The organism is Geothermobacter hydrogeniphilus, from assembly GCF_002898515.1.
In the GTDB taxonomy this organism is placed as follows: domain Bacteria; phylum Desulfobacterota; class Desulfuromonadia; order Desulfuromonadales; family Geothermobacteraceae; genus Geothermobacter_A.
The window spans coordinates 1-50,078 of the sequence record NZ_PPFX01000030.1 but is presented as its reverse complement, the minus strand read 5'-3'; the positions used below and the strand labels follow the sequence as shown (position 1 = coordinate 50,078).

Annotated in this window: 35 protein-coding genes; 9 read left to right on the top strand and 26 right to left on the bottom strand. The window is 58.8% G+C overall.

Annotated features, from left to right (window positions below; translation table 11 throughout):
- Nucleotides 1-1,013: S1C family serine protease (locus C2E25_RS12470; RefSeq protein ID WP_146032967.1), on the top strand; the 1,013-nt coding region annotated here is incomplete at its 5' end.
- Nucleotides 1,014-1,046: 33 nt separating this feature from the next.
- Here C2E25_RS12470 and C2E25_RS12465 read toward each other — a convergent pair.
- Genes C2E25_RS12465 through C2E25_RS12440 form a run of 5 tightly spaced genes read right to left on the bottom strand, consistent with a single transcriptional unit; the run spans nt 1,047 to nt 15,456 of the window.
- Nucleotides 1,047-4,061 carry a response regulator gene (locus C2E25_RS12465; protein ID WP_103116060.1) on the bottom strand — a complete coding sequence of 1,005 codons (3,015 nt, stop codon included), beginning with the start codon at nt 4,059-4,061 and terminating at the stop codon, nt 1,047-1,049.
- On the bottom strand, nt 4,058-7,096 hold the full coding sequence (locus C2E25_RS12460; RefSeq protein WP_103116059.1) for a hypothetical protein: 3,039 nt from the start codon (nt 7,094-7,096) through the stop codon (nt 4,058-4,060). The genes C2E25_RS12465 and C2E25_RS12460 overlap by 4 nt, the downstream gene beginning before the upstream one ends.
- Nucleotides 7,093-9,531 carry a response regulator gene (locus C2E25_RS12455; protein WP_158247254.1) on the bottom strand — a complete coding sequence of 813 codons (2,439 nt, stop codon included), beginning with the start codon at nt 9,529-9,531 and terminating at the stop codon, nt 7,093-7,095. The genes C2E25_RS12460 and C2E25_RS12455 overlap by 4 nt, the downstream gene beginning before the upstream one ends.
- A gap of 50 nt (nt 9,532-9,581) precedes the next feature.
- Nucleotides 9,582-12,107 carry a TonB-dependent receptor plug domain-containing protein gene (locus C2E25_RS12450; protein WP_158247253.1) on the bottom strand — a complete coding sequence of 842 codons (2,526 nt, stop codon included), beginning with the start codon at nt 12,105-12,107 and terminating at the stop codon, nt 9,582-9,584.
- A gap of 40 nt (nt 12,108-12,147) precedes the next feature.
- The gene (locus C2E25_RS12440) at nt 12,148-15,456 is read right to left on the bottom strand and encodes a hypothetical protein (protein WP_146032965.1); all 3,309 of its coding nucleotides are present in this window, start codon (nt 15,454-15,456) and stop codon (nt 12,148-12,150) included.
- Between the two features lie 278 nt (nt 15,457-15,734).
- On the opposite strand from C2E25_RS12440, the gene C2E25_RS12435 reads away from it, so the two are divergent.
- Nucleotides 15,735-16,565 carry an energy transducer TonB gene (locus C2E25_RS12435; RefSeq protein WP_158247252.1) on the top strand — a complete coding sequence of 277 codons (831 nt, stop codon included), beginning with the start codon at nt 15,735-15,737 and terminating at the stop codon, nt 16,563-16,565.
- 299 nt (nt 16,566-16,864) lie between these two features.
- Here the strand turns inward: C2E25_RS12435 and C2E25_RS12430 are convergent, their stop codons facing one another.
- The 8 genes from C2E25_RS12430 to C2E25_RS12395 all read right to left on the bottom strand — a co-directional run bounded on the left by C2E25_RS12430 (nt 16,865) and on the right by C2E25_RS12395 (nt 25,336).
- Nucleotides 16,865-17,302: a hypothetical protein gene (locus tag C2E25_RS12430; protein WP_103116053.1), complete on the bottom strand. Its 438-nt coding sequence runs from the start codon at nt 17,300-17,302 to the stop codon at nt 16,865-16,867.
- 29 nt (nt 17,303-17,331) lie between these two features.
- The gene (locus C2E25_RS12425) at nt 17,332-17,913 is read right to left on the bottom strand and encodes an XTP/dITP diphosphatase (RefSeq protein WP_103116052.1); all 582 of its coding nucleotides are present in this window, start codon (nt 17,911-17,913) and stop codon (nt 17,332-17,334) included.
- The gene (gene rph / locus C2E25_RS12420) at nt 17,907-18,644 is read right to left on the bottom strand and encodes a ribonuclease PH (RefSeq protein ID WP_332882180.1); all 738 of its coding nucleotides are present in this window, start codon (nt 18,642-18,644) and stop codon (nt 17,907-17,909) included. The genes C2E25_RS12425 and rph overlap by 7 nt, the downstream gene beginning before the upstream one ends.
- Nucleotides 18,641-19,726 (bottom strand): N-acetylmuramoyl-L-alanine amidase, encoded by a 1,086-nt coding sequence (locus C2E25_RS12415; protein ID WP_103116051.1) that lies wholly within the window; start codon nt 19,724-19,726, stop codon nt 18,641-18,643. The genes rph and C2E25_RS12415 overlap by 4 nt, the downstream gene beginning before the upstream one ends.
- Before the next feature lie 111 nt (nt 19,727-19,837).
- Complete coding sequence (locus tag C2E25_RS12410) at nt 19,838-20,884, bottom strand: DHH family phosphoesterase (protein WP_233189422.1); 1,047 nt, start codon at nt 20,882-20,884, stop codon at nt 19,838-19,840.
- A 35-nt stretch (nt 20,885-20,919) separates the two neighbouring features.
- The gene (locus C2E25_RS12405) at nt 20,920-21,408 is read right to left on the bottom strand and encodes a TIGR00725 family protein (RefSeq protein WP_103116050.1); all 489 of its coding nucleotides are present in this window, start codon (nt 21,406-21,408) and stop codon (nt 20,920-20,922) included.
- Nucleotides 21,405-24,092 carry a heavy metal translocating P-type ATPase gene (locus C2E25_RS12400; RefSeq protein ID WP_199177428.1) on the bottom strand — a complete coding sequence of 896 codons (2,688 nt, stop codon included), beginning with the start codon at nt 24,090-24,092 and terminating at the stop codon, nt 21,405-21,407. The genes C2E25_RS12405 and C2E25_RS12400 overlap by 4 nt, the downstream gene beginning before the upstream one ends.
- Entirely contained in the window at nt 24,089-25,336 is a 1,248-nt protein-coding gene (locus C2E25_RS12395; protein ID WP_103116049.1) for a tetratricopeptide repeat protein, read from the bottom strand. The genes C2E25_RS12400 and C2E25_RS12395 overlap by 4 nt, the downstream gene beginning before the upstream one ends.
- 281 nt (nt 25,337-25,617) lie before the next feature.
- Here C2E25_RS12395 and C2E25_RS12390 point away from each other — a divergent pair, with 281 nt between their 5' ends.
- Nucleotides 25,618-26,592, top strand: coding sequence for a pentapeptide repeat-containing protein (locus tag C2E25_RS12390; RefSeq protein WP_158247251.1), 975 nt, complete (start codon nt 25,618-25,620; stop codon nt 26,590-26,592).
- A gap of 4 nt (nt 26,593-26,596) precedes the next feature.
- Nucleotides 26,597-27,442, top strand: coding sequence for an HDOD domain-containing protein (locus C2E25_RS12385; RefSeq protein ID WP_103116047.1), 846 nt, complete (start codon nt 26,597-26,599; stop codon nt 27,440-27,442).
- 24 nt (nt 27,443-27,466) lie between these two features.
- On the opposite strand, the gene C2E25_RS12380 is transcribed toward C2E25_RS12385, so the two are convergent.
- Both C2E25_RS12380 and C2E25_RS12375 read right to left on the bottom strand, forming a co-directional pair.
- Nucleotides 27,467-27,685: a tautomerase family protein gene (locus tag C2E25_RS12380; RefSeq protein WP_103116046.1), complete on the bottom strand. Its 219-nt coding sequence runs from the start codon at nt 27,683-27,685 to the stop codon at nt 27,467-27,469.
- A gap of 24 nt (nt 27,686-27,709) precedes the next feature.
- The gene (locus C2E25_RS12375; protein WP_103116045.1) at nt 27,710-29,110 is read right to left on the bottom strand and encodes a PLP-dependent transferase; all 1,401 of its coding nucleotides are present in this window, start codon (nt 29,108-29,110) and stop codon (nt 27,710-27,712) included.
- A 137-nt stretch (nt 29,111-29,247) separates the two neighbouring features.
- Between C2E25_RS12375 and C2E25_RS12370 the strand changes: the two genes are divergently transcribed.
- The gene (locus C2E25_RS12370) at nt 29,248-29,436 is read left to right on the top strand and encodes a hypothetical protein (RefSeq protein ID WP_085008985.1); all 189 of its coding nucleotides are present in this window, start codon (nt 29,248-29,250) and stop codon (nt 29,434-29,436) included.
- 319 nt (nt 29,437-29,755) lie between these two features.
- Here C2E25_RS12370 and C2E25_RS12365 read toward each other — a convergent pair whose 3' ends face one another.
- Both C2E25_RS12365 and C2E25_RS12360 read right to left on the bottom strand, forming a co-directional pair.
- Entirely contained in the window at nt 29,756-30,244 is a 489-nt protein-coding gene (locus C2E25_RS12365; RefSeq protein WP_158247250.1) for a zinc ribbon-containing protein, read from the bottom strand.
- A 229-nt stretch (nt 30,245-30,473) separates the two neighbouring features.
- Nucleotides 30,474-31,286 (bottom strand): ZIP family metal transporter, encoded by an 813-nt coding sequence (locus C2E25_RS12360; RefSeq protein ID WP_103116043.1) that lies wholly within the window; start codon nt 31,284-31,286, stop codon nt 30,474-30,476.
- Between the two features lie 76 nt (nt 31,287-31,362).
- On the opposite strand from C2E25_RS12360, the gene C2E25_RS12355 reads away from it, so the two are divergent.
- Complete coding sequence (locus tag C2E25_RS12355; protein WP_103116042.1) at nt 31,363-32,091, top strand: UDP-2,3-diacylglucosamine diphosphatase; 729 nt, start codon at nt 31,363-31,365, stop codon at nt 32,089-32,091.
- Here C2E25_RS12355 and C2E25_RS12350 read toward each other — a convergent pair.
- The 4 genes from C2E25_RS12350 to pfkA all read right to left on the bottom strand — a co-directional run bounded on the left by C2E25_RS12350 (nt 32,061) and on the right by pfkA (nt 35,502).
- Entirely contained in the window at nt 32,061-33,401 is a 1,341-nt protein-coding gene (locus C2E25_RS12350) for a YhjD/YihY/BrkB family envelope integrity protein (RefSeq protein WP_103116041.1), read from the bottom strand. The two genes, C2E25_RS12355 and C2E25_RS12350, sit on opposite strands and share 31 nt — an antisense overlap.
- A 374-nt stretch (nt 33,402-33,775) precedes the next feature.
- A complete protein-coding gene (locus C2E25_RS12345; protein ID WP_158247249.1) occupies nt 33,776-34,222 on the bottom strand; it encodes a Crp/Fnr family transcriptional regulator in 447 nt (148 codons plus the stop codon).
- Nucleotides 34,222-34,404, bottom strand: a complete 183-nt coding sequence (locus C2E25_RS12340) for a hypothetical protein (RefSeq protein WP_103116039.1) — start codon at nt 34,402-34,404, stop codon at nt 34,222-34,224. Before C2E25_RS12340 ends, C2E25_RS12345 begins: the two co-directional genes overlap by 1 nt.
- 138 nt (nt 34,405-34,542) lie before the next feature.
- Nucleotides 34,543-35,502 (bottom strand): 6-phosphofructokinase, encoded by a 960-nt coding sequence (gene pfkA, locus C2E25_RS12335; RefSeq protein WP_103116038.1) that lies wholly within the window; start codon nt 35,500-35,502, stop codon nt 34,543-34,545.
- Between the two features lie 360 nt (nt 35,503-35,862).
- Between pfkA and lon the strand changes: the two genes are divergently transcribed.
- The 3 genes from lon to C2E25_RS12320 all read left to right on the top strand — a co-directional run bounded on the left by lon (nt 35,863) and on the right by C2E25_RS12320 (nt 41,208).
- Complete coding sequence (lon, locus tag C2E25_RS12330) at nt 35,863-38,232, top strand: endopeptidase La (RefSeq protein WP_103116037.1); 2,370 nt, start codon at nt 35,863-35,865, stop codon at nt 38,230-38,232.
- Nucleotides 38,233-38,305: 73 nt separating this feature from the next.
- A complete protein-coding gene (locus C2E25_RS12325; RefSeq protein ID WP_103116036.1) occupies nt 38,306-39,799 on the top strand; it encodes a M16 family metallopeptidase in 1,494 nt (497 codons plus the stop codon).
- On the top strand, nt 39,796-41,208 hold the full coding sequence (locus tag C2E25_RS12320) for a M16 family metallopeptidase (protein ID WP_103116035.1): 1,413 nt from the start codon (nt 39,796-39,798) through the stop codon (nt 41,206-41,208). Before C2E25_RS12325 ends, C2E25_RS12320 begins: the two co-directional genes overlap by 4 nt.
- A 4-nt stretch (nt 41,209-41,212) precedes the next feature.
- Here C2E25_RS12320 and C2E25_RS12315 read toward each other — a convergent pair whose 3' ends face one another.
- From C2E25_RS12315 to C2E25_RS12295, 5 genes are all read right to left on the bottom strand, one after another.
- Complete coding sequence (locus tag C2E25_RS12315; RefSeq protein ID WP_158247248.1) at nt 41,213-42,418, bottom strand: EAL and HDOD domain-containing protein; 1,206 nt, start codon at nt 42,416-42,418, stop codon at nt 41,213-41,215.
- Between the two features lie 106 nt (nt 42,419-42,524).
- Nucleotides 42,525-44,786: a carbamoyltransferase HypF gene (gene hypF, locus C2E25_RS12310; protein WP_103116033.1), complete on the bottom strand. Its 2,262-nt coding sequence runs from the start codon at nt 44,784-44,786 to the stop codon at nt 42,525-42,527.
- 50 nt (nt 44,787-44,836) lie between these two features.
- On the bottom strand, nt 44,837-46,225 hold the full coding sequence (locus C2E25_RS12305) for a sigma-54-dependent transcriptional regulator (RefSeq protein ID WP_103116062.1): 1,389 nt from the start codon (nt 46,223-46,225) through the stop codon (nt 44,837-44,839).
- 188 nt (nt 46,226-46,413) lie between these two features.
- Nucleotides 46,414-48,915, bottom strand: a complete 2,502-nt coding sequence (locus tag C2E25_RS12300) for an ATP-binding protein (protein WP_103116032.1) — start codon at nt 48,913-48,915, stop codon at nt 46,414-46,416.
- 111 nt (nt 48,916-49,026) lie between these two features.
- On the bottom strand, nt 49,027-49,995 hold the full coding sequence (locus C2E25_RS12295; protein ID WP_103116031.1) for a polyprenyl synthetase family protein: 969 nt from the start codon (nt 49,993-49,995) through the stop codon (nt 49,027-49,029).
- Nucleotides 49,996-50,078 lie beyond the last annotated feature (83 nt).

The window sequence follows — 50,078 nt, the reverse complement described above, 5'->3', positions numbered from 1 at the left end:
TATGCTGTTGCGCTACATATATTCAGAGAGTCGAATGTAGTTTTGCAAGAGGCTCCTATGAATCAAAAACTGAGGCCAATGTCACCGCCTTCTACTTCACTCCGGCGGGAAAACGGCTGCGCCTGGTTCAGGACCACTTCACCTCCGAAGGTCAGATGTCGGGTGATTTCTACGATGCCATGAACATGTCGCAGGAACTGGAGTGGATCACCGAGCTGACCCGGCGCGCCATCGATGATCTCAAGCGCCAGATTCTCGCCGAAGTCCCAACCGACCTGGTCTCCCGGTCATGGCGAAAAGCGGCTGACGACCTCAACCGGCCGCCGGCCGGCGAAACCGCCCGTCCCGGCCTGCCGCCCGTCCCCCGCCTGGCCCGGACCAGAATCAAGCTGCCGGAAACGGAGACCGGGCACAGACCCGGGTCCGCCGCCCCGCAGGCATTCCTCAACCTGCAGCAGATCCTGCGCAAGGTCAGTCCTTCGATTTTCAAGGTCATCACCGAACGCGGCACCGGCAGCGGTTTTGCCATCTCCAGCCGCGGTTTCGGCGTGACCAGCCTGCACGTGGTCGACAAGGCCGGCAAACTGCGCATCCGCTTCCACAGCGGCAAGGAGCAACCGGCCAGGGTTGTCGCGCGCCACCCGGATCTCGATCTGGCCATTCTCTCCTTCAGGGCTGAGTCCGCTCGCGCCATCCCGCTGGGCGATTCCCTGAAGAGCGTCCCCGGCGACAAGGTCATCGCCATCGGCTATCCGCTCGATGTCGGCCTGTCCATCACCCCGGCAACGATCGCTTCACTTAAAAAGTACCGCGGCCTGCCGCTGATCTACATCGATACCCTGGTGCCGCCGGGAAATTCGGGGGGACCACTGGTCAACAACCAGGGAAGAGTTATCGGCATCACCTTCCGCAAGCAGCAGCAGTCCGACAAGAAGGGGACAACTCTGGCTCTGCCGATCAACGAGGCACGTAAAAAATTCGAGCAGTTTCTTGAGTTCTCCGACCCGGGATAAGTCGTCAACGGCCCGTTGCGGGCCGTTGACGACTCAGGGCATGAGCGCGCTGACGGCCTCATCTATTTCACGACCCTCGTAGCCTTCTGCCCGCAGTGCCGCCACATAGTTTTCCAGGACCTGGTTGGCGGGAACCGTTTTCCCCTCACTGGTGTAGGTTTCATAAAGCTGGCGAACCAGGAGGTCATTGATCGGGTCGAACTGCAGGGCCTTGTGGCCGACCTGGGCCGCCTCGCTGAAAAGCTTCTGATCCAGCAGCAGGTCAATCCAGACCTGTGAACTTTCAAGAAAAAGAAGCAACAGGTCCTGTCGGTAATACTCACGATTTTCATCAAGCGGCAGGGCAAGATTCAACTCTCCCCGCCAGAGATGATGAGCGCGACGGAAAGCCTGGTCAGCCTGCCAGGTCTCCCGCCGCTTGGCATGGCGGATACCCTGCCGGACAAGAATTTCGAACTCGGCGGCATCAACCCAGCTGTGATCAAGGCACAACGTCCCCTTCTGCAGGTAGAAAAAATCTCTTGCTGTTCCCCCGTCGAGAATACCGTCGAAAGCCTTGCGAAGGCGTGACAGCAATGAATCAAACTTGGAACGAGCCTTGTCCGCTGAGCTGTCGGGCCAGAACTGGTGTTGAATATCCTCCTGCCGCAACTGCAGGTTGGGCGCCGTCAACAACATGCCGAGCAATTGCCGCAACGCCGAACTCAGTTCCTGCCGCAACTGCAGGGTACGACCGCCGACGGCAAGGGAAAATTCACCCAGCACCCGGAACCGCAGCAACGGCAGCTGTCGACCATCCCTGGTAAAACTGACATAGGTTCGACGCCGGGCCAGAGACAAGGGCATCTCACCACCGATTTCCAGTTCAATAGCCGCTTTCACCAGGCGGACCGCGACATCGGGATACCACCCATAAAGGTTGCTGTAGGACTGCTGTTCCATCATCTCGGCCCAGCGACTTAAATCTTCGACCGCTGCCGCCGCATCCTGTTGGTAATGGACCAGACCGCGGTAGGCGAGAGCCGAACAGAGCAGGAAACGGTCATCCAGTTCCCCGGCCAGAGCGACGGCACGGTCGAAATGCCCCAGGGCGAGAGAGGGGTCGTCCGTTTCAAGTCGCATCAGCCCCAGGCAAAGCTCGTTTCGAACCACAAAGAAAGGCCCCCCCAGCAACCGTCGGGATTCCTGAGCCAACCGTCCGTATTCAAGCCCCTGCTCCCTCCTGCCGAGCAAAACCGCCAGGCAGGAACGAAACTGCAGCAACTGGCTCTTCAGGTGAGGAGTCTGCCCACCCGGCAGGGAAAGGGCAACCCCCAGCAGTTCATCCGCCTGCTGGTAATGCCCGTGAGCCAGTTCGCTCTGAGCATCGAGGAGCATCAGTTGCGACTGAACCAGGCATTGTTCAAACACGCTCGGCGACGCCAACCGCCGGGCAAGATTTTTCTGCCGCCGGCTGCCGAGGACATCTCCCATGTTCTCCAGCAGCAGGGCGCGGAATTTGAGCAGGGCGAGTTGCGTCGAGGGATTGACCTCGCCGGAATTGTTCAGGTGCCTTGACGTCAGTTCAAACTCGCGGATGGTGGCGCGCCAATGGCCATGACAGAGTTGCTCAAATCCCCTTACCATGCGTATCAGCACCTGGTATTCAAGCCTGCTCTGCTGGACGGGATTCGAAACGGCAATCTCCAGGTAAAGGTCAGAGGCCTGGAAATCACTGTTGAAAAACAGGTGCCCAAACGCCAGATAGAGGCAGACCTGCAGCAGGAGATGATCCTCCGCTGCCGATTGCTGGGCTGAAAACAGGCTGTCGGCGAGAGCCAGAAATGACCTTCCGGCAATGAAATCACCATCGACGAGACAGCAGTAATGAACCATTTGCGCCGCGGTATAAAGCTGGCCGAGGTTGTCTTCACGCTGTCGAAAACTGTTCAGGGCGACTTCAAAATGAGGACGGGCCTGCAGTGGCTGGTGTTCCAGCAGTGCCAAGCCCAACAGACAACTCAGCCATGGGTAACGCCCGCCATCGAGGTTCTTGAGGACATCGATCTGCGGTATTAAACTGCAGACATCACCCCGTCCGTAAAGCATCGGACCGATCTGCGCCGTCACCCGCTCCGCGGCGTCTTTGTCACCGGCCAGCAGCAGGTAGTTGATACCTTCGGCAAAGGCTTCCTGGGAGAGGTGCCAATCAGCCGCGGTGAGATAGACCCGCTCTATTTCCGCCTGTTCGAGTTCCTGATACGCGCGAGATGAAAGGTAATCAAGAAAATGTTCATGAAATACGTACAGATCCTCCCCGCGCCGGCAGGTGACAAAAAAATTGTGCCGTACCAGGTATTCCAGGGCGGACCGGATATCCTCGATATCCGCCAGTTTTTCGGCCAGGCCCCCCGGAATCGCGTTGAGCAACCCGAGCTTGAGCAGAGAATGACGCAGGTTTTCAGGGAACCGTGCAAAGAGTTCACCGCGAAAACGGCTGAAATCCAGTTCGCCATCGTCCTGAAGCAGGGTGGCGAGCTGCTGCAGGATTTCTGACCCGGACCGGGCATCCACCGCCTCTCCGGCACTTATCAGACCGGTCACCCAGCGCAGGGCGGCGGTCTTCTGCACCACCTGTTTGCGTAATCCCCGATTGGCACTGCGCAATTCTCTTTCAAGGGACTTGATGCGCAGCAAAGCCCGAATCCGCGCCAGCAATTCAACATTGCGGATCGGCTGCGAAATAAAATCCTGGGCACCGGCCTCAAGTCCTTCCGCCCTCAACTCGGGGGTCGACTGATGCGCCGTGATCAACACCACCGAAACGTCATGGGTGCGATGATCACTTTTCAGCCGGCGGCAAACTTCGATTCCGTCCATCCCGGGCATCTGCATATCGATAAAGGCCCCGTCCGGTGGACTCTGAAAGGCCAATTCAAGAGCATCCAGGCCGTTTGAGGCAATCTGCAGACGACAGTCGGGCAAATTCTGCTGTATCAACTCCTGAAGCAGGGTCAGGTTGGTCGGATTGTCATCCACCAGCAGCAATTGATAATCTTGTTGATTCATGGCCTTTCCTCGCTGGTTCCCGCCCCTGAACGATGGGATGGCGACGGTCCGACATGAATCGCGCCGGGAATTTCCTGTTCACCGTTGGGACCTGAGACACGCAGGGTATAATAACCGTCGGCCGTAGGCCGAGGCAGCACCGCTTCAAGTCGTCCGGGCATGGCAAGACTGACGGAACCGGCTTCGACGACGTCCGGAAGCTGGAACAATTTGCTCCCGGCGGCCCGCAACCACAAAAAATCCGGCCCGACCAGAACCTGTTTGGCCATCCCCGGCACAACGATACGTCCGATCAGTCGCGGACGGGAAGGACGGGAGACGTCGATCGCCTGAACGCCTCCGGAAAGGTCGGCGATATAGACCCGCCCTCCCCTCAGGCTCAGGGACCGGGCACGGCCATAGGTCTGCAGATGTCCAACGGCTCGGATTGTACCATCCTTTCGCAGCGCGGCAACAACCAGTCCATTCTCCAGGTCGGCAATATAGACATAGCGGCCATCCGTTCTGACATCATAGAAATCACTCATATCTTTCAACGGCGCCGCCAATTGCAGGCGACGCACCAGTTTCGGTTCTCGCGGGCGGCTGATATTGACCACTGCAAGCCCCTCCCTGCCGGAAGCGACCAGCGCATAGGTGCCCTCGACAACCACATTGCGTGCCGTCCCGGCGAGCGATAATCGACCGACCATCAGCGGCAGGCGCGGATTGCTGAGATCAATCACCATCAGGCCGGCTCGACCGCAGGCGACATAGGCAAGATCCCCGCGGACCTTGATTCCTCCAGGCTTGGCCGGCAGGGGCAATGAGCCGAGAACTTTCATCGAGCCCGGGGTACTCAGATCAATCACCTGCAACCGGTCCACGGTCACCAGAATGGCCAGATTGCCGACCAGGTCGAATCCCAGACCGACATCCCCGAGCAGGACAGGTGCTCTTTCAGACCGGGCAAGCAAGTGCAGAGAAAGACAATATTTGTCATTAAAAACCAGGAGCGACTCGTTGTCGAGCAGCATATCCAATGCTCCCCGCGGGACCGGAAGAACCTGAACCTGTTCCGGTCGGGCCGGAACAGCCAGAGAAAAAAAACGGACTCCGGCGGAACCGTCCGCCACCAGCAGTGTTCCGCCGACAGCCCGCAAGGCTCCCGCCGAGTTGGTCAGGGGAATGTTCCGAATCAGTTCAACCCCCTTTCTGCCCCGTGAAGTCGGACGCAGAACACCAAGACCTGAGTTGCCGAGACGAACATAAAAATACCCGCCCCCGGCAGCTATGGCGGTGACACGCGGCAGGTCGAGGGTCCCGCCGAGCGGTATCAACCGGCCCCCGGGCCGAAGTCGAAACAAGGCCAGCTGCCCTGACCTGAGCAGAACAAGGACGCGGTCTTCACTCACCGCCAGCGCCACAACGCTCTGGTCCATTCGCTGTTGCTGCAGAGATCGCAGTCGGCCGTCAGGAGACATCTCGACGGTCCTGATCCCTGCTTCTCCCTCAGCGACCAGCAGGGTTCGTCCACTGAAGGCCATCCCGTGCGGACGACCCGTTGTCGATAAACCGCCTAGGGAACGCGGATGATCCGGGTCCACCAGGCTGAAGCAGAGAATACCGCCCAAATCATCGGCGACCAGCAGCATACCATCCCGGACGACGATCGCTCTGGGCAGTCCCGGCAAGGGCAGACGATCCCTGACTTCGAGTCGCGGGCCGACACGCGCTACAACAATCAGCTCGCCGGCGTTGCTGCCGAGAAAGAATCGTCCGGCCCCTCGACCAATACAGGCAATCGACCAGTTCTGATAAAGCTGGCCGTCCAGTATCGGTTCCCGACGGCCATCAAGCCGATAGGTCACCAGGCCATGGGGTTGTGTCGCCACCAGGAGACGATCTCCGGTCACTGTAAAAAACGCGGGGTTTCCCAACAAGGAAAAACCAGCAGCAACCGGGATCTTGTCAAAGTCCGGCACGGGAAGATACTTCAGACCGGTACGGGCATCTCCGATATACAGCGTCCCGGCGGCGGCAGCAACCGCGCGCACGCTTCCGGTGGTGGCGATAAAACCCTGCTGACCGGAACGGAGGGAGGAATCGGGACGCACCAGCATCACTCCATGATTGGTGCCGAGATAAACCGTATCATCTCCAACTTCAAGACTGATGAATCCGTCATGTTCCGTCGCGAACACCGCCTTGGGAGATTCGCCGCCACCCGCGGGAACGAAGTAAAGGTTGGTTCGGGTCATGGCCAGAGCCCCCCCCTTCCAGCCCCGAACCTGTCTGGTCTGACCCGGTATCGTGATGTGGTTGAACGAGCCGACATCTCCATTCTCTCTGACCGGAAAAATCAGCAGGCCGTAATGGCCATCAGCAACCAGCAGCCGGTCGCCACTGATCGCCAGGCCGACGACCCGATCGGGTGTCGACACTTTGCGCAGGATCTCCGGAGATTTCGGATCTGAGAAATCGACGATCAGAAAATCCCGTTCTCCGACCGCAATGTAGGCTTTATCCCGACGGCAGACCAGACCATGCACCGGCCCATCAAAAGCCAGGGTGCCGAGCAGGTGCGGTGAAGAAGGATCGCTTATGTTCACCAGCTGCAAACCACTCTCGACGCTGGTGATCAGCGCCAGCGAACCGACCACCGCCACTTTCCATTCGGTCCCCGGCAGCGGCAGACTGGCAAGAACCGACGGTGCGGACGGCTGAGAAATATCACAGATAATCAATCCGTCAGGAGAATCCGCCAGCAACAACAGATTGTCCTTTCGGGCCATCCCGTTGATCATTCCGGAAAAAGGGAGCTCCCCTCTCACCATGTGCCGGTTGCCGATGTCGGGCAACAGGCTGACGCGGGTCTGCCGATCGAACCCGCTCCCGGCCAAAGCAACCCTGATCCGGCCATCCGGGGCGTCCGCCACCGACACCAGGGCCTGCACCGAAAGGGGTGACTGCTCAGGAAGAGGTCTGGCGAACCAGAGGCCGGAGGACAACAGGAGGACGCAACCGGCCGCCAGCAGAACAACTCGCAGCTTCATCCCCCCTCCTCAACGGCTGATGTCTCATCCGCTTCGCCAAGCCAGCGCTGAAGAACCGACAACAGATCCTCGCGCCGGAAGGGCTTGCACAGATGGTCATCCATCCCCGCGGCATGACAGGCGGCAATATCTTCGGGAAAAGCGTTGGCGGTCAGGGCGATGATCGGGATGGAAAGACCTTTTTGCCGCAGCCGCCGCGTGGCTTCATAACCGTCGACAATCGGCATCTGGCAATCCATCAGCACCAGGTCGACCCGCTGTTCTGCCAGCAGTTCCATGGCTTCCTCGCCCTGGTGGGCAATCAGCAGCCGACCCTCTTCATCTGCAAGAATGCGTTGAACGAAATCACGGGTGGTCGGATTGTCCTCGACCAGCAGAACCTGCCATCCCGGCGGCAACTGCATTCGGGGAGGATCCGTGGAGAGTACCGTTTCCGGCGGCTGCGGCTGAATCTGCAACAACGCGTTCAGGGTCGTGACCAGCTGCGCCGACCGGATCGGTTTGTAGAGCCAGTGGATATTCGGGCCGCAACCATCATCTGCCAGCGACAGATCCCCCTGCTCGCACATCATCACCAGCCGGGTTTCCTGAAACCGCGCCTGGGAGGAAATCGCCTCAGCCAGGCGTTTACCTCCCAGCCCGGCCATGTCGGAATCGAGAAAAGCGGCGACAAACGGATTCGGATCAGCAGCTCCAGCCAGCATCGCCAGGGCCTGGCGTCCGTTGACCGCATGCTCGACCTCGAAACCGTAGGCGACCAGTTTGTCGGTCAGCATGCCGACAGCATGCTGATCGTCATCCACGATCAGCAGCCTACCACCACGCAGTTGTTCCGTGATCAAACTCTTTTTCACCGACTGCCGCGGTTGTCGCCGCAACGAAATTTCAAACCAGAAACGCGATCCGACCCCGGGAGTACTCTCAACCCCAACCTCACCGGCCATCAGACCGACCAGTTGCCGAACAATGGCCAGGCCGAGGCCGGTTCCGACAAACTTCCGGTTCATCGCTTCGCTGGCCTGGGCAAAACTGTCGAAAATCCTGCTCTGCAGCAGGGGATCGATCCCGATCCCGGTATCCTCAACCTCGAAACGCAGGCGCACGGAAGCAGGATCCTGGTCCAGAGACGTAACCCGGATACGCACGCCACCACGTTCGGTGAACTTGACTGCGTTCCCGACCAGGTTGAGCAGGATCTGCCGCAACCGACCGGCGTCACCACGGAGCAGAACCGGCAATTCGGGAGGGAGATCACAGCCGAGATGCAGGCCTTTTCGCGTTGCCGTTTCGCTGAACAGTTCAACAATTTCTTCCAGGCTCTCACCAAGGTCGAAATCTTCCTCCGTCAGAACCAGTTTACCGGCCTCGATCTTGGAAAGATCGAGCAGATCATTGAGGATTTCGAGCAAGACCTCTCCGGAGTTGAACACCGTCTGCGCCAACTGTTGCTGCTTTTCGTTGAGGCCGGTATTGAAGAGCAGTTCGGTCATCCCCAGCACGCCGATCATCGGAGTCCGTATTTCATGGCTCATATTGGCCAGAAAGCGGGACTTGGCCCGGTTCGCCGCCTCGGCACGGTCACGCGCCTCGGCCAGGTCGGCCACCGACCGCTGCAACCGGTCGTTGGTCTCGCTCAACTCCAGGGTACGCTGCCTGACCAGCTGTTCAAGGTTCTGGCGATACCCCTGCAACTGCCGATCACGTTCTTCCAGTTGTTCCAGCATGGTGTTGAAACGTCGAACCAGCATACCGATCTCATCCGGATGTCGCGGCCGGGCCCGCAACCGGAAGTCTCCCCGGTCGGCGACCCGCTCCATCACCTCCGAAAGATCGATCAGAGGCTCGGTCACCACCCGCTGCAGGCGCGATGCAAGCAAAACGGACAGCAGCCCCGACAGCAGCAGCAAGACCAGCAGGGCACTGCCGAACTGGGCCAGGCGGGTATTCAACTCTCCCAGGTCGAACTGGATATAGAGCTGTCCGAGCAGCTGCTGATCGAGAAAAATCGGCAGGAGATAGGCGAGATGTGAACTGCTGAAATGGTAACTGACCCGGGTTGCCCGAGGAGCCTGGTCAAGCAACTTGCAGGGGCTGTAGGACAGGGCTGTAACACGATCCTGAAAGGACCCGTGGGCATTGAGATAATAAGCGAACGGTTTTCCGGAACGAAAAACAAACGCGGCGCGGACATGAGGCTCGGAGGCGAGTGACGCCAGAACATCTTCCACCTGGGACTTCTGGTTCAACATCAGGCCCTGCCTGCTGTTGACAGCCAGCACCTGGGCCAGCGCGGCGGTTTTGTCAACCAGCGACTGACGAAAGGAAACAACCTCGACCGCCAGCAGAGCACCCGCGACCAGCAGCATCACCACGACACTGACCAGCACGATCACCAGAATCAGTTTCTGTCGTATGGATGCATTGTGGAAGTTCACGCGAGACATCCCCCATGGTCCGCAATCAGGCTGCTATTGGAACAACACTGCTAAAAACTCATCTCCATACCGGCCCAGAGTTGTCGTCCGAGCCGATAATCACCTGAATTGACTCCAGATTCAACCCTGCGGTTAAAAACATTGAGGACATCGAGATAAAGTCCGACCTCCGGAGTACCGAACACATCTCCTCGCCAGCTCAACTTCCAATCGACAAGCACCTCAGCCCCCCGCTTAACATCATCATAGACATATAACGTTTCATCAACGAATTCCCCCTTGACGGCATCAAAACGCTGCTTTGAACCGGGAACAACCCTTTCCTCCCAGGTATTTTCAAGACTGTGGTAGCTGCTCAGGAAACGGGCAAAATTTGTGAAACGAAAACCGTATGGAAAATCAGCCGTATAGAATAATTCAACTGTGTGAGGTCGATTAAAATCCGTTCGTGGCAATTCGCTACGATAAACAATCTCCCCTTTGTACCACACTCTTTCAGTCAAATCCTCTTCGTCCAGGAAAGCATTGTAGTTTTCATTACTGCTCGAGCTCTCCTGCCAGGTCCAGGTCAGGAGCAGATATTGTTTCTCCCAAGCCCGTTCCCAACTCGTTCGCACACTGTCGTGTTCACTACGGCCATTGTTGTTCATGGTGTAATAACGTAAACCGTCATCCTGAACCGGACCGTACTGTCGGGCAAATTCGTCCTTCCCGCGTCGTCTGACATACTTCAGGCTGAGACGCCCCCCAAACAGGCTCTGATCAACACCGAGAACCGCCTCGTCACTGTAGGGCGTATCTAGGCTGGAAAACCTGGCCACACTCTGTAACGTGGAGGGATACAGTTCCCATAGGCCAGGGTCAGTCGGGCTGACCGGCTCCCCCGGAGCCAGACTGCCGGCGCCAACGGCATTATTCCGCTTGGGTCGATACTGACTGATCACCGGCAGCTTGGCTTCGCGCAACTTGAATGCCAAAAAACTCCGCCCGTAGTAACGATTCAGACCACCGATCAGAACCGTTTTCCCGTTACCCAGAATATCCCACTCCACGGCCAACCGAGGGGCCGGATTCAGGTTTTCAAGATAGTTGTCGTACGAGAGACGAAGACCGGGACGCACACTGAGGTTTCCAAACGTCAGCCTGTCATCGACAAAAAAAGCTGCTTCCTGAATACTTTCATCCAGAGAACTGGCTCGGTAGACACTCCGTCTGGAGAAATATTGCTCTTCATCAATACATCCGATCAGATCGTCCGTACAGATCACATCGGAAGACTTGATCGCTTCATTGAACAGATAAGTGGTCCCGGGACGATCATAGGCACCGCGATGCCACTGATAATGAATTCCGCTGTTGATCTCCTGTCTGATGTCGCCAACTCCGTCCAGAGACAGAGTTGTTTCCGCGTCGATACCCAAACTGTCCTGAGTCTGGTCAATATCACCGAAGCCCCCTTCCCGGCTTGTGGATGAACCAATGATCGATCCCCATGGCTTGCTCGAACTGGTCAACCAATTACGGAAATACAGGGGAGCATCCCGCCTGCTTTCCCCCTGGCGCCCGAAAAACTTCAGGTGAAATTCACCCGTGTCCCAGAAGCGGTGATACCCCGCATCGATACGTGCCCCCCCACCGTCAATATTAAAAGCGCTGTTTTCTGTATCCCGAATGAAATAATCAGCCTGGTAGGGAGCATAGATCAGGGAAAGGTCTATATAATCATCTGCGCTGCGATCATAGACCATGCGGGCGAACAGATTGCTATTGCGTCGAGATTGAGTCTCTTCCCTCCCCAAGTGCAACAAAGGGATATCAGAGCGGATATGCTGAACATCAAGCAGAAACCCCAATTGGTCATTAACGGGAATATCCAGTCCAACGCCAACGTGGTCCTTTCGAAAATGTGGCTGCCGAGAAGCATCTCCGGATTTCTCAAAGTTGTAACGATCTTCATCCTGAATATGGAATTTGGTCCAGGTATCCTGCGTGTGACGCCAAGAAAGGCGGGCACGTGGTTCTCTCCCCGGATTGCGCAGGCGGGCGTCTACCACCCCACCGGTAAAGTCTCCGTAGCGAGCGGGAATGTTACTGTCATAAACATTCAATTCCTCTATCAGGCCGGTGTCGATAAAAAGTTGCTGAGGATGTCCGGGAACATCAGTGATCTCATTCGGGTTGCGGGCCATGGGGTCAATCAAGTTGTTATTATCGACTCCATCAATGGCGAAATAGTTCTGAAACACCTTGCCGCCTGAGATGGAGATGTCTGGAGGGGTGATCTCGCCACCGGTCTTGGAAGAGAGTGCCCCCTCACTGAACTGCACATCAGGCAGGATATCCAAGACTTCGTTAATTGAACCATTCCCCCTCGGCAGACGATCAATGATCCCCCTGGTCAAGGTCGATGATCCTTTGGCCTGAATATCAAGACTGTCAATGATCGTCACTGGTGGCAACACCACCGGCGTACTAGAAGGATCTTCAGCAAAGAGTTCCGGCGGTAAAAAAAAGCCGACACAGAGCAGGAGTGAAAAGCAATGATTGAGGAATTTTATATATTTCAAGGCAGGCAATCGGAATAAAAATTCCTCTCCCGGAATGAATCAGTTACGCTTATCGGGCGTTGTCAAAATACATTGGCCGGGCATCCTGGGCATCGGGAACACCGTCGCCGTCCATATCATCGTCCGTGATCAGACCGGAGTTCTGGATTTCCTCCGCAGTGGCCAGGGGATTAAAAAAGTCGGGCTGCCCGTCCCGGTCGATATCAACACCCGCAGTATCTATCTTGGGGAAATCATCCCTGGCCGCATAAACCTCGCCAATAGCCAACAGGGCTTTGTTCCGACTGACCCGGAAACCTTCCTGTTCAATCGCCCGAACGGCCTTCAGGGCTCCGGAGTAATCATCGATTTTCGCATAGCCGGCAACCCAATCGATCAAACGGTTGATATGCTCATTGTCAACCGTCACCCGATCCGCAACAAGCCGGGCCCGATCCAAGACGGCGACAGCTGCGCCCTGTTCACCAAGTGCACTGTAAAAACTTGCGGCATAAATCAAATGCTTCTCGATCGAAGCAAGTTCCTTGTCTGTCAGGTTCACATCCGTCAAAATCTGGTCGGCAAGAGTAACGTAGTCGGCAACGAATCCGGCAATGACTCCGGAATGGATCCGGAACAGAGCATCGATAAGCACTTTGTAGGAATCGAGGGACAAGCTGGCTGAGGCTCGGGACAGCAGATTTTCCGCCGCAGTGGCATCCCCCATACGCAGATAAACATCGGCCATTCGGACCAGAGACTGGTTGATCTGACCCGCATCCGTCATATTGGGAAGAACCTGAGCTTCCGCTTCTTCCAACAGCAACCTGGCCTCCTGATCCCGACCGATATCGACATAGAGATCGGCTATTTTGGCAAAGCCGAAATCGATTTTCGAACTACCCAAGTTGAACGGCTTGGCCTGATTGTCCTTGAGTTGCCTAACCAGATCAACCGCCTGGACCAAAACGTCTGCCGCGACCAGGTTGTATCCAGCATCAATCAGACTGAGGGCCATAAAGGGTACAGTACGACTCCTGACAAAATAAGTCAGAGCATCGATCTGAGCTTCCTTCTGGGTCGGATTGAACAGATCCGTCGGCACTTTGTAATACACCAGGTCGAGAGCGTTCATCTCGCTGTCGGGTGGCTCTACGGGGTGAGGAGACAACAAACCGCCCTGCTCTTCTTCGTGCAGGGCGATGAACGCCGCCAGAGATTTATAGCCCTTGGCCCTGCTGCTTGCCGACAGGCTGTCGAGCAGGCTGAACGCACCGCTGACATCACCGGCCTGGTACAGGGCCTGGGCCATTTCATCCATGTAAGCCTTGGTATAGCTTCCGGTCTTGTTCTTGAACGTACCATCCCCGCTCTGCAGCCCGTCATCGGTACGCAGCTCGGCTACCATCCCTGGGCCGTAGTAGAGGTCAAGAACCTCCTGCCCGACACCGATTGCCGCATACCTGCGAGCCGTTTCCACCAGATGAAACACCCGTGACTTATAACTGGCCGTCCCAGTTCTGGAAAAGTCAGCCGGGGTTTCCATGGCAATCTGCCGTAATCGATCGATAACCGACCGGGCCGATGCAAGGTCGCCCTGATCAATTGCCCGGTCAGCCAGCTTCATGCCAGCCGAAAAGACCTGTGCATAAGCATTGCGCGTCCCTATAGGCCGGGCAATCGACTGGTGCAGATAAGTCAACACCCTGTCGGCGGCCGAAAAATTACCGGCATTCAGATAACCTACCGCAAGCTCCCGGTAATTCTCGGCGTCGGAATCGGCAAAGAAGACCGTCCCCTTTGCGTTCAGTACGACGTAAAAATAGTTTTCCGCTCTGTCCAGGGCTTCCAGGGCATCGGCAAACAAGCCCCAATCGCTTGCAACATTGGCCTGTTCGACATAGGCCTTACCACGAAATTCGGAACCATTAATGCGATTTTCAATCAACCGGGACAGATCGGTCGGAAAAAGCTCGTCGCCAACCCATCCCTGGACCATGCCGCTCTTCGCAGTCCCCTTAACCAGCTTGACCAGCAGTTCATCACTTAACTGGTCATCCAGAACCGCCCGGGCCAGATCATCGACACGTGAAAGATGGGAAATATCCGAGTTGTAATAGTAGCCAACCCTGCTCAGATTATCCCCAGGTAGCAGCAGTTCGGTAACGGCAAGTGGTTGAGAAACCCTGTGCTGAGGCTGACCAGAAGCAATTTCGGCGATCCGCGAATCAGTCATTAAGGAAATTGTCTGACCGTCGGCAACCCGCACCAGACCAGCTGCAAAAAGAGCCGGATCAGTTTGCTGAAAAGCTGCAAACTCGGTTAGCGATTGATTATTGGGGTGATATTTAAACAAAACATGCTGCAGAATTTTTTGCGGAATCCAGTTCCAGAGCGGAACAGCCCCATTGACGGCATCTGAAATAGCAGAGAATACCTGCTTACGATTGGCCTGATATGCGGCATCGGCAGAATCAAAGACTGCCGCATCCTTGGTGGTGAAAAAGGTATCAAGCTCACGACCAAGAAGATCGGCCACTAAGGCTCGGTTGACTCTTGCGAAAGCTGAATCAGCACTGTTCTCCGCTTCCAACTGCCTGCTTAAATCCATAAGAAGGATCGTCTGTTCAGTCAGCCGTTGCGGGGTAACCGTCGGACTGTCCAGTAATCCGGCAAGCTCCTGCTGATTCAAAATTCCGGAACTGAAAAGGGGCTGTCCGGACAGAACATGCTGCCCAAGCACATTCCACGGATCACCCCCTCCATTTTCCCGCATCAGTCGCCACAACTCTACCAGCAGCAGGTTGCGTTCCAGAACGATATAGGGGGGAGGCTGGGCCAACAACGGCCCTGGATACGAAAGGCCCGCCCAGGCCGTCAGCTGTTGCAGTGCCTGATCTAAAGAGCTGCCTCCCTGAACCAAACGGTCCAACAAAGTCGTCAGCGGTGAAAGAACAAGGCGCTCACGCGTGCCGATAAAGGCACTCAGGGGCGCACTGAACCCGAGTCCATCCTCTTCAAAGCTGATACCCGTTGCATGGTCACGACCACCGGTGGAAACCAGCCGGTAGCCATCGGGATCTACATCCAATGCCAGTTGCATCCGGAAGTGGCCGCGGTCATCAGTCGTTGCTTCGCAACGTCCGACACCGCTGGTCCAACAACGGCGGGCCGTTTCCCCGGTGACAGGGTCGAGCAAAGAAACCTTGGCATCAACAATCGGCCCATCCTCGACAAACCCGGCCACCAGTTGAGTCGGCACCGCCGTTGCCGCCGGTTGATCACTGCTGCTGCCGGCTCCCCCACAACCGAAGAGCCCAAGCAGCAAAAGGCCGCCCAGCCACCACCAACCGGATTTACAAAAAAGTGACAACGCCATGTCGCAACAACCAACAGGAGACACCGGGAAAAAGATCCGGACAATTCAACAGGAAATCTAACTATTCAATATTAAATGCAAAATGTACCAGACAGCCATCAGAAGAGGCAACTTAAAATCCTCATATCTGCCAGGTGTGCAAAATTCTGCACACATTCCGGACAGTTAGCATTATCAAATCCCCCGGGATGGTGAGAAACTTGACCCTGGAAAGGGAATTGCCCTATAAACAACCCACGCATTCAGTAGAGACTCTGTCAAGGCGGGACATGCGGCAAATGAGTTCTTACACCGACAACGGCACCCAGGGCCGCCGACTGGCCATAGCGTTGCTGCTTTCTATTGCCGGGCATCTGCTGTTTCTCTCCCTGCCCGGGGTCGAGGTACCGAACCCCCGTCCACAGGAGCAGACCATCCGGGTCGGTCTTCGGAAAATATTGCCGCACCCCGCCACCAGTCGTCGCAACACACCGGCTCAAAACGCACATCGCCCGCCTCAACCCCGCACCAAAGTCGCGGCGACGCAGCCTTCGGCAAAAGAGAACGACCGGAAGTCCCCGACAGAAAAAAGTGCAGCCGAAACAAACGGGCCCGTCGAAAAAAGAACTGCTGACACAACTCCGGACCCGGTCGTCACCCGGCAGCCGTCTGAATCCTTCAGGACGGCCGGACAACAGATCCCCCAGCTGCCGGCAATAACCCGGTCGACAACATCCCCCCACGGTGAAAAGCAACCATCGACCGCGCCGGTGAAGATAAGCGAAAGCCGGGTACCGTCTCCCGCGCCCCCGCCGGAAACCGTCTCCACAACGGCATCTCAGCCGCAGGCCGCCGTCATCGCACCGACCTACCTCGACAATCCGCGCCCACGCTACCCACCCCTCGCCCGGCAACGGGGCTGGCAGGGAGACGTCCTGGTTCGGGTGTCGGTCGATCCTTCCGGTCGGGTGGTCAAAACCCGGCTGGAACGGTCATCCGGACACCGGGTTCTTGATCGCTCAGCGTTGAAACAGATCCGCAGATGGCGTTTTCGCCCGGCCAGCAGGGGAGAGACAAAAATTGCCGGAGAAGTGACGGTGCCGGTTCATTTCCGGCTGAGAAGTTCGTGAGAAAGGTTCGAGGTTCGAGGTTCGAGGTTCGAGGTTCGAGGTTCGAGGTTCGAGGTTCGAGGTTCGAGGTTCGAGGTTCGAGGTTCGAGGTTCGAGGAAAAGTAAAATCGCAATACGCGGGTTGCGCAACACAATTCACACTTACCCCACCCACGCAAAGTCTCGAGGCGGTCGAGACGTGCGTAGATGCAAGGCGTCTCACACCTGAAGGAGTGAGGTGTAGCGGCAGCTACTCCGCAGCGACTGAAGGTGCGAGCAACGCAGCAGATGCGTGCGTATCGGCCGCCCCCACGCACCAGTCAGGGTTTGTAGCCGAGCTCGCGCAGGAACTCCAGCACCTGTTGCAGGGCCCGCCCCTCCTGGTCTTCGATGCGGCTGACTTCGTCAGCGGCCCGTATCGCCTGCTTGCGGGCCTCGTCGGCCGCGGCCCTGGCCTCGGCGTTGATTGTCCGGCTCTTCTTCTCCAATTCCGCAACGGCCTTTTCCGCCCGGTCGGCAGCGGCTTCGGCACGGTCGGTCGCCTGTTCCATCCGCTGCGACATTTTTTCCATTCGCCGCTCCAACTCTTCCATACGCAGTACCAGGGCCCAGGCCTTCTCCTCGGAGCGCTCCGCCTGTTCCCCGGCCTTGATCGCCTCCCGCATCTGTTTCTGGGACGCCGGCAGAAACTGTTCACATCCGGTCAGCAGCAACAACAGGCAGAGCAGCAACCCGGCCCGCAAAAGGGAGTATCGCATTCGTTTGTCTTCCGTCCTGCCAACTGGTTTCAGAGGCTGTCGATCAGGGCTCGTAATGCCTGTCCCCGGTGACTGATACGATTTTTGATGTCGAGAGGCAGTTCAGCCAGTGTCGCTTCCTGCTCATCGACCCAGAACAGGGGGTCATAACCAAATCCGCCACGGCCTCGCGGTTCTTCAAGAATCCTTCCTTCGAGTTTACCATCAAAACAGCGACAGTCACCCGCCGGCGAACAAAGGACCATGGAGCAGACAAAGGCCGCCTGACGCCGGTCGCCCGCAACACCCTGTAATTGATTCAGCAGCTTCCGGTTATTGTCGGCGTCACCGGCATTCTCTCCGGCGAAACGCGCCGAACGCACTCCGGGAGCCCCGTTCAGGGCCGCCACGGTCAACCCGGAATCATCAGCCAGGGTCAGCAGACCGGTGGCCTCGGCGATGATACGGGCTTTTTTCTCGGCATTCGCGGCGAAGGTTTCACCGTCTTCAACAATCTCGGGCAGATTGTCGAAATCGGCCAGGCTCAAAACCTCGATCGCCCGATCGGCGAGCAACCGGCGGATTTCCTTCAGCTTACCGGCGTTTCCAGTCGCGACCACCAGTTTCACAATCGATCCCCCAGGGCCTCGGCCTGCAATTCACCCAGGCGGCGACATCCGGCCAGGGCCAGTTCCTGCAGCTGCCGCAACTGGTCGACACTGAAAGGTTCCGCCTCGGCGGTCCCCTGAACTTCGATAAACTTCCCGCGGCCGGTCACGACGAAGTTCATGTCAACATCGGCCCGGGCATCTTCCTCGTAGCAGAGATCAAGCATCGGCACACCGGCGACGATGCCGACACTGACCGCGGAAACACTGTCACGCAGGGGATCTTCGCTGAGCAACCCTTCACGCTGCAGCTTACGCAGCGCGGTCACCAGCGCAACATAGGCTCCGGTAATCGAGGCGGTACGGGTGCCTCCATCGGCCTGCAGGACATCGCAGTCGATCTGGATGGTCCTCTCACCGAGCAGGTTGAGGTCAACCACGGCCCGCAGTGAACGACCTATAAGGCGTTGAATTTCATGGGTCCGGCCGCCGATTCTGCCACGCACCGATTCACGGGCCGAGCGGCTGTGGGTGGCACGCGGCAACATGGCATATTCTGCCGTCACCCAACCACGTCCCTCACCGCGCATGAACGGCGGGACTTTTTCTTCGACGGTGGCATTGCACAGCACCCGGGTCGCCCCGAAACTGACCAGCACCGAACCTTCGGCATATCGGTTGAAACCAATCTCGAAATCGACCTCTCGAAGCTGGTCGACGTCACGTTTATCACAGCGCGTTATTCCATCCGTCACTTCTTACTCCTCGTATCATCATCGTATTTTTTCAACCCGTCGAAGATGGCCTCCGCCAGCATCTGCCGCGCTTCGCCATCCTTGAGAAGTGCCAGATCATCGGCATTGCTCAGGTATCCGAGTTCAATCATTACGGTCGGCAGATCCCCCCGGCCGAGGGGCAGCAGGTTGGCCGAATGAACCTCCGCCACGGTAAAACCTTCATCGAGCAGCGCCTGGCGGGCATCGAGCGCCAGGCGGGTGCTGTCATCCACATCCCCGGCCCGCAACCTGTCGTCAGCCGTCGCCGCGACCGGGCGCACATAAAGCTCAACACCGTGGGCGGCGGGAGTGAAATGCCCTTGGGCATGAAGAATCAGGTAGGCATCGACATCAGGCTTGGAAACCGCCTGCAATCGATGTTTCCGGTCCAGGGTATAATCACCGTCCCGGCTCAGGTAAACCGGAATGCCGAGACGCATCTTGATCAGCTTCTCAAGCTGTCCGGCGAACTCAAGAACCACATCCTTTTCCTTGACGCCGGTAAGCCCAATCACGCCGCTGTCGCTTCCACCGTGCCCGACATCGATGGCGATTGCACGCAGATGACTGACTTCCTGACGGTTTTTCTTACGCAGCAAAAAAGCGAACAACTGGTCAAGGGCACTTTCGTCACCCGGCGACTTGACTTCACCGACAGGATTGAGGTTGCGATAATAAACCGAATTCCCGGTCAGGGCGGGAAGCTGGACGAGGACAAAATCTTCGGGAACACGCAACCGACCGTCGATGAAACGAGGCGGATGATCAAGCGGAATAAACTGGTCACCGACCCGCAGATAGGCTCCCCCCGGGAAAAGAGAGGCCTTGCCCATCGGTGTCCGGAAACGGTAGCGGTGATCAACAGAATACCAGCGCCCCTTCAGCCGCAGCGCCCGCATGACATCGTCGATGGCCAGATAGGCGACGCCATCACGATTGTAGACCTCGTTGATCAGTTTCGGCTTTTGCCCACTCCAGGCAATCTCAACCGCGGCATAGCCGGGGCTGGACAGGCAGAGGAACAGGATTGAAAGGATAAGGAACTGAATCCGGCTTGACATGCTTTGCCCACAACTGGAAGGGTGTATTTACGGGTCTGAATCCTGGAGCTGGACCGATTGGTTATACCTTGGCCCGTACGGGACTGTCAACGCCACTGCCGCCCGAGGCTTCTACGCCTGGATCAGGGGCCTGCCCCGGCCCGGTTTCCGTCCCAGATACTCGAGCAGCCTCCGGGTCAGGCTGTTTTCCAGTTCCCGCTGCACCGCCTGGTTGCCGACCATCGGCTTGATCTGACCGCCGGCTGTGGTGTGGTGTCCGCCGGCGGTTCCGAGCCCGTTCAAAACCACCCGAATCGCCTCACCGGCAATGATCTCCGGTTGACTGGTACGCAGGGAAACGACTTCCTCCCCCTGGTACTGCCCCATGCCGAGGACCACCTCGACGCCTTCCATGCGCAACAGAAAATCGGCCATTTCGGCGACAATATCCGGGTTGTCAATGGCATAAAGGTTGAAAACCAGCACATCGTCGAAAAGACGTGAGTTTTCAATCGCCCGGTTGTAGGAAAAAAAATACTGACGAGGCACCTTGGGATGGGTAATGCGGTAGAGGATGCGGTTGTTGGCCAGGGGAAGCAGGTAGAGATAGGCCTCCCGGTCAGCCTTGACCCAGTCACGACCGAGGTCCTGGGTCTCGGACTTGATGGCATAGAAAAGAATAGTCGCCAGCTTGGTGCCGAAACTGATGTCGTTGGCCAGCAGATATTCGAGCAGGATAGTCGCGGAAGCCCCGAAGTTTTCACGGATATCGACCCAGCGGCAGGTTGAACAGGCATCACGGATCGGATGATGATCGATCACCAGATGAACGGCGCGGTCTTCCGGAAAAGAATTGTTGCCGGTACCCGGCTGGGTATCGACCAGACAGATAACCTGGAAGGAATCAAGGTCGATATGGTCGAAATGAACCGTGTCGATTTCCAGCAATTCGGCCATGGTGCGGTTTTCACCCCGGCCGATGATACCGCCGTAGGTGATGGTAGCATCCTGGCCGGTGGTCTTAAGCAGCAGGTGCTTCAGGGCCATGGCCCCCGCCAGGGAATCGGGATCAGGATTGTCATGGGCGACAATCAACACATTCCCCTTGCCCCGCACCCAGTCAAGAAACTGGCCGGAAAATTCTTTCGAACGTGTCAGATCCAGCGTTCTTCCCTTCAACCTGATGATTCAGGTTCATCCAATCATGAACCTGATCAGGACAGGTTCAAATCAGCCGGCCGCGATTCGACGGCCAGACGCAGAGCCAGCTCGACGGCTTCAGCGGCGGTCTCGACCCGGTGGACCCCCGTCAGGCCGGCCCAACGGCCGAGGACGACAACCGGTTTTCCCAACTTCAGTCCGATGGCTATCTCGGAAAGAGTACCATACTCCCCTTCAACGGCAATCAGAACCCGGCTCACCTGGGCGATCATCACGTTGCGCGCGTGTCCCAGTCCGGTCGGCAGGGCGATTGAAACATCGTCGTTGGCACTGTCGGCATCACTGCCGGGCAGCAACCCGATGGTCTCCCCTCCGGCCCCAGCGGCGCCGCGACAGGCGGCGGCCATGACTCCGCCGAGCCCGCCGCAGACCAGCACCGCCCCGGAGTCGGCCAGACGGCGACCGATCTCCTCGGCCAATGCCGCGCCGGCGACATCGATGCTGCCGGCGCCGATGACTCCGACCAGCAGGCGGCGACTCAAGAGTCATTCTCCATGCGGCGGGCATAACGTTTCAGCAACAGGCTGTTGCTGACCACCGAAACACTGGAAAAGGCCATCGCCAGGCCGGCGAATTCCGGCCGCAGCAACCAGCCGAAGAACGGATAGAAGACTCCGGCCGCGAGGGGGATACCGACCAGGTTGTAGAAAAAGGCCCAGAACAGGTTCTGGCGGATTTTGTTCAGGGTCTTCCGCCCCAGACGGATGGCGCGTTCGACATCCCGTACCGCGCCGCGCACCAGCACCAGATCGCCGGTTTCCTTGGCAACGTCGGTGCCGCCGCCAACGGCGATGCCGACATCGGCCGCTGCCAGCGCCGGAGCGTCATTGATGCCGTCCCCGACCATGCCGACCTGCGCGCCCTGCTGCTGGTAACGACGAACCACATCCAGTTTCTGATCAGGGCGAACCTCCGCCTCGACAGCGTCGACTCCGACCTGTTCGGCAACCGTTTCAGCCACCTCGCGGCGGTCTCCGGTCAGCAGGACGGTCTTCAGCCCAAGGCGGCGAAGCGCGCTGACAGCGGCAACCGAATCACTCTTGAGACTGTCGGCCAACCCCATCAGTCCGAGCAGACGGCCGTCACGAGCAACGTAGATCAGTGACCTGCCGGCAGAGGACCACTCTTCCCCCAGAGCTGACCAGGTCTCGACCTCGACCTCCTGCTGCCGCATCAGTTGCGCGTTTCCGGCGGCGACCAGGCGACCCTCAATCCGCCCAACCAGGCCGTGCCCGCCGTGTTCCATGACCTCGGTCACCGCGGAAAGGGACAGGCCCGCCTCTTCGGCCCGCCGCACCACCGCCGCGGCCAGCGGATGATTGCTGGCGGACTCAAGACTGGCGGCAATCCGCAGCAGTTCGTTTTCATCACTTTCCGCCGCGGCACGAACCTCGGCGACAGCGAAATCACCGCTGGTGAGAGTACCGGTCTTGTCGAGCAGGATGACCTCCAGCCGGGAGATATTTTCCAGCACCGAAGCCTTTTTGAACAGGATCCCGGCCTTCAGACCGACCGCGCTGCCGACCATGATAGCCGTCGGGGTCGCCAGGCCGAGGGCGCAGGGACAGGCAATGACCAGCACCGCGACGGAGGTCTGGAAGGCGAACAGAAAACCGGCGTCGAAAACAAAATACCAGCCCAGAAAAGTCAGCACCGACAGACCGACCACCGTCGGCACGAAGACATTGGAAACCCGGTCGGCCAACCGCTGAATCGGTGCCTTATCCGCCTGGGCGGCGGATACCAGGGCGACAATCTGGGCCAGGGCGGTCTCGGTACCGACCCGTTTCGCTTCCACCAGCAGCCTGCCGTTGCGGCTGATCGTGCCGCCGGTCACGACATCACCGGACCCCTTGGCGACCGGCACCGATTCACCGGTCAGCAACGACTCGTCAACCGCCGACTCCCCTTCCACCACGACGCCGTCGACCGGGATCTTTTCCCCGGCCTTGACCACCAGCAGGTCCCCGACTTCAACCAGCGCCGCAGGAATCTCCTTCTCACGTTCCTTGACCAGCAGACGCGCCTGCTGCGGCTGCAGGTCGAGCAGTTCCCGCAGAGCCCTGCCGGCCTTGCCCTTGGCCCGGGATTCGAGCCATTTGCCGAAGCGGATAAAGGTGATCAGCATGGCGCTGGTTTCGAAAAAGACCGGGCTGTCCGCCCCCAGCAGGCCGAACAGGGAAAGCAGCGAATAGCCGTAGGCGGCACTGATGCCGAGGGCGACCAGGACATCCATGTTGCTCGATCGGTTGCGCAACGAATGCCAGGCACCGCGATAAAAGGTCAGGCCGGCGCTGAACTGCACCAGGCTGGAAAGCAGGGCGATCAGGTAGAGGGTCCCGGTCCCGAACAGCGGGACCCACATCAGCGGCATGATCGGCAGCGACAGGGCGGCGGAGAACAGCAGCCACTGCAACTGACGGCGGTCCTCACCAGCCTGACGTTCGGCGCTGTCATCAACGATCGGTGTATACCCGGCCTGGCGCACGGCATCGAGGATCTCCTCTTCGGAGAGTTGCCGCGGATCGAAACCGACACTGGCTGAATCATCCGCCAGGTTGACCCGGACCCGGCGCAGGCCGGGGAGCGTGGAGAGTTTGTCCTCAATAGTACGGGCGCAACTGGCACAGTGCATGCCGCTGACAGCGAAGCTGAGTTCACCGGGACGGGTCATGGTGGCCGGTTGCCCGGCCCGGAACCCCAACTCACGAATGACCGCGCGGATAGTGGCGACATCGACCTCCGCCGGATGCCATTCTACGGACAGGCTTTCGAGAGCAAAATTAACCTCAGCCGAAATGACCCCGGCAATCCGGCTGACCCCTTTTTCGATCGAACGGGCGCAGTTGCTGCAGCTCATACCGTAGAGCGGCAGCTGAATCGACTCGGTCGCGGACCCGACCGGGAGACCGGTCTCCCGGTCGGGCTCAGCCGACCGGGATTCTTCGGATGGCGCCTCTTCAACCCGGAAACCGGCCTCCACAACCACCGCCGCCAGGCGTTCCGGATCGGTCTGTCGCGGGTCGTACTGCAGGCGGGCGCAGGCGGCGGCGAGATCGACATCGACCTGTTCAACTCCCGGCTGCTGCTGAAGGATATCGGTCAGACGGGCAACGCATTTACCGCAACGCATACCCTGCACCGGCAATCTCACGGATGAATTCACGGGGCCTCGTATCTCCTGATCAGGCGGGCAAAGGAAGGCACCTGACGGATACCGTCGAAATCGGGATCGTCCAGGGCATCTTCGAGGAAATGGACATCCTGCTCCACGGCCTGGCCGAGCGTCTTGACCGCCTCGCGGACCTTGCCCTGCAGAGCCATGACGCAGGCACGGTTGTAGAGAGCGAGCGGATAACGGTCGGAGCGCTCAAGAATGGCATCAAAACACTTCAGGGCTTCATCCAGGCGACCCATATCCATCAACAGGTTTCCCTTGTTGTTGAGAATGAAGAGAGAGTCAGGATCAAGCCGCAAACTTTCTTCGAGTGCCGCCAGGGCGCCGGACACATCTCCCCGGCGTTCAAAAACCATCGCCCGGTAAAAACTCGGGTCGGGACTGTCGGGGTCGATCCGTTCCGCCGCCGCCAGATCCTCCAGGGCCCTCGTCAACTCGCCCCTTGACGCCAGCAGATGGGCTCGTTCGATATAGGCCTCGAAGAACCCGCCATCCAGCTCCAGAACCCGGGAAAAAGCCTGCAGCGCCTCGTCCTGACGCTGTAACCGCACCAGGGAAAGCCCACGATTGTAATGATAGGAAGCGATTTCCGGATCACGGGCGATCGCCTCGGCATAACTGACGAGAGCCTCCTCGTCCCGCCCCAGTCCGGCCAGGGCGTAACCGCGGCCATTGTGGCAGGCGGGATCGTCAGGAGCCAACCGCAGGGCCCGGTCGAAATAGTCACCGGCTTCGCCATGCCGCTGCAGGCGGTTCAGGGCATAACCGATGTTGTAGAGGATATCGGGTGATTCGGGCAGGCGGTGCAGGGCCCGCAGATACATCTGCAGGGCCTCCTCGGTCCGATCCAGTTCATCCAGCACATTGCCGAGATTGATATAGGCTTCAGGAAAATCGGGCTGCAACTCCAGGGACCGCCACAGGTGTTCATAGGCCTCACGGTAACGGCCCAGCCGCTCGGCCAAAACACCATAGTTGTGATGAATGGCCCCGTTGCGCGGATCAAGCTGGAGGGCCTTGCGGTAGAGTGCCAAGGCCTTGCGATGATCCCCGAGGTTGGCGGCGGCGACAGCGCAGTGATTCATCGCCTCGACGCAGAGGGGATGATCCTCCAGGTACGCCTCGGCCAGGTCAAGGGCAACGGCATTGTCGCCGCGATCAAGGGCCTCCTGAACCAGGTAGAGGGTTTCTTCCGGTTCTTCAGCAAAAAAATCTTCGAAATGCTCACTCATGAAGCGTGTTCCTGCACATGGCTGACGGTCGGCCGCAATCAGGTTCCGGGTTCTCCGCTTTTATCACTTGATTCGGAACCCTGCTTTAACCTGAATCAGGTTCAATCTAGCAGAATTTTCCTCCATATGCACCTTTCCATAGCCACCACTTCTGTCACGGACCGAGGTTCCGAAGATACAGGGCGTCAGATCGCCTCGTCGGCATCGATCCGGGTAAAGAAAAACACTCCTCCGGTCGAAACGTTGAACAGAGCGGTATGAATTCCAGGAGATCCATCATCATGAATCAGGCCCCTGTTCTTTCCAGCTCCGAGGCGATCGTCGACCCGCAACCGGGCGACCTGCTGCCCGGTGTAGACCTTTCCGGCAGGGACTTTTCCGGACGCAACCTGGCCGGTATCGACCTCAGTGGGGCCAACCTCGCCGGAACGCGTTTCTTCAGGACCAACCTCAGCGGAGCCAACCTTGCCGAAGCGAACCTGGAGGGGGCCGAATTTGCCGGGGCCTACCTGAGCGGAGCCAATCTCGAAGGCTGCCGGGCGGGACGAGCCGGATTCGGACTGGCCCGGCTCGAAAAAGCCAGCCTGTTCCGCGCGGACCTGCACGAAGCAAGTTTCAGCCGCGCCAATCTAAGCGGCGCCAACCTGCATTGCGTTGATCTGCGTCAGGCCCGTATCCGCGAAGCGACCCTGACCCACTGCGACCTGAGCGAAGCCGATATGCAGCAGGCGGATCTCTCACTGACCTGCGTCCGCGGCGCAAACTTCAGCAATGCCGACCTGCGGGGGGCACGATTGCGACGGCTGCAGGGATTCAAACGCGCCAACTGGGTCGGCGTCGATATCCGCGACATCAACTTCGCCGGAGCCTACCTGATGCGGCGCGAAATCATCGACCAGAACTATATCCGTGAGTTCCGCAGCTACAACCGGCTGACAGCCCTGCTCTACTACCCCTGGTGGCTGACCTGCGACTGCGGACGCAGCATGCTCCGCTGGTGTTTCTGGATCGGCATACAGGCCTTCTTCTTTGCCTGGCTGTTCACCCTGACCGATGTCAACTACGGTGATCACGCCACCTGGCTGTCCCCCCTCTATTTCAGCGTTGTCACTCTGACCACCCTCGGCTACGGAGATGTCACCCCGGCGGGACTCTCGGCGCAGATCGTCGCCATGGCCGAGGTGACCATCGGCTACATCATGCTCGGGGGGCTGCTCTCCATTTTCAGCAACAAACTGGCACGACGAGGAGACTAACCGGATGTTGAAACTGCTGCGCCGCCGCAAAAGCAATCGTGATATTGACCGGATCCTCAACGGCTATGAACTACCGAGTTTTCCGGGACCGGTGATCACCGTATTGTCCAAACTGCGCAACCCGGAAGCACCGATCCAGGACATTGCCGGTGATCTGGAAGTCGATCCCGGACTGCATGTCAAGGTGCTGCGCACCGTCAACTCGGTCGCCTTCGGCCTCTCCCACAAAATCAGCAGCCTGCGGCACGCGGTCTCTCTGCTCGGTCGCTCACGGCTTGAGTCACTGGTTCTCAGCGTCGGCGTCAAGGAAAGTCTCGACCGAGGGCTGGTTCCCGGCTGGTTCGACATGCAGAGTTTCTGGCTCTCCGCCGCCAGAAGAGCCGCCCTGGCGCGCGGACTCGCCCAGATCCTGCATCCCCAGACCCAGGCTGAAGCCTTTACCGCCGGGCTGTTGCAGGATATGGGCGTCCCGGTCATGGCCAGCCTCAAGGGAGACCCCTACCGCAAACTTTACCAATTGTGGCAACAGTCGAATGAAACCGACCTGGCCGGGTTGGAAAAGGATCATTTCGATCTCGCCCATCCGCAACTCGGCGCCGGCATCGCCGAACGCTGGGATTTTCCCGAAATGCTGATCGAAAATGTCGGCCGTCATCACCTCGCGCTGGAAAACGGCCTGGACCTCGCCATCCATATCGCCTCGCTGATCACGGACGCACCCGGCCCGATCGACAAGCCCGCCCTGGCCACCCGCATCAATCAGACAACGGGACTGGACCGGTCGATGCTGGAGAAGCTGTTGTGCCGGATCGACGATGAAGCGGTGGAACTGGCCGAAGCGCTGGCCTGAACCCACGGATTCAGGCGGCCTGAATCAGCTGCCGGAAACGCCAGGTTCCTTTCGCTGCCGCAACCGGGCGACACTCTCACCACTTATCCCCCAGTTTTCCGGATCGATCTCCTCGATGACGACATGTGTCGAAGCGGGATTCTTGTTCAGCACCCGCACCAGCAGATCGGTGACGCCGGCGATCAATTTCTGCTTCTGCTCCGTACTGACCCCCGTGGTCAGCTTGATATTGACAAAGGGCATTTTTCTATTCCTCCCGTCAGGGATTCAGGTTGACGACCCATCCGCCAGGGCCTGGTCGAGATCGGCAATAATGTCGTCAGGGTGCTCGCCACCGACATTGAGACGGACCAGATTGGGGACAATCCCGGCCAGATCACGTCCCTGCGCCCCCTGCTGCTGGTGGGTGGAGATCGCCGGGATGGTGGCAATGCTCTTGATGCGTCCAAGGTCTGTTGCACGCCAGATCAGACGCAGGCGGTCGAACATGTTTCTTGCATTGTCAACACCGCCGCGCACGGTGAAAGCCAGCAGGTGGCCGTAACGATTGACGGGCTCACCGTAATCATCCTCACCATCGGCCAGCCACATGCAGCGTGAGGCCAGCGCATGCCCCGGATCCTCGGCCAGGCCCGGATAGCTGACCCGTTCAACATGCGGGTGATCCCGCAGGAAACGCGCGACCCGCAGGGCGTTGCGGCTCAGGCGATCCATCTTGGCACGCAGGGTGCGCAGATCATTGAGAATCATCAGGGCGTTGAAGGGGCTGAGCGCCGGACCGAAATCCCGCCCCGGCAGCAGTTTCAGGTAACCGGCATAGTTAGCCCGCAATTCAGGCGGCCCGACCTTGCCGGGGATCTGATGACGGGCGATAACGGCGCCGGCGATGGCCAGTCCACCAGTATTAAGGCTCTTGCTGACCGACTGCACGACAATATCCGCCCCCAGGCAGAGAGGCCTGAGCAGCGCCGGCGTGGCAACCGTCGAATCGACGATTAATGGTGCGTCCACGGCGTGGGCCAGTTCGGCCAACGCCTCGATATCACAGACCGCCAGCCCAGGATTGCTGGGCATTTCAGTAAAAACGAAGCGGGTCCGAGCATCGATCAGGGACCGCCATTCGTCCAGGTCAAGGGGGTTTCTGACCCAGCGAACATCGATGCCGCGCTCGGCGGCATAACGCTCACTGAAGAGCATGAAGGTGCCGCCGTAACATTTACTGCCGGCAACCAGGTTGATTTTTTCTCCCCGGCACCGAACGACAAGCAGGGGATTGGTGGCGAGAAAAATCGCGGCCATGCCCGAAGCGACTGCACAGGCGGAGACTTCTCCGGGAAACCCGTAACCCTCAAGCAGGGCAAGGGTTTCTTCCAGGTATCCCAAGGTCGGATTGGCAATACGGGAATAGGTCCAGGACGGCATCAGGTAGGCCAGCGCCGCTTCCATGTGGTCACTGTTTTCAAAATGCTGCGCGGAACTGAGATAGAGCGGTTCGTTGATGCTCCCCCGGTTTTCCCGGGCGGCATCCATGCCGTAGCAGCCGTGAACCGCCAGGGTGTCGAACTTCATTCCCCGCAGCCTCTGCCGTCCGGCGGCCGCGGCCGCAAGCTGCTGCCGCCCTTGTTCAACATACCGACGGACACCCGGCGAATAATCGTTGTCAGCCATGCTGCCTCCGCAGGTCTCTGTTTCACAACCCGCCCGGCACCAGGGACGGCACCCGGGGTCTTTTGTCAGGGGACCGGATGTGTTATCGTTCCGACCCACGGAATCATCACCGCCTGATTCAGACAAGAGGTTGCGACGTGCTGTTCTTCCTGTTTTTTTCCATTCCCATCGCCGCCGTCTCGGGGGTTGTCGCCTGGATGAGCTGGCGCGCCCGCCACAAGGGGGTGGCCTTCACCATGGCCGGAATCTGCGCGGTTTTTTCCGGCATTTCCCTGACCATCATCGTTGTCAGCCTGTTCTTCTACCAGGCCTGGCAGACAGGCTGACCCAAAACGCCCATCTGCGGTGTTGCCCTTCCCCCCGCGTCAACGACGTACCTTCCGGTATCCTGAATTCGTGAGTTCCTGTTGGATGGAGAGTACAAGTGCTTGGTCTGAATGAGATTTTCAAAAATCTGAAGCGCACCCATAGGTTCGCTGGTGATTTTTGGGAAGCTCAGGCAGATCAATGACTTGTGCTATCCGCCGACAAGGGGCTCACGGATTCAGGGGTAAGCCTTATGCCGCGGGGTTGCGGGCGCCTTGCATCTGGACATTTTGGGTCAGCCTGTCCCTCTGTCAGAGCCGGCCGCGGGGCGACGGCGGATCAGAAAGACTTGCGAAACACCGTCTTGTGGCACTTGGGACAGGGCGGAATCCGTCCCGTAGCCTTGAGATTCATCTCGGCACCGCAATCCTTGCAGACCAGCTTACCGGCACTAGTCACTTCGCCGGTCTTGAACTCAAGATTCTTCTCGGCCTTTTCCGCCAGATCAGAAAGAGCGTCGGCGGCACTGGTCAGAATCCGGGCGAAAATACTCTGCACCCCTACCGTGACCCGCTGGGGATCAACCGCTTTTTTGACCGCTTCGGTCGCTTTGGCGGCATTGTCATTGATGTCGCGACGCACGAACTCGGCCATCTTTTCCAGCTTGTCGGCGGAAAATTCTCCGGCCTTGTTCAACTCGTCCTTGGCCTTCTTCAACGCCTCATCGAGACTTTTCCTGCCCTCTTCCAGCAGCTCGGCGGTGCGGGCTGCCAGCTTCTCGTACAATCCAACATCCTGCTCATCATGCTGCTGATTCTTGTCACTCATTCCAGGTTTTCCTTTCATCATCCGTGGTCGTTTGTGATCTGGACAAATCTTACCATGAAAAAGACTTCACCGAAGGAAGTCTCTATATGTTCGATTCCCCTGTTCCGAGAGCGAGGAGTTTTTCGTCAGATCAAGGCGGAGGGCCAATTCCCGCGGAGGCGTAGCGGCAGCTACGCCGCACAAGGGAATTGATCCTCCAACGCCGAGCTGGCGGAAAAGAACCGCTCCCCTACCCCAAAGCGACGTCGAGGACCATCATCACCGTAAACCCCAACATCGCCCCCAGCGTGGCGATATCGGTATTGTCCCCCTGCTGCGATTCGGGGATGACCTCCTCGACGACAACAAAAATCATCGCTCCGGCCGCGAAAGCCAGGGCAAACGGCAACAGCGGTTCGACATAAACAACCGTCGCCGCCCCGAGAACACCGGCAACGATTTCAACCATGCCGGAAAGCTGGCCGGCCATGAAACTGCGGTGAACCGAGATCCCCTCCCGGCGCAGGGGGACGGCAACCGCCAGCCCTTCAGGAAAATTCTGGATGCCGATTCCCAGTGCCAGGGCGATCGCCGAAGGCAGGCTGGCCGAATCGAACCCGGCTCCGACGGCGCCGAAGGCCACCCCGACCGCCAGTCCTTCGGGAATATTATGCAGGGTGATGGCCAAGACCAGCAGAGTCACCCGGTGCAGCCGGGTGGGAACCCCCTCGGCCCGGCTGAGCGGAAAGTTTATGTGCAGGTGCGGCATGAAACGATCAACCAGGCGCAGGAAACCGCCTCCGGCCAGAAACCCGACCGCCGGCGGCAACCAGGGAAGCCACCCCTGTTGCTCGGACATCTCGATGGCCGGCGCCAGCAGCGACCAGTAGCTGGCGGCGATCATCACCCCGGCGGCAAAACCGAGCATACTGTCAAGCATTTTGCGCGTTGGCGCCCGATGAACATAGACCACCCCGGCGCCGAGGGCCGTCATCGCCCAGGTAAACAGGGTGGCCAGAAAGGCCTGGGTGACGGGATGAAATCCGGCAATAAATTCAAACATCAGCAGCTATGGTTCTTTCCTTTTTATTTTGGGTGTTTACTTGACTTAATTGAGTCCAGTTTCTATAGTCCCCGGCATGAAAGACCTGTTTCTCGCCGATGCCCACCTGCTCGAACCGAGCGATGCCAACTACCAGCGGTTGCTGAGTTTTCTCCAGACGCAGCTGGGACAGGTGCGGACCCTTGTCCTGCTCGGCGATATCTTCGAATTCTGGGTCGGCTACCGACACGTGGTCTTTTCCCGTTACCTGCCGCTGCTGGAGCTGCTGCACCGCTTTCGCCAGTCCGGTACCGACATTATCTTTGTCGAGGGAAACCACGACTTCCATCTCGGTGCCTTTTTCCGCGACACCCTCGGTTGCCGAATTCTCCCCGATGGAGGGGACATCGAACTGGACGGTGTGCGCTTCCACCTCGCCCACGGGGACCTGATCAACCCGGAGGATAAAGGCTATCGCCGGTTGCGGGCCTTCTTCCGCAGCGGGCTGGTGCAGTTCCTGATCAGGGTGATACCGCCGGATCTGACCTGGGCCATCGGCCGCGCCCTGGGACGCCAGAGTGAAAAGAGCCACGACCGCAAACGCGCCTTTGATCCGACCGCGCTGCTCACGACCTATGCCGAAAAGCAGCTGACCGGACCGACCCGCTATGTTGTCACCGGCCATTTTCATGTCCCGTTCCAGAAAGAGCTTGAACAAGGGACGCTGGTCGCCCTCGGCGACTGGATCAGCCAGAACTCCTACGCCGTCTGGGAAAACGGCTCCTTAAACCTTCATCAGGTTGATTCAGACACCATTTCCTGCTGATAACGTCCAACCAGATCGGCCAGGGTCAGACCGTCCAGCGCCTCGCTGCCGACCCGGTAGAGGCGGTCGGCGATCTCGCCGACGATCCGTTCGTCATGACTCTCACGCGCCTGCTTGACCGGTGCGCCATTTCCTTCGATGGTTTTAAGCAACTCGAAAACCGGCAGCGCGCTGAGCGCGCGGGCCGGCTGATACCCGCTCACATCCTCGCCGATACTCACCTCAGAGAGCAATCGCAGACGGACCAGATCATTGACGATGCTGCGGGTCAGACGCGGCGCCAGCAACAGTTGTCCCGCTATCTCACCCAGGTCCGGGGGCGCTTCACCCTTCTGGAAACGGTCACCGACAATCAGCATGATCCGCAGGGCAAGCAACTCGCGGTTGGCGAAACTCTCCTCTCCACCGACCTGCTCCTGACGCAGATGACGCAGGTTCTGCCAGGCATAGCTGACCTCAAGTCCAAGCAACACGATCAGCCATGAAATATAGAGCCAGACCATGAAGATCGGCAGGGCCGCCATGGTACCGTAGATGGCGTTGTAGCGCGCCACACCAACCTGGAAATTGACATACCCCCACTGGGTCAGTTGCCACAGGGTACCGCCGACCAGTCCGCCGACCATGGCCGCCCGCAGCGAAACCTTGATATTCGGCATGAAAATGTAGAGGAAGGCGAAGGCGGCCCACATGGCGAAGTAGGGAAGCACCTTGAAGAGAAAGATCACCAGGGTGCCGACATAGGCCATCTGCTTGAGCTGCAGAACAAACCCCTGGGCTTCGAGGGTGGCGGTCATGGTGATGGCCAGCACCAGGAAGATCGGGCCGAGAATGACAACCGAGAAATAGTCGGAAAAACGGCGCATCAGCGAACGGGTCTCGCGCACGTACCAGATCGAGTTGAAACTGTCCTCGATATTCGACAGCAGGGTCAGCACGGTCAGCACCAGGAAAACCAGGCCGAAGGTGCCGAGTCGACCGACATTGGTATTGTTGATGTACTCGATGATCTTGGAAAGAGCCTGTTCTGAACCAACCGCAATATGTTCAAGCAGAACCGGCTCCAGCCGATTCTGCACCCCCAGCCCCTTGAGAACGGCAAACATCAGCGCCAGCATGGGGATGAAAGAAAGCAGGCTGGTATAGGTCAGCGCCGAGGCACGCAACAGGCAGCGGTCGGCGATGAAATCATGGCCGACCCGCGCCGCGACCTGACCGAGACGAAGCAGAAACCGTTGCCCGAAACTCAACTCGTCAGGCTTGATCCGCCAGATCCCGGTTTTGAAAAAATCCCGGATGGTTTCGATCAAGAAAAGAACCCTCCCCTGTCAGCAACGATAGCCTCTGCATCATTAGAACATATCCAACGAAAAATGCAATGTAAGGTCGGGGGGTTAGGACAGAGGATTTAAAGCCGAAGCCGAAAATGTCCAGATGCCAGGCGTCCGCACCCACGCGGTGAAAGGTACGTCGTTGACGCGGGGGGAAGGACAACGACGCAGATGGGCGTTTTGGCTCGGCCGGGTCCCGGCAATGGTTGGAAAACGTCACGTTCCGAGGCTGAGCAAAAATGTCCAGATGCTAGGCGTCCGCACCCGCGCGGCATAAGGCGTACCGGAAGGTACGTCGTTGACGCGGGGGGAAGGACAACAACGCAGATGGGCGTTTTGGCTCGGCCGTGCCCCTAGAAGATGGCGGCCAGGCGGCCGGCCATATGCCGCATCCGGGTTGACATGATGAGCATCATGCTCTTGAGCAGTTTCATACCGAGGATCGGTTGTTCTTCAAGCAGGCGGTCGAAATCATCGGCCGCGATGCAGAGCAGTGCCGAATCCTGCATCGCCAAGACAGTGGCTCCAACCGGGCGACGATCCATGATGGCGGCGTCACCGACGATGGAACCATCACTGATCACGCCGATGATGACCTGTTTGCCCTTGAACTCGGTTTCCTTGCGTGCTTCAAGTTTTCCGGAAACGACAAAAGCAATAAACTCACTCGGCTCTCCTTCCCGCCACAAGACCTCTCCTTTGGGCAGATGCCGAAACCGGAAATAACTCATCAGCTGCGCCATGTCGTCTTCGGCGAGATAGTAGAAGAGATCAGAGATGCGGTCCGCGGGTGAGGGCATCATCCCTCCGGGAGATTTTCCTGAAGGTTGCCGGATTGTTCCGCGACCGGGCTCGGCAACTCGCCATCGGCAGGAGCCTCCTCAGGGTGGGCTTTTTCAAGAAATCGGAGGACCGGGCGCATAAAGACCATCAGCAGAACAAACAGCAGAACTGAAAACAAGGCATCGAGACCGGTGGACATGAACCCCTCCTTTCAACAATCTGACGAACCCGGGTGTCACGGGTGAAAAACATTCATCCCCTTGTTACATTTATCGGTTCAAAGTGCTGAATTCTTAAGCTGAAAAGGTCCCGGTTCAGCAATACACCTGAACCAGTTTCAACTGAGTTTATGCGACAACGCGACCATCAGCTGGTCAATCGGCCGAATCCCGGCCTGCAGGACCTGTTCGAAGTCGGTCAGGGCAATATCCGAGCAACTCAGACCGACCATTTTCCCGGATTCACCGGCCAACAGCGATTCCACCGCGGAAAGTCCGAAACGGGCCGCCAGCAGGCGGTCAAAGGCCGACGGCGATCCACCGCGCTGGTAATGTCCGAGCACCATGACCCGGGTTTCAAAACCTATGCGTCCCCTGATCTGCGCGGCAATATCGTGGGCGGTGCCGGCCCCTTCGGCGACCATGATGATGGCATTGATGCGTCCCTCCTGATAGCGCTGCCGCAGATTGACGCAGATAGCTTCAAGGTCATAGGGCCGCTCCGGAATGATGGCGAATTCGGCACCGACCGCCACCGCCGAAACCAGGGCCAGGTAGCCACTGTCACGCCCCATGCACTCGACCACAAAAGTCCGATCATGGCTTGAGGCGGTATCCTTGAGACAGTCAACGGCATAGAGGATATTGTTCAGCGCGGTATCGACGCCGAGGGACATATCGGTGAACGGCAGGTCGTTGTCGATGGAGGCGGGAATGCCGATCACCTGCGTTCCCCGCTCCGCCAGGGCCTGCGCCCCGCGCAACGAGCCGCCACCACCGATCACTACCAGGCCCTCAACTCCAAGCCCGGTCAGGGTGTCGGCCGCCAGAGTCTGTCCGGCCGTGGTCAGCATCTCCTTGCAACGGGCACTCTGCAGGATGGTTCCCCCCCGCTGCAGGATGTTGCTGACCGAACGATTCTGCATGATCTCGTACTGACGATCGATCAGTCCCTTGAACCCGCGATGAATACCGACCACCTCGATCCCCTCGTTCATGGCGGTGCGTACCACAGCCCGCAGAGCCGCGTTCATTCCGGAGCAATCTCCGCCGCTGGTCAATACCGCAATTCGTTTCATGGACAAATCTCTTCCCATTGAAAATGTCATTTATATCAGGCTAACCGCTTGAACAAATTGAGTTAACCACACTCCAGGCAATTGTCAAAATCCTGAATCAGTGAGTTTATGCCGGATGGAGAGGGCAAGTACTTGCCCTGAAAAGGGTTTCCAAAAATCTGAGGTGCACCCATAGGTTCTCCGGTGATTTTTGGGAATCGTAGGCAGAGCAATGACTTTGTGTTATCCGCCGGTCATGAACCCACTGATTCAGGGAAAGAACGCCTTGACCGCATTCCGGTCACTGTTATCCTTTTCCTGATGGAACAACTCCTTTAACCGGGAACTGCCCACCGGGGCGGTTAACCGAAGGGACAACCCATGACCGACCTGCAACCTCTGCCGACAGTGCTGGCGGTTTTCCCGCTGCGCGACCAGGTCATGTTCCCGCACATGGTCATGCCCCTGTACATCGATGCCGCCCGGATCGGTGTGATCGAAACCGCCTTGCGGAATGACAACCTGCTGGTACTGACCACCTGTTTCAGCAAAACCGATCCGCCTGCGTTTGATGATCTGGCCAAAATTGCCACCATCTGCCGCATCAGCCAGGTGATTCGCAGTCCCGAAGGCGGATGCAAGGTGACAGCCGAAGGCCTGCGGCGTGTCTATCTTTCCTCCTGTGTTGCCCAGCAACCGCAGATGCTGGCCCGCATCCGCCTGGTCGAAGAGGAGGAAACCGGCGGCCTGGTGACCGAGACACTGGTGCAGAGTGTCAATACATTGCTGAAAATCGCCCTTGCCGCCGGACGTCCACTGCCGGGCGATGTCATGAAAATGATCGACCAGATCGGTGACGCCGGGCGTCTGGCCGACCTGGTGACGGTCTATCTCAACCTCGACATCGCTTCCCAACAGCGACTGCTGGAGATTCTCGATCCCCTCGACCGTCTCAAGGAAGTCTACCTGCGGCTGACCACCGAAGTCCAACGTCTCCAGGTCAGGGGCGATATCCAGACCGAGGTGACCCGCAACCTGAGCAAAACCCAGAAGGAATATTTTCTGCGTGAACAGATGAAGCAGATCCGGAAGGAACTCGGCGACCAGGACCCGAGGCAGGACGACCTCGACAACCTGCGGCAAAAAATTGATCCGCGGAAGATGCCGCCCGAGGTCCACACCACAGCCCGGAGAGAATTCAAGCGCCTTGAAAACATCAACCCCTCGTCACCGGAATATACCGTCGCCCGCACCTACCTCGAATTCCTCTGCGACATGCCCTGGAAACACGCGTCACGCGACAACCTCGACCTCGACCACGCCGAGAGGATTCTCAACCGGGACCATCACGACCTGAAGGACGTCAAGGAGAGGATTCTTGAATATCTCGCCGTGCGTTCGCTGAAGAGCGACAGTCGCGGGGCGATTCTCTGTTTCGTCGGACCACCCGGCGTCGGCAAAACCTCCCTCGGACGTTCCATCGCCCGGGCGATGGAACGCAAATTCATCCGCCTGTCCCTCGGCGGACTGAAGGATGAAGCGGAAATCCGCGGCCATCGCCGTACCTATATCGGCGCCCTTCCCGGCCGGATCATCCAGGAGATCCGCCGCGCCGGGGTCAACAACCCGGTCTTCATGCTCGACGAAATCGACAAGATCGGCCAGGATTTCCGCGGTGATCCGGCCTCGGCCCTGCTCGAAGTGCTCGACCCGGAGCAGAACAACAGCTTCAACGACCATTATCTCGATGTCCCCTTCGACCTGTCGCGGGTGATGTTCATCACCACCGCCAATATCATGGATCCGGTGCCGAGCCCCCTGAGGGACCGGATGGAAGTCATCAACCTGGCCGGCTACAGTTACGAGGAAAAACTGCAGATTGCCGTTGACTACCTGGTACCTAAACAGAAAGAGGAGAATGGCCTGGCCGAACAACCGCTGACCTTCACCCGCCAGGCGCTGCTGCAGATCATCAAGGATTACACCCGCGAAGCCGGAGTGCGCGGACTGGAACGAAAGATTGCCGCGATCTGCCGCAAGCTGGCGCACGATCTGGCCCGGAAGAAAAAAACCATGGACCGGATCGATTCCGAACAGGTCCGCCGACTGCTGGGGGCCCGCAGCTATTTTACCGACGTCGCCGGCGAAGAGGACCGGGTCGGCGTGGTCACCGGCCTTGCCTGGACAGAACATGGCGGCGACATCATCTTCGTCGAAGCGGCGATCATGAAAGGTGAAAAGGGTTTTACCCTGACCGGAAATCTCGGTGAAGTGATGCAGGAATCGGCGCAGACCGCCCTCTCCTTTGTGCGCGAACATGCCGCCCGTTTCAGCATCGAAGAGGATTTTTTCAGCTGTCATGATCTGCATATCCATGTTCCGGCCGGCGCCATCCCCAAGGACGGTCCCTCCGCCGGGGTAACCATGGCCGCGGCACTGATCTCACTGCTCACCGGCCGGGCGGCCCGCCGCGACGTCGCCATGACCGGTGAACTGACCCTCTCCGGCCGCATCCTGCCGGTCGGCGGGGTCAAGGAAAAACTGCTGGCCGCGCGTCGGGCCGGGGTTCGAACAGTGCTGTTTCCCGCCCGCAATGCCGAACAACTGGCCGAACTCGAACCGGCCGATACCGAAGGCGTCCGTGTTTCCCTGATCGAATCGATGTTCGACGTCACCCGCGAAGCCCTCTGCGCACCTGACCGACCCTGCTCCAGCGACCAGCCTCCCACCGCGACACCACCGCCGGGATAGTCGACGACAAGTCGGCAATCCTATATACTGGCCCGAAATCCCACCCACACCCAACATACTGGAGAACAGACCCATGCTGCGTTCAACCCTGTTGCGGCTCTCCACCGCTTTTTTCATCCTGTTTCTCTGCAGCCCGAGCCGGGCCGCCACCCTTGAAGACAAGGTTCGTGAGCATCAATTTGCCAACGGTCTGCGACTGCTGGTTGTCGAACGTCACGCATCACCAACCTTTGCCGCCTACCTGACCATCGGTGTCGGGGCGGTGGATGAAAACAGCGAAACGCGCGGGGTGGCTCACCTGCTTGAACACATGCTCTTCAAAGGGACCAAGACCCTGGGCACCACAGACTATGCCGCCGAGAAGCCGTTGCTGGATAAGATCGCCGCTGTGGGAGGGGAAATTGACCGGCTGAAAAATGATCCCGCCGCCGACCGGAAGCGGTTGAAAACCCTGCGCCAACAACTCACCGAGTTGCAGAAGCAGCACCGCCGGTTCGTGGTCAAGGACGAGTTCTCACGCATCTACGCTGAAAATGGCGGCACCGGCTACAACGCCTTCACCACCAAGGATTCCACCACCTACCTCATCTCCCTGCCGAGCAACAAGCTCGAACTCTGGGCGTTGATCGAATCAGACCGGATGAAAAACGCCGTACTGCGGGAATTCTACACCGAACGGGATGTCATCCAGGAAGAACGGCGGCGTTCCTATGAAAGTAATCCCGGCGGCATGCTTTACGAAACCCTGATCGCCAACGCCTACACCGTACACCCCTACCGCAACCCGATCATCGGTTGGCACACGGATATCGCCAACCTGACACTGGCCGAAACCAGGGAGTTTCATCGCCGCTACTACGCGCCGATCAATACCGTCATCGCCCTGGTCGGAGATATTGACTTTGACCGGGCCGTCGCCATGGTTGAGCGTTATTTCGGCGACATCCCGCCGGGAACACGAGTTCCCCCCCTGGCAGTGGTGGAACCACCGCAGAAGGGGGAGAAACGGATCCATATCGACTTTGACGCCCAACCGCAGATGGCCATCGCCTACCATAAACCGACCCTGCCGGCGCGCGAAGACTACGTCTTCGACCTTATCGACCTGATCCTCAGTGGCGGTCCCACCTCGCGCCTCTACAAGTCGCTGGTCCAGAAGCAGCAGCTGGCAACCCGTGTTTCGACCTACGGCGCCCCCGGGGCGCGCTATGACAACCTGTTCGTCATCAGCGCCGCACCGCGCTATCCCCACACCCTGGCGGAGGTTGAACAGGCGATCTATGCCGAACTGGAACGTCTCACCCGGGAACCGGTCAGTGAAACTGAACTGGACAAGGCACGCAATCGACTGAAAGTGGACCACCTGCAGGGCATGCAGTCCAACAACGGCCTGGCCCGGTCACTAACCTATTTCCAGACCGTCGCGCACGACTGGCGCTACCTGGCCCGTTATCAGCAGGTTATTTCCAGCATCACCGCCAGTGAAATCATGCAGGTCGCAAAAACTTATCTGACGGCGGATAATCGCACTGTCGTCACCCTCAGCAAGGAGGAAACGCAACCATGAGCCGGCTTCGTCATCTGCTTCCCATCGCCTGCCTGTTGCTGGTTGCCTGCCAACCCCCGGCCCCTCGCAACCCGCGTCCCGAACAGCTCCATTACCCACCGCTCACTTTCCGGGTGCCCGCGGTCGAACGACTCGATCTGCCCAACGGCATACGCCTCTATCTGCAGGAAGATCATGAACTGCCACTGGTCGAAGTAAGCGCCATGCTACCGGCCGGATCGGTTGCCGACCCGGAAGGCAAAACCGGTCTGGCGGACCTCTATGCCACCGTGCTGCGCAGCGGTGGCGCCGGCGATTATCCCCCCGATGCGTTTGATGAACTGCTGGCCGAGCGGGCCATCGACCTCTCCGCCTCCTCGGGAAGCTACACGCTCAACCTCGGCCTGTCGCTGCAGAGCAAAGATCTGATGATCGGATTGCAGGCGATGAGCGACATGCTGCGCCATCCCCGATTCGATCCGCAACGGCTCGAACTGGCCCGCCGCCAGGCCCTGGAAGCCATCCGTCGGCGCAATGACAACCCCGGCTCGATCGCCCATCGGACTCTGAGGCAGGCGCTCTATCCCGGACATCCCCTCGGCCGGGTTGAAACCAGGGGCAGCCTGTCAGCCATCAGCCGAGAGGACCTGCTCGCCTTCCATCGCCGTTTCGCCCATCCGCAGGGTCTCTGGCTGGGGATCACCGGGGATTTCGATCGCGAGCAACTTCTGGCGGATCTGCGACAGCTGTTCGGCGGCTGGAACGGTGACGCCGCCCGGCGTCCCGTTCCCCCGGTCACTGAAAAACCGGAAGCGGCACTCTGGCTGGCGGACAAACCGATTCCACAGACCACCATCCTGTTCGGTGAACTCGGCATCGACAAGGACAACCCGGACCTCTATGCGGTACGGGTCATGAACTATATTCTCGGCGGCGGCGGCTTCAACAGCCGGCTGATGCGCGAGGTACGCTCCAACCGTGGACTGGCCTACTCGGTCTATTCCTATTTCCAGATCGGCAGGCTGCTACCCGGCCGCTTCGTTGCCGGCTGTGAAACCAAGAGCGGAACCACCATGCAGGTGATCAGACTGATGCGGGAACAGATGCGGCTGATGCGGGAACAAGAGGTCAGTGCCGAGGAATTGCGACTGGCCAAGGAGAGCCTGATCAATTCCTTCGTCTTCGCCTTTGAAGACATCCATGACGTGGTGGCACAACAGATGCGGCTTGACTTCTACGGTTACCCGTCCGACTACCTGGCCAGCTACCGGGATCGAATCGCCGCCGTCACTGTCAAGGATGTCAAACGCGTAGCCCGCCGTTACCTGCACCCCGATAAACAGCAACTGGTGTTGGTGGGCCATGTGAAAGACTTCGACGGTAAACCGGAAAATCTCGGGCTGCCGGTACGGATGATTCCGGAGGACTAGAAAATTACCCGGCCACTTTGCCGATGGTTTCCTCGGCCCAGGCAATCGCCTTCAGGTAGGCCTGGGACACCGTGTCACCCGGATAAGGGGCATCATCGACCGCGTCCCACTCACCCCGTTCATAGGCCAGCACGCAGGCCAGTGCCTCGCCCGGGTTGCCGGCATAACCGAGCAGCGCCAGCTTGATCCCCTCGGCCAGCGGCAGGTCCTGCAGAATGTCACCGATCGGCAGATCGAGCAGCGCCTCCAGGGTTGAGAACAGTCCGACCATGAAAAACGTGCCGTGATCCGACTCTCCACTCTCCCGCCCGAGCAGCTCACACATCTTGCCGCGCACCAGCGACGTTTTCAGCAGTTCGACCGGTTTTTCATCGATGCGCGCCAGCAGGATCACGCTCGCCCAGACCCGCAGGTTGTCCAGGCCGAGATAACTGACGGCATGACGGATCGAATCAATTTTACTGACCAGTCCGAACTGAACCGAATTGAGATAACGCAACAGCCGATAGCTCAGAGATACATCCTGGGCAATGATTTTTTCCAGCTCTTCGAGGGTGACCTCCGGAGACTGCAGTTGCGACAACAGACGGATGGTCGAGAGCCTGCTGGCCGGCAGCCTGCGCCCCTTGACGATTTCCGGACGACAGAAGAAGAATCCCTGAAAATGATCGATGCCGAGCTCCCGGCAGGCGACATACTCCTGCTGTGATTCGACACAGTGGGCCAGAAGTTTCGCCTCACACCCGGCGAGGTGCCCGATCAATTCAGGAATCTTCTCAAGCCCCAACTCCCGCAGGTTCAGCTTGATGTAATCGACCAGGTCAACAAGCGGTACGCGCGGATCAGAGAAACCGAAGTTGTCGAGAGCGAAGCGGCAGCCACGTTTACGCAGATCTGCGACAACGGTGACAATCTCTTCATCCGGTTCGAGATAGGCGGGAAGCTCAAGAACAACCTTCTCGTAAGGACAGGGAAAGGATTCCTGATCGAGCAGCAGGTTGCGGGTAAAATTGATAAAAGCCGGTTTTTCCCCGACCAGATGGCCGAGACCGATTTCCATGAAGGCGTTGCGCAGCACCGTCGATGTCGCCCGGTCCCGGTCATGAACATCGGCGCGGTTTTCTTCACCGGAACGAAACAGCAGCTCGTAACCTTCAACCTGAAGACGACGGTTGTAAATCGGCTGACGGGCGATATAGACGTTGGTCATGATAGTCCTCGGCATAAATACAACATTCAGCACCAAGACATACGAGAACGTACAGTCTTCTCTTCGACCAGAGATATTGAATTCTTAACAGAAATACCTGGATTGATCAAAGCCCGGCCGCGGCAATGACCGCCTGGCCAAGAGCGAGACCGCCGTCATTGGGGGGAACCAGGGAATGGCGACGGAGGTCGAAACCCTCGGCGACCAGCAGATTCGAGACCGCCTCGGTCAGATAGCGATTCTGAAAAACCCCGCCGGAGAGAACCACGAGATCCAATCCGGTCTGCCTTCGCAGCAATCGGCAGACATCAAGGACACCATGGGCCAGGCCGTCATGGAAGCGACGGCTGATGACGCCGACCGGCACCTGGTCTGTCAGATCCTCCAGGATGGCGACCAGCATCGGCTGCCAGTCGAGCAGCAGCGTCTCCTCGCCGGCAACCGCCGGGCAGGGGTAAGGCTCCGCCGCGCCCCCCGGCGCGATCGCCATTTCCAGTTCCAGGGCCGCCTGTCCCTCATAACTGACTTTGAGACGCAGCCCACAGAGGGCGGCGACAGCATCGAACAGCCGGCCGCAGCTGCTGGTGACCGGCGCGTTGATGCCCCGTTGCCACATCTGCCGCAGCAGTTTGATATCCGCTGCGGGCAGTTGCCCCAGCCAATCGATCCCGGCAACATCGATCCCGGCTTCCCAGAGACAGGACAGGGCCATGCGCCAGGGTTCCCGGGTGGCGGCATCGCCACCCGGCATCCGCATGGTACGCAGATGCCCTGAACGCTCGAAGCCGTTCGCGTCGCCGACCAGAAACTCCCCCCCCCAGACGGTCCCGTCGCTGCCGAGACCGATGCCGTCGAAAATCACCCCGATGGCCGGTCCGGCGAGATGATTTTCAGCCAGGCAGCTGACCAGATGGGCATGATGGTGCTGAACTGCGACGCGTGGCAGGTCCGGGAAGCTCTCGGCGAAACGGGTCGAGACATAATCAGGATGCAGGTCATGGGCGATAACCGCGGGCTCGACCTCCAGCAGCCGCTGGAAATGCGCCACGCCATCCCGCAGCGCTTCGGTGACCGCAAGTTTTTTTAAATCACCGATGTGCGGGCCGAGGTAGGCACGGTCAGCGCGGGTCAGGCAGAAGGTGTTTTTCAATTCCGCCCCGACCGCCAGAATCGGCACGATTGCGCGTTCAAGCGGCAATGAACGCGGCACATAACCACGCGCCCGACGAATCAGCAGGGCTTCATCAGCCATCACCCGGGCGATGGAATCATCGCAGCGATTCTGTATGCGCCGATCATGCAGCAGGAAAACATCGGCGATCTCCGCCAGTTGTCCGCAGATCTCCTCGTTGCGATAGCAGATCGGCTCATCGGAAAGATTGGCGCTGGTCATCACCAGGGCCTCGAAAGCTTCAAGCAACAGATAATGAAGCGGTGTATAGGCGAGCATCACCCCGAAATAACGATTGCCCGGCGCGACCTCTTCGGCAATACCGTGCGACACCTGTTTTTCGAGCAGCACGATCGGCCGCTCCGGGCCTTCCAGCAGGCGCCGTTCTTTTTCGCCGACACGAGCGATACCGCGAACCCGGTCCAGGTCGGCGCACATCAGGGCAAAGGGTTTCTCATCGCGGATCTTGCGCCGTCTCAGTTCGGCAACCGCCTCCCCGTTGCCGGCATCAACCGCCAGGTGGCAGCCGCCGATTCCCTTGACGGCGACGATTTTTCCGTCTCTAAGCAGGGAAATAGCCCGCGCCAGCGGTTCACCTTCAACAGGCTCTCCCGCGGCATCGACCAGACTGAGACGCGGACCACACTCGGGGCAGGCGTTCGGCTGGGCGTGAAAGCGGCGCGAGGTGGGGTCCTCGTACTCGGACCGGCAGGCCGGACACATGGGAAAATCGACCATGGTGGTCAGCGGCCGGTCGTAAGGAATACCGGTGACGATGGAATAACGCGGTCCGCAATTGGTGCAGTTGATGAAGGGATAGCGGTAGCGCCGGTCGTCGGGATCACGCATCTCCGCCAGGCAGTCGGCGCAGACGAAGGTGTCGGGCGAGATCTGCGCCCGGGACTCCGCCGCGTCCGCGGACGCCCGGATAACGAACACCGTCTCACCACCGGGGTCGATATCCCGCTGTGCAAACCGGCTGATGGTCGCCAGCGGCGGATAGTTGCCGCGCACCTCGGCACAGAAAGCCTCGACCCGCTCCCGCTCCCCCTCGGCCTCGATGGTCACCCCCCGCGAGTCGTTCAGCACCCACCCGGCGATCCCATGGCGCATCGCGCACTGGTAGACAAAGGGCCGGAAACCGACCCCCTGAACAATGCCTTCGATATCGATATGGCGACGGACTACAGAGGACATGCCGGCTCCATGGTGACGGGCAAGGTGGCGACAAGGACGACAGCCGGTCTTCAGTCGTCCTCCCCGGTCAGACCATATTTTTCCAGTTTGTAGCGCAGAGTGCCGCGCGGCACATTGAGCAGGCGCGCGGTCTTGGCGACGTTGCCCCCGGTGATGCCGATGGCATTGCCGATCAACTCTTTCTCGATCTGGCAGATCATCTCTTCCAGCATGATCCCTTCCGGCGGGATTTCGAAAGAGAACGGCGACTCGGCACGTGGAGCGTCCCCCCAGATTTCCGACGGCAGGTGATCGGGCTTGATGACCTCGACATTATGCATGATACAGATCCGCTCGACCACGTTCTTCAACTCGCGCACATTGCCCGGCCAATGATAACGCATCAGCAGGTCAAGAGCCTCGCGGGAAACCTCGCGCATCCGCTTGTTGAAGGCGCGGGCGAACCGCTTGAGAAAGTAGTCGAGCAACTGCGGGATATCTTCTCGACGCTCGCGCAACGGCGGGATGGCGATGGGAAAAACATTGAGCCGATAATAGAGATCCTCGCGGAAGGCCTTGTCGTCGATCGCCTGCTTGAGGTTGCGGTTGGTCGCCGCCACCACCCGCACATCGATATCGATATTGCGGTTGCCGCCAAGACGGCGAATCTTGCGGTCCTCAAGCACCCGCAGCAGCTTGACCTGCAGGTTCATATCCATCTCGCCGATTTCATCAAGGAAGATGGTGCCGCCGTTGGCCTCTTCGAAGAGACCAAGTTTACGGGTCTTGGCATCGGTAAAGGCGCCCCGTTCGTGGCCGAAAAGCTCCGTTTCAAGGAGGTTGAAGGGCAGCGAACCGCAGTTGATTTCCACAAAGGGGCGATCACGCCGCGGGGAGAGGTTGTGAATCGCCCGCGCCACCAGCTCCTTGCCGACCCCGCTCTCACCGGTGATCAGCACCATCGCCGTTTCATGCTTGGCGACTTCCCGCACCTGGCGGTAAACCTGCAGCAGCTGTTCGCTGGAACCGACCATGTCGGCACTGTCGAGCATATCCTTGCCGCCGCCGCGACGCAGTTGACGAACCTCGCGGCGCAGGTTCTGGGTTTCCAGGGCGAGACGGACGATGAGATGGATGGCGTCAGCCTTGAAAGGCTTCTTGATGTAGTCGTAGGCGCCGAGTTTGAGGGCTTCGACAGCACTCTCAACCGTGCCGTAACCGGTGATGATGATCACCAGCAGCTGCGGATCGATCTGGTGCAGTTCCCGCAGCACGTCAAGCCCGCTGCGGTTGCCAAGGTTGAGATCGAGCAGCACCAGGTCGACCTCTTCGGCCGAAACCATGTTGATGGCATCATCACCATTGGCGGCGGAAAAGGTACGATATCCGTCTTCAGCCAGAATTCGTTCCAGGTTTTCCCGAATAAAGGCTTCATCATCGACAATCAGGATTTTTTCCATCAGAACCACCATTAGGAAGAAGCCTGAATCAGTGGGTTCGTGCCGGTAGAAATGACGCTGATTCAGGATCGTCGATCGAGATCCGGCGGCTTCATTTTAGATTGACGGAGAGAAAGAAGGCAATGACAAAAGGTGGATTTTCGCCACACGTGCCCAAAAAAGAACAAACCTTCCGGGAAATATGGTGATTATTGGCCATCCGCCGGCAGCCATATACGGAAACAGCTTCCTTCTCCCGGGGTACTGTCGGCATCGATCCGACCGCCATGCTCGGAAATGATGTTGTGGGTGATGGCCAGGCCGAGCCCGGTCCCCTCCCCTTTGCTGGTATAGAAGGGTTCAAAGATCAGCTCCAGCTGCTCGGCCGACATGCCGGTACCGGTATCCTGAATAATGATCGCCACCCCGTCCCCCTCGGACTCGACGGCCACGTCCAGCCGTCCCCCTTCGGGCATGGCATCCATGGCGTTGGCCAGCAGATTGAGCAGAGCCTGCTTCAGCTTGTTGCTGTCAAAGGCGATACGGGGCAGATCATCAGAAAATTTCTGTTCAAGCCTGATCCGCTGCTGCTGCAACGGCTTGCTGACCAGAAACAGGGTATCTCGAAGGGTATCGACAACATCGCCGACAACTTTCTCTGTTTTCGGCACCGAGGCGAAATTCAGCAATTCGCCGACCAGAGCTTCAAGTCGCTCGATTTCTTCCAGCGCCCGTCGAATGAGCTGCTGATCGTCCGGCTGACCAAGCATCCGGTCATGCAATTCGTCAAGCAGCAGACTGATTCCGGTCAGCGGGTTGCGCACCTCATGGGCAATCCCGGCCGAAAGTCGTCCAAGAGAGGCCAGGCGCCCCATCCGCTCCATCCGCTGGCGCATCTGGACCCGTTCGGTCAAATCCTCGATGGTGAGAATCTGGCCGGAAAGATTGCGGGCGCCAAGCGGCAGCAGCGCCAGGCGAAAGGTCAGCGGACGCCCCTCCCGCTCGATCGTCAGGTACTTGTTCCAGCGCCCGGAAACGCCGACACTCAGCCCTTCCTCAAGGGCTTCAACCATCTCCGGCCAGTCGGCCAGAAGCTTGCGCCAGGGGGCCGGTTTCTGCCAGGGGGGCAGCTGCAGACTGCGCTGCGCCGGGCCATTGACCGACGTCACCAGCCCTTCCGGGTTGAGAGTGAAGATACCGGTTTCGATATTTTCAAAAACCGTCTCCTTGAAGTTTCTCTCCCGCAGGATTTCCTTTCGCGACCGACGCAGATCTTCCAGGGAACGCACCAGTCGTTCGCGACGCAGGCGCAGTTCGTGAGCCATGGTATTGAAGGAACGGGCCAGCTGGCCGACCTCGTCACTGGACGAGACATCGACATTGGTCGCCAGGTTGCCGCGCGCCATTTCCCGGGTACCGACAATAAGTTCCTGCAGCGGCCCGGCAATCCCTCGCGAAAGACGATAGGAAGCAAAAAAGACCAGCATCCCGGTCAGGCTGATGAGAAACCAGCTCTGGGTGATAAAGGTGGTGAACTGACGCTTGATCAGGGCGGCGGTTTCCAATGCCGGGCGGTGGAAGTTCTTCAGCTCGGCGCCGATGGTCACGCCACCGAAAATGCCCCGTTCGGCATACCCCCCGCCACGATAAAAGATCGGCGCGTAGGCCATGATCTTGCGGGCTCCGCCGACATTGGTGACATCGACCACTCCCGAACGTCCAGCCAGTACATCCTGGGCCACAACCGGGTAGTTCTTGTGAATAAAGGCCGCGTTGAGCAGGTTGTAGGGGATAATCCCCCGGCGCACCGCTTCGGGAGAAGACTGTTCGGTATAGGGCGGAACCAGCCGGCCCTCGGCATCGAGTCCACGGATATCCCAGTATTTCGGGTGGGTGATAATCCAGCCTTCATCATCGAACATGAAAGCGTAGTTGCCGCTCTTGTAGGAGGGATAGACCACATACCGCTCACGGGTCGGGGTGATATGCTGGGTGAACTCCATCAGGTGTCGATGATCAAGGGAAAGAACAACCACCCCCTTAAGAATCCCGTCTTCGGTGTAGACCGGAGTCGCAAACCGTACCAGCCCACGATATGTCCTGCCGCCGACAGCCTCCTCCAGGGAAGACGCCCCCGCCAGCTGTTCGTCCCTGCTGACATGCCAGCCGGTCACGTGGGAAACATAGATTTCACCTGGCGGGAGATTGCGGGCGACAAGGAAATAGGTTTCGCTCTTGTAGGTTGTTTCCGCCGGGTCGGCCACATTGCGATAATCGTGAGAAATTCTGCCGTCGACGACACGCACCGTCTCCCGGCCGGACGGGGCGATGAAGGCCAGCTCGCTGTAGAGGGGAATATCGCGGCGGATTTCACGCGGTTTCCCATTGTCGAGCTGCCGGTACCAGATCTGTTTCTGATGCGTCGCGGCGAATTCCAGGTAGCCCTGCGAATCGGGCGGCAGCAGGGCCAGGGCGTGCAGATCCTCCTCGACCGAGCGAAGGAAATCACCCACCTCCCGTGCCACCAGTTCGGCCCGCACTTCCAGGGCCTCGGACGCCTGCTCGTCAAGGGCGCGAGTGGCGCTGTCGAGCAGCAGTTTTTCCACCGAACGCAGATTTTGACTGGAATTGATTGCCAGCAGAACCAGGGGAATGATCGAGAGCGCCCAGAAGGCATAGAGAACTTTGCGGTGAAGATTGAGACGCAACATGCGGGCGATTATAGCTCAAATGCCCGACCGGCGGGAACTGAAAGCTGAAAACCGAAAGTTGTCAGTTGTCAGCTGCCAACTGCTTACTGCCAACTGCCAACTTCCTTACCTTCACATACGGCGCCCGACCACGTAGTCGGCCAGGCTGCAGAGCGCATCGCGATCCGGGCTGGGGGGGAAAATATCCAGGCGTTTTTTGGCCGACGCGACCAATTCGGCGGCTCGCGAGCGGGTATAGGTGATACCGTCGTAACGGTCGATCAGGTCGATGACATATCCCAGGTCAGCTTCTTCCAGTTCATCCTGCTCGATGATCGCGGCGACCCGCTCCCGCTCTTCGGAGCGGCAGTTGCGCAGCGTCTTGATCAACGGCAGGGTCATCTTTCCTTCGGCCAGATCCTGACCGCGGGCCTTGCCGAACTCTTCCTGGTCAGCAATATAATCGAGGGCATCATCCATGAACTGAAAGGCGATACCGAGTTCCATGCCGACCTCGCGCAAAGCCAACTCGCGCTCCTCGTCAACCTCGGCCAGCAGACCGCCACACTGGCAGGCGGCCGCCATCAGGACCGCCGTCTTGCTGCGCACAACCTTGATGTAACGCTCTTCGTCCATGTCAAGATCACAGGTCGAGACGAGCTGCAACACTTCACCCTCGGCCATCATGGTGGTCGCGTCAGAGAGGGCCTTGAGGATCTTCAGGTTGCCGTCCCGCACCATGATGGAAAAAGACTTGGCAAACAGGAAGTCACCGACCAGGACCGAGGCCTCATTTCCCCAGATCGAGTTGGCCGAGGCATTGCCGCGACGCAGGCTGGCACCGTCGACGACATCATCGTGCAGCAGGGTGGCGGTATGAATGAACTCCACGACGCTGGCCAGACCGATATGACTCTGCCCCCGGTACCCGGCAAGGCGGGCGGCCAGCAGCAGCATCATCGGTCGCACCCGCTTGCCGCCGCTGGCGAGGACATACTCACCGACCTTGCTGATCAGGGGAACATCCGAAGCCAGGTCCTCGCGGAACTGCCGTTCAACCCCCCGCAAGTCATCTTCTAATAAATTCAATACGTTTTGCATACCATTCCACCACGTGAAAAATCCTTCTATCGGGTAGGAGGCGGGGTTGCCCCCGCCGTCCTCCCACACCACCGTGCGTACGG

What these genes read in the sequence shown, in the direction of transcription:
- C2E25_RS12465 (WP_103116060.1), bottom strand. Translation starts at nt 4,061, where the DNA reads ATGAATCAACAAGATTATCAATTGCTGCTGGTGGATGACAATCCGACC.
- C2E25_RS12460 (WP_103116059.1), bottom strand. Translation starts at nt 7,096, where the DNA reads ATGAAGCTGCGAGTTGTTCTGCTGGCGGCCGGTTGCGTCCTCCTGTTG.
- C2E25_RS12440 (WP_146032965.1), bottom strand. Translation starts at nt 15,456, where the DNA reads ATGGCGTTGTCACTTTTTTGTAAATCCGGTTGGTGGTGGCTGGGCGGC.
- C2E25_RS12435 (WP_158247252.1), top strand. Translation starts at nt 15,735, where the DNA reads ATGAGTTCTTACACCGACAACGGCACCCAGGGCCGCCGACTGGCCATA.
- C2E25_RS12430 (WP_103116053.1), bottom strand. Translation starts at nt 17,302, where the DNA reads ATGCGATACTCCCTTTTGCGGGCCGGGTTGCTGCTCTGCCTGTTGTTG.
- C2E25_RS12415 (WP_103116051.1), bottom strand. Translation starts at nt 19,726, where the DNA reads ATGTCAAGCCGGATTCAGTTCCTTATCCTTTCAATCCTGTTCCTCTGC.
- C2E25_RS12395 (WP_103116049.1), bottom strand. Translation starts at nt 25,336, where the DNA reads ATGAGTGAGCATTTCGAAGATTTTTTTGCTGAAGAACCGGAAGAAACC.
- C2E25_RS12390 (WP_158247251.1), top strand. Translation starts at nt 25,618, where the DNA reads ATGAATCAGGCCCCTGTTCTTTCCAGCTCCGAGGCGATCGTCGACCCG.
- C2E25_RS12385 (WP_103116047.1), top strand. Translation starts at nt 26,597, where the DNA reads ATGTTGAAACTGCTGCGCCGCCGCAAAAGCAATCGTGATATTGACCGG.
- C2E25_RS12380 (WP_103116046.1), bottom strand. Translation starts at nt 27,685, where the DNA reads ATGCCCTTTGTCAATATCAAGCTGACCACGGGGGTCAGTACGGAGCAG.
- C2E25_RS12375 (WP_103116045.1), bottom strand. Translation starts at nt 29,110, where the DNA reads ATGGCTGACAACGATTATTCGCCGGGTGTCCGTCGGTATGTTGAACAA.
- C2E25_RS12365 (WP_158247250.1), bottom strand. Translation starts at nt 30,244, where the DNA reads ATGAGTGACAAGAATCAGCAGCATGATGAGCAGGATGTTGGATTGTAC.
- C2E25_RS12360 (WP_103116043.1), bottom strand. Translation starts at nt 31,286, where the DNA reads ATGTTTGAATTTATTGCCGGATTTCATCCCGTCACCCAGGCCTTTCTG.
- C2E25_RS12355 (WP_103116042.1), top strand. Translation starts at nt 31,363, where the DNA reads ATGAAAGACCTGTTTCTCGCCGATGCCCACCTGCTCGAACCGAGCGAT.
- C2E25_RS12345 (WP_158247249.1), bottom strand. Translation starts at nt 34,222, where the DNA reads ATGCCCTCACCCGCGGACCGCATCTCTGATCTCTTCTACTATCTCGCC.
- C2E25_RS12340 (WP_103116039.1), bottom strand. Translation starts at nt 34,404, where the DNA reads ATGTCCACCGGTCTCGATGCCTTGTTTTCAGTTCTGCTGTTTGTTCTG.
- pfkA (WP_103116038.1), bottom strand. Translation starts at nt 35,502, where the DNA reads ATGAAACGAATTGCGGTATTGACCAGCGGCGGAGATTGCTCCGGAATG.
- lon (WP_103116037.1), top strand. Translation starts at nt 35,863, where the DNA reads ATGACCGACCTGCAACCTCTGCCGACAGTGCTGGCGGTTTTCCCGCTG.
- C2E25_RS12325 (WP_103116036.1), top strand. Translation starts at nt 38,306, where the DNA reads ATGCTGCGTTCAACCCTGTTGCGGCTCTCCACCGCTTTTTTCATCCTG.
- C2E25_RS12320 (WP_103116035.1), top strand. Translation starts at nt 39,796, where the DNA reads ATGAGCCGGCTTCGTCATCTGCTTCCCATCGCCTGCCTGTTGCTGGTT.
- C2E25_RS12315 (WP_158247248.1), bottom strand. Translation starts at nt 42,418, where the DNA reads ATGACCAACGTCTATATCGCCCGTCAGCCGATTTACAACCGTCGTCTT.
- hypF (WP_103116033.1), bottom strand. Translation starts at nt 44,786, where the DNA reads ATGTCCTCTGTAGTCCGTCGCCATATCGATATCGAAGGCATTGTTCAG.
- C2E25_RS12305 (WP_103116062.1), bottom strand. Translation starts at nt 46,225, where the DNA reads ATGGAAAAAATCCTGATTGTCGATGATGAAGCCTTTATTCGGGAAAAC.
- C2E25_RS12300 (WP_103116032.1), bottom strand. Translation starts at nt 48,915, where the DNA reads ATGTTGCGTCTCAATCTTCACCGCAAAGTTCTCTATGCCTTCTGGGCG.
- C2E25_RS12295 (WP_103116031.1), bottom strand. Translation starts at nt 49,995, where the DNA reads ATGCAAAACGTATTGAATTTATTAGAAGATGACTTGCGGGGGGTTGAA.